This window comes from Bradyrhizobium sp. S3.12.5, assembly GCF_040548225.1.
In the GTDB taxonomy this organism is placed as follows: Bacteria; Pseudomonadota; Alphaproteobacteria; order Rhizobiales; family Xanthobacteraceae; genus Bradyrhizobium; species Bradyrhizobium cytisi.
Genome location: NZ_JBEPRF010000015.1, coordinates 57,672 through 114,021 on the forward strand (window position 1 = coordinate 57,672; position 56,350 = coordinate 114,021).

Sequence of the window (56,350 nt, forward strand, 5' to 3'; positions counted from 1 at the left end):
TCGCCCCTTCCAATCACATCCATCTTGTTCGTCAAGCTCATCCCCCGATGATTGCGTTGCCCGGCGCATTCGTGTGTTAAAAGATTTCGTTCGCGGCTTGTCGAGACCCAGGAATGGGACTGTTCGTTCCGAATCCGGCACAAGCGGCTCTCAGCGAGATGCAGGACGCAACGGGCAGCTCGCATATCCGCGGGGAGTCCCAAAGTCTTGTCCGTTGATCGCCAGTCGAAGCAATACGCGAATACGTTGCAAGCCGCGTCCCCGGCGCGCTCTGCCCATTGCAGAGAGGACTGCAGAGACGTCCGCTTCGAGAATGATTGCGGATTGGGTCTCGCGGGCCGCAGGCTGTTCGCCACGACTCGGTCAGGCTGCCGGCATGCTATCCTGCAGATGACGGGCCAATCCGGCCACAAACAGACGGCCGGCAAGCGTCAGTGACCGCCGCGAAGGGTAAAGAGCATAAACGGTAACGGAAGGCGGCGCCCAATCGGGAAGCGGAAGCACCAGACGTCCTTCCACGAGGTCGGCTTCGCACATCGTTAGCGGCAACCGCGCCAAGCCGGCGCCGCTCAACGCCGCCTGCCTGATCACGTTTAGGTTGTTCGCGCTGAACTTCAGATTGACGTTCAATTCGGTCGTGTTTGCGTTTCGGTTCACGAGCGTCCAGCGTGCCAGATGGCCGTCTGCCGCCCAGCCAATTCCGTTCCGGTCCTGAAGCTCCGCTGGATCGTTGATCATTCCGAGTGGTTTCATGAAGCCAGGCGAGGCAACGAGCCGGTAGCTTGCGGCGGCAAGCTTTTGCCGGACCAGCTCGGAGTCGGCCATGGTGTCCCCGCGCGCCGGGTGAATCATCAGGTCATAGTCGCCGATCGCGGTGTCGAAGGCACCGACCGCACTATCCAGGGTGATGCGAACGTCGGTATGCACGATCGAGAATCCGATCGCGAATTCGGAAACCAGACTTTCGGCCAGCACGGCCGGGCAAGAGATGCGGAGCTTGCCTGACGGGTGATTTGAAAAGCTCTCCGCCAGCGCTTTAATGGCATCTAACTCCTCCTTGATCCGCTCACTTCGTTCATAGATCGAAATTCCGACTTCGGTTGCGGAGAAATTTCTCGGCCCCCGGTAGAGCAGATGCACGCCAAGCTGGCTCTCGAGATCGCCGATGCGACGGCTCAGGCTGGACTTCGGAATGCCGGTCTTACGGCTTGCGGCAGAAAGGCTGCCGGCCCTGACCGTCTCCACGAAAAGCGTAAGGTCGTCAACGATCCCCATTTTCGATCACCTCGGCCGCCATGGCGTCTGGTCAGCGAGCCCTGCCGGCGGCGGCCTTGACCATATTCCCAGCCGGAGGCAGGCGCCAGCAGTCGTATTGTCGAGCAAGGCTTCTGCCCTAGTGTTGCCCTTGCCGTCCGCGCTCCAACAGGCCGATCGCAAGTGTCATTGGTTCGCGGCATTCCGGGACACGCCGTCCATCCCTACGTCTCCACTCATGGCGCAGGCATGATTTAATGTGCCGGGCCTTGCCGAACGGCTCGCTCACGCCGACCACCGTTTTAGGCGTCGGGAAACGAAGGGCTCATTTCACCAAGGGACACCCACCAGCTTCCAAAGGACGAAATGCCCGTTCCGAAGGAATGGTCGAGAGATGCTTGTAATAGTCGTACGGATATCTCGATTCTTCCGGACGCTTCACCTCGAACAGGTGCATTGGATGTATGACGCGCCCGTCCTCGCGAATTCTGATATTGCCGAACAACTTATCCCGTCCATTCACCTTCTTCATTTCCGGTACCACAGCGTTCGAATCGTCGCTTTGCGTGGCGGCAACCGCGCCGAGAAAAGTCAACGTCGACGAATAGACGCCGGCTTGGTTTCCACTCGGCATTTTTCCGTTCATGCCGGCGCGCGCAGCGAACCGCTTCGCGAAGGCTCGCGTGTCATCGTCCGCATCCCAGTAGAACGCCTCGATCAATTGTAGACCTTGCGCGACCTTAAGACCCATTCCGTGAACATCGTTGATGAAGAGGAGGAAGGCGACCATAGACTGGCCGCCCTGCTGAATACCGAATTCAGACGCCTGCTTGATCGCGTTGATCGTATCGCCGCCGGCATTTGCCAGACCGATTACCTTCGCCTTGGAACTCTGGGCTTGCAAAAGGAACGACGCGAAGTCCGACGTGCCGATGGGGTGCTTGCTGGAGCCATACACTTTGCCACCGTGCTTTTCGATATAGTTCGTCGCTTCTGACTCGAGGCCCTGGCCGAGCGCGAAGTTCACGGTGATGAAATACCAGTCCTTGCCTCCACGCTCCATCATTGCCGCCGAGGTCGCATGCGCAGTCGCCCAGACGTCATTGACCCATTGGATGGTGTTGGGAGAGCACTCCTTGCCGGTAAGCTCGGACGTGGCTGTCGACGCAGCGAGAAAAGTCGCCCTTGTGCCGCGGAGCAGCGAGTTCACCGCCAGTCCGACCGCCGAATTTGGCACATCAACCACTGCATCGACCCGGTCGAGATCAAGCCATCTTCGTACGATCGCTGACGCCACATCGGCTTTATTCTGATGGTCTGCAAAGATCACCTCGACCCTGACACCTTTATGAGCCCCCTCGAAGTCCTCCGCTGCCATCCTGGCAGCCTCGACGGATCCCAGACCATTTGTGTCCTGATAAAGTCCCGACATATCGGTGAGCACGCCGATGCGGACGACCTTGTCCGACACTTCGGCGTTCGCCATCTGCGGCGCAGCGAATGCGGTTATGATGAGCAAAGTAAGCACGCGCATTCTCATCTTGTTACCTTCGGTTCAGCAATAGGGGGACTGGTTTTCTTCGGCCTTAGATCTGCTTATTCGGAATGTGGAGAAGTAGCCCGTCGAGGCCTGACGTCATCTGGATCTGGCACGACAACCGGCTCGTCTGGCGGCGTTCGGCCGCGACTTCGGTGAGCAGCGCTTTCTCTTGCTCCAAAACTGATGGCAGTCGATCGAGCCATTCATCATCAACGTATACGTGACACGTCGCACACATGGCGTTTCCGCCGCATTCAGCTAGAATGCCCGGTATTGCGTTCTGGGTAGCAGCTTCCATTGCGCTCTCTCCCTCGTGTGCCTGGACGACTTCCGAGCTCCCGGACGACTGGACGAACTTGATGGAAGGCATGCGTCAATCCATTGCTTTGAGGGTGACGGGAAGGCTGTCTAGGCCGCGCAGCGTGTTATTGTAGCGGCGCCGAACCGCTCCCGAGATTTCGATTGATTTCGCTTTTCTCGCCAAAGCCGACAGCATGACTTCTCCCTCGAGCTGTGCGAGGAATTGGCCGCTGCACATGTGGACCCCCGAACCGAAGCCGACGTGCCCGCTCGTTTGCCGACAAATGTCGTACTCATTCGGACGGTCCCATTTGCGTGGATCACGGTTAGCGGCGCCCAGGAACATCAGCACCTTTTCGCCCGCTGGAACCTCAAAACCGTCTATCTCGACCTTACGCGTGGTCGTTCGGAAGAAGGTTTGCACTGGCGATTCGAAGCGGATTGCCTCCTGAAACGCCTTGCGCGCCAGCGTGGGATCTCCCTTCAAACGGCTCCACTGGTCTGGAAAGCGCGCTAGGCAATACAACGCTGCTCCTAACGCATTGACGGTTGTGTCGAGGCCCGCGCTTAACAGTGACCGCACCAACAACGGGGCTTCCAACTCGCTGATCTCGCCAAGTTCAACGCGAGAATAAATGGACGCGCCCAAGCCTCCCGGCATGAGGTTCTTCCGCTGACACTGCTCTTGAACATAAGCTTGATGAGGCATCGACCGCTCCAGCGACTGCCGGCGAAGCTCATTCGGAGGGCCAAAAGCGTTGAATACGACCCCGGCATACGGGAGAAGATGCTCCCGCCCCTCTTTTTTCAGCCCAACCGCATCAGGAAATACTGAGAGTGGGAACGCCTCGGCAATATCCGAAATGGCATCGACATGGCCCTTTGAGACCACCTCCTCCGCCTTCAGTTCAGCGATCCTTGTGAAGTGCTCCCGCAGCTCTCTTACGAGAGCCGGCGACAATGTTCGATCGAAGACGGCGCGAATTCTGGTATGTTCCGGAGGATCTGCTTCAAGGATAAGGCTAGGCGGCCGCCACGGCGCTTCCTTTACAAAGTCGCTCAATCCGGCACCGCGGCTCGAGCAAAAGCTGGCGTGGTCATGTAGAATGGCTCGAACGTCCCGATGACGGGCAACCGCGTAGACGTTCCATTTTGAAAGCCGGATGACCGGTCCGGTTTCGCGTAGACGCTCGTGCGTGTGATATGGATCGTCGAAGAACTCCATTGAAAACGGATCGATGTCGAGTTCTGGAATTGGACGAGTTGTCGTCATCGCTGCAGCCCTTCCCTTCGCCACGAAACATAGCCCCTCGTGGCCCTCACAGGTTGCGCGCCATTCCTAGAGAGGCCGGGTGCCGCGCTCGCTTTAGGTTCTTACTCCTTCATGCTGAAGTCGCCTCCGCGAGCTGACAATGACCATTTCCGTAAAATCGGGAACCAGTGGCCAATAGCAGCGGCGCGACGGGTCGACGGAAATTCAGGAGAAGTTCACGAAGGGCGAACGGCTTGGTAGCTCCTGCCGGGAAGGACTCAACGCTCGTATGCAAGTTCTAGACGACATCGAGCCCACGCCACTACCAAAAATGGCCGCGCAGCGAGGTCGCTGGCGGCCAGTGTTTGGGAGGAAACGCCAAAGAAAGGAAGAAAGAGGAGGCCCGACGCAACCGTCGCGCCCCTCGCCAATTCAGCTTCGCATTGGTCCCTTTAGTCGCGGGCGGCCTCCTCGATGGCCTGCGCCAACCGCGCCGGATTGCTGAAGAACATTTCATGGCTGCCATCGCACTCGACTAGGCGAAACAGACCCAGGCGCTCGGATAGCCGCGGATGCCACGGAAGGCTGTGAGGCAGCGAGATGTCCTGCCGGCAATTGACATAGGATTTGCTGACCGATAGCTCGGCCAACGGGCGCTTCAGCGTGATCTTGTCGGTGAAGGTGTTGTTTGGATGCGGATTGAGCTTGGCGTAAGCGGACTTTGCCAGATCGAGATCGGCGTCGTTAATAAAGGCCTCGCGCCAGATCTCAAACGGCAGCATGACCGCGTTGTTATTCGCGGCGGCCATCGTATCGAACAGGCTTACATAATGCGGCGGCGCCATGTCGTTGAGACACTGCCCGTCCAGCGGAACAAACGCGTTGACATAGACGAGACGCCTGATCCGGTCGGTAAGGCGGTCGGCGACACCGGAAATCACCATTCCCCCGTAACTGTGGCCGATCAGCCGGATGTTCCGCAGATCGTTTCCTTCAATGTAGCTGACAATTGAGCCGATCGCATCCTCGAGCCCTATCTTAGCGCGATCGTCGCGGCGGTTGTTGCCAGCGACTGTCGGGCAATGCACCAAATATCCCTTTTTCCGCAGATGCGCCGCGACCGCCTCCATCTCGGCCCCAGTGTGCCACGCGCCGTGAACCAGAACATAAGGCTCTATCATTTCTCTCTCCCTCGGTTCGACCATCGGAATTCTAGTCTAGGCACGGCTCGTTAAGCCGGATGGCCGGATTCCGCCGCAGTGATCGCCGATTTGTGCCACAACATTGTCCGGAAAAGCGGACACGGGTTTCCCGGGAAAGCATGCATCCACAGTCACAAATCTTTAGCGATACAGCGCTTCGAAGAAGCTTCAGTTCGCAACAGCATTAGCGCTGACGTCTGAATACGACAGGTGTCACGCCAAGAGACTTTCGGCATTGGCGAATGAAATGGGATGGATCGGACAGACCTACGCGAAGCCCGATCCCACTGATGCTAATGTGATCGAACCGGGGTTCGCTCAGCATCCTGCGCGCCACTGCCATCCGGCAATCACTCAGAAGTCCGCTGAACGTGAGCCCGGCGCCGTTGAGGCAGCGATGCAACGATCGCTTCGAGATACGCAGACGTCTGGCGACGTGCCCTGCCGTCAATCCAGGTTCCGCGTAGTACAGCCGTATGCCACGGACGATCACGTCCATCAGCTTCGCAGCATCCTTCTGCTCGGATAGAGTAGCGGGAATCTCGCTTCCATAAGCCAGCGCCAGCAGCGCGCCAAGTTGGTCGGCGAGAACGGGCGCGGGCAGAGGCGGGTCAATCGCAAGATGAGGCGTCAGCTGGCAGGCATACGCGCTCAGCGCCGCACCCCAGCCCGTTCGCCCGTCGATGCGCTGTCCGATGCATCGATCGGGATCGGTGATCCATGACTCGACCCAGGGGATCGGCAGTTCCAGCGACAGCGTGTCCGCGGTCACCGGAAAATTGAACTCATAGCACCGCCGCGAGTCCAGCAGCACGAGATCGAACGTCTTCATGGGCGACGAATTACCGTTCTGCAGCACCCTCCAGTCGCCGTCGGTCTTGCAGAGTAGATAGTAGTAATTCGCGGTCGCGCGCGCGACGCTAGCTGGTCGGCGATAGACGTGCTGCGCCGAGCCCTGCACACGATTGACACCAATCCCATCCAGTTGCCCGCGCTGGATGGAGCAGTCGAATCCTCTGCGAACGGGCGTCGTGATATCCATCTCTAGAAAGCATTCGCAGACGGCGCCAATCCAGTAGTCGAAGCTCCGCGCAGGCTCGACTAGACTGGTCGACCAGGTGTCGATTCCTCCTGTCGTTTTGACCATAACGTTCCCTGACGCCTTGATCCTAACCGCATCAGCGTGTTGGAGGCACGGCTGTCTACTCAATGCCTGTCGATCGCGACTAAGTCGCCGAACGAGGCGCTATTTTCCAAGGGCGGCCGTTACGTCGATCTCTATGGTCATGAACGGCCACGCGAGCTGACTGACGACTAAGAAGGTCGAGGCGGGGATTGGAGCGCTCCCGAAGGCATCCGCTCTGCATTTTAGTGCATCCCGAAAGAACCTTACGTCAGTCGTGTAAGTAACGATCCGCACGACGTCATTCATTGTGGCGCCTTGGGCCTGCAGGGCCTTCTTGATCTTTGAGTACGCGTATGTGCATTGCGCCATGAAGTCGTCGCGAAACAGAATCTCGCCGTCTCCTTCGCGCTCCGCTCCCGTCCCAGAAAGAAAAATGAACTTGTTCGCGTTTGTGACAGTCACGACCTCCGAGAACTTCCCCTTGGTCCATTCACTGTAGTTGAAGCTCTCCTTCTTATAATCCGCTTGGACCTGAGCGGAAGCCTCCGCGCAACTTAATAGGGCGAGCATCATCAGCGACGCCATGAGACGGACGAGCATCCACTTCTCCTTTCGTTTTACTTCCTAAAGGCGGCCTGGAGTTACATTGCAACAACGGGGCCGACGAAATAAGAGAGGTGGAGTGAAGCCTGCACAACAGCCATTTGTGAAAAATCGCTAACCACTTACCCGCGCCGGTGAGATCGCGCCTACTCGATCTAGGGAATCGCGCGGTTCCTCGAATTTTCCATCATGTTTCCTTTGTGCCGAGTACCACTAGAAGATCCAGCGCGATCATTTTGGCTGATTCAGCATCGCCGTCGCTTAGCTAAATTGCACCGCGACGCCGCCGAGCACACCGAAGTCTGCGTGAAAACTGTCACCTTGCTGGGCGAAAACCACCCGGGTAAATGAGCCAGTAAGGACGATATGACCCGCCTCCATGGTAATGCCCTGGGCCCCAAGCTTGTTTGCCAACCACGAGACGCCGAGGGCCGGGTGGCCAAGCACACCGGCCGCTAGGCCCGTTTCTTCGATCTCGGCGTTGCGATAAAGGATGCAGCCGGTCCAGCGCAGATCGACTTCGCTGGGTCGGAGGGGTCGTCCGCCAAGCACAAGGCCTGCCGCCGCCCCATTGTCGGATATAGTATCGTAAATCTTTCGCGGATCCTTTACGCGAGCATCAACGATCTCGATCGCGGGGCAGACATAATCGCAAGCATCCAGCGCTTCGAATATACCGACACCGGGGCCTTTGAGAGACTTGCCCAACACGAAAGCGAGTTCGACTTCAACTCTTGGGACACAATATTTTTCACGAGGCGTCTTTCCGCCGTCCGCGATTATCATGTGCTGATAGAGATAGCCGTAATCGGGCTCGTCGATCTGGGAGGACCTCTGCATCGCTTTCGAGGTCAAGCCAACCTTATAGCCGATCAGCTTTGCGCCCGCTTCGAGGCGACGCCTGTTGACCTCGGCCGAAATCGCATACGCGTCATCGAAGCCGATCGACGGCCACTCAGTCGAGAGCTGCCCCGCCTGCTCACGAACACCCTCGGCCTCTATGAGAACGTCTGCGGCCTGGTGGCGCTGTTGGTCTGTTAGCATATGTGCACTTTCCTGCAGCTATGAAGATGCGCGCGGCTGACACGCGCGCGAGATTGGTCCAACGGCCTCATAGGCCGTCTGAATCGCGCTCATACTTCCGCGACGCAATCAATTTCGAGAAGAAAATCGGGCCGCGGTAGCCTAGCTTCGACGGTCGTGCGCGCAGGCCAACCAGAGGGATCGGTTCCGAAGAACTCCTGATAAATCTCATTCATTTGATCGAAGTCGGCTCTGCGATCGAGATAGATGTTCACCTTGCCGATCTTGTCGATTGAGCTGCCGGCGTATTCGAGCGTCGCCTTGACGTGCTTGAGAGCAAGCCGCATTTGCGCTGCGAAATCACCCTTCGGAATCTGCACGTTATCGTCGTAACCCGGAAAGCCCGAGACAAAGATCAGGTTTCCAATTCTCACGGCGTTCGAATGCGGAGATTTCGACCGTGGCAGATTGGGATTGTTGAAGATCGTCCGTGTCATCAGGCATCCTTTTCATAGTTGGCGATCGAACCATGTTCGCTTGAATCAATTGCGGCCTCGCCGGGCGGGCCGTCGGCGCAAGCCCGGCGGAAGGCTTCTGGCGTCGCCCCGCGTCGTTGTTTGAAGAAGCGAGCGAAGTGGGAGGCGTGCGAATAACCAAGAAGGAATGAGATCTCCTTCACGGGCTTTGTCGTGTACAACAACAGGCGCGTTGCCTGCTCCAAGACGGCAGCCTGCAAGACGTCGCGAGCTGGAATGCCGGAAATGTGCTGGCAAGCGAGATTGAGCGTATATGGAGTGGCCGAGAGGCGTTGTGCGAAGAGTTCGACAGTGAGAGGGTTGGTTCTCTGGTCGTCGGCGAAGCCAATTGCATTCAGTGTTAAGCCGATCAATTCGCGATAGCGTTTGAATAGATCGAGTTCGAATGTGGATGCTTGCGGCATCTTGTTCTGAGACGGGGACATCAATGTCCCACCGAGTTCGAGGAGCAGGCTTCCGAAGAGATATCGCAATGCGTCGCGACGATAGGGGTTGCGCGAGGTCGCCTTCTCCGAGATCAACTCGAGCAACTTTCGGACCGTGGTAACCTGCTGGCCGCCTTCCAAGGCGACGACCCGTTCTTCCACCAAGCGCAGGAGAACTGTATTCGTCGCTCCCTCGACAGAAGGCAAACCAACGACGAAGTCTGGTGAAACGCTGATGACAAATCCGACCGCCGCAGATGAATAGTCAAATTGGTGCACAACGTTGGCTGGCGTATAAACGCAGTTTGGCGCCTCGACCCGCCGCGAAACACCGTCGTGTTCAAATGTGCAGTGTCCACTGAGAAGAATGGAAAGTTGGTCAAAGTCCAAATGCCGGTGCAGCGCAATGTGCCATTTGTTCGGAGCGTTCCGAACGAACAGCTCTTCGATATGGAAGAAGCCGAAGATGGAGCCCGACCAGTTTTCTCCATAAAGGAAATAGGCAGGAACGTTAAGCACCTGCGCCGGCTGGTCATGATGAGGCACCTCGATAGGGTCCTTCTCGCGCTTCATGCTCGTCCCCTTCTTGGCTAACGGTGCCTATTGAGTGGGCACCGGCATTCCAACCCTCCACGTCGTGGGGATCAGCCGATCCGGATTTATTGACCAAGCCTTCCAGGCTGCCTGAACTTTGGCGAGATCTTCCTCAATATTCTTTACCAGGAACTCGCCACGAAATTCCAGACAGCCCTTCTCGTCATACCACTCCAAGGCGTCGACCTCCCCAGGCTGGCGGTAACGCTCGATGACGAGCCCGATGCACCCCTCTGGCCGTTGCGGCGAATGGCGGACGTGCGACGGCAGGAGATACATCTCCCCTTCCCGCACAACGACCTCGCTGCGTTCGCCCGACGCGGGGTCGATCAGCTTGAGCGTGGCGTCACCGCGCAGTTGAATGAACAGTTCTTCGCCTGGATCGTCATGGTAGTCCGGTCGGTAATTCGGCCCACCAACCATCATAACGAGGGTTGTCTCCCAAGAGCCCTTCCAAAATTGACGATTACCGATCGGGGGCTTGAGCGTTGCCTTGTTCTTTTCAATCCAATCGTCGAGATTGATTGGTGGGTTCTCCAACGCGTGCTTCATAGGTTTCTCCAGGTTGTTGGTTAGCGCGTACGGGCTCCGCTTTGATCGACCACAGCCGGCGGCAGAAAGGGCACGACGCGATATTCGCGGTTGAGGTAAAGCAGCGCGTCGCGGGCTGGGTTGAGGGCTATCGCCACTACCCGTCCGAACAAGATGGTATGTGTGCCATAATCCTGCGTTTCGGAGATCTCGCAGTCGATCGCTCCGAGAGCGTGTCGCAGCGCAGGGGCGCCGGTGGCGACCCGATCCCAGGGGTAAACGGCGAATCGATCAGCCATGCCGATGTCACGACGTCCGGCAAACGTTGCGGAAAGGTCCTCCTGTTCCGCGCTCAGGACGTTCACGCACAGGACACCGTTTTGGCGAAAGACGGCGTTCATCTGACTCTTGCGATTGAGGCAGACCAGGATCGTCGGCGGTTCATCCGTGACCGAACAGACGGCTGTGCAGGTAAAGCCACACTGGCCGGCGGCGCCATCGGTTGTGATCACCGAAACGGCGACGCCGAACCGGGACATCATGTCCCGAAAGGCAATGCGATCGACAGACATCAGCGGCTCCTTGCGAGATAATCGAGCACAGAGACGTCGTCGCCATTGTGATATGCGGGATCGCGCCAGCCGTTCTCATCGTAGTCGGCGAGGCATGAAGTCGCCAAAGCCTCCATTTCTCCCATGGTGCCCGACACCTTGGCGTGGATGAGCGCCTGAAGTCGGATCGCTTCATGGTTGCCGGCATAGTTGCGCTCGTAAAGTTCGTGACGCGCACCGAACTCGGATCCGACGGCATCCCAGAGCGCCTTCATGATTTTGATGCGCTCGACGTGATCGATGCCGTTCGAACCGCGTGCATAGCGCGCGAGGTACTTTTCGATCTCCGGCACCTTCAAATCCCTGGCACTGGAAGGGAGGTAAATCAGGCCGGACGCTACGATCTGCTGAATAATGGATCGGATAGCGGGATAGGCTTCCGTGGCGAAGATCCGGAAGGAAGTGCAGGCGCGAATATTCGGCAGGAAGCCATCGTTGACCCAGCGATCTGGCGCGGCAGCCATCGCGTCAGTCAGCGACCAGAACAGGTTTCGCCAACCCACGATCTCGCCGAGTTGCACCTGAACGCCACGAAACTCATCGGTGCCGCAGGCACGCAGGGCCTTCTGCAGCAGGCCGATAATGAAGTCGAGCTTCACGGCGAGGCGCGTGCAACTCTGAAAGGTGAAGCCGTTGAGGAAGCCCGACTTCGGATAGAAGGTACGCAACATGTTGATGTCGCGGTGAACGAAGACGTTCTCCCAGGGGACGAACACGTTGTCGAAAATGAACATCGCGTCGTTTTCGTCGAATCGACTGGTCAACGGGTAATCGAACGGCGAGCCGGTCGCTGCGGCCGCAAGTTCATAGGAATTTCGGCAGATCAGCTTGATCCCGGGGCTGTTCATGTCGACCATGAACATCACCGCCATACTGTCATCCGTGATTTCTGCAGCCATATTTTGGCCGAGAAAATTGTAGTGGGTCAGCGCCGACGAGGTTGCGACGACTTTCGCACCCGAGACGAATATGCCTGCGTCCGTCTCCTTTTCGATGCGGACGTAGATATCCTTAACGTCGTCTGCGGCCTTGTTCCGGTCGATCGGCGGGTTGACGAGCGTGTGATTGATAAATGGCACCGTTTCCTGCGCATGCTTGTACCAGCCACGCGCATTGTCGGCGAACTTGCCGTAGAAGTCTGCGTTCGCCCCCAGGGTGTTCGTGAAGCTTGCCTTGTAGTCGGGCGTTCGTCCCATCCAGCCATATGTCAGGCGCGCCCAGGCTGCGATTGCATCGCGCTGCGCGATCAGATCTTCGCGCGACCGCGCGTAGCGGAAAAACCGATGTGTAAAGCCGCCGCTTCCCGTGTCGGTCTCGGTCGTCAAGACCTGCTTGAGGGACTTGTCGTGCAGCGCATCATATAGCTTGGCTATTGAGACCGCCGCGTTGCGAAACGCTGGATGAGTTGTAACGTCCTTGACACGCTCGCCATAGATCCACACCTCGCGGCCGTCTCGTAGAGACTGAAGATATTCGGCGCCCGTGAAAGGCCGGTTTCCACCGCGATTCATACGCTGCTCCTGGCTAAGGGGTAATTTGAATGCTTTGCATTCGAATGGTCCCCAACACTTCCGCGCATTGGCTCCGAAGACAACAGCCACTTTGGCAAAAGGAATTGCCGCGTAGCTGACTTCTTGACGAGGAGCGGGAGCAAGGTTGCCCTGATGCCTCACCGGTCAATCGGCCCAACCAGCACGTGCTCGAAGCCCTAACGGGCAAGCCGACCCGCTCACGCGGTGGCTAGAGATCATCCATGGGCATGAACAGCTCGCTCGAATTCGACGAAGGCCGACATAAGACGCGGATCGCCCAGGGGCGCTAACTGCGTCATGAAGAGAGCAGCCAGCTTGGCCTTGGGATCGATCCAGAAGTGGGTGTTCGCCCTTGATGAATGCTTACCGACGATGGGGCGGAGGACCGCTCCGATCGTCAAGGCATATTGGGATCGCGATAGACTTCTTTCCCGCCAACTACGGTCAATAATGCCTTCATCTTGGGAATGGCGTCGAGCGGCACGGTCAAGAAGTCGTCGGTCAGTACCGCGAAGTCGGCGAGTTTGCCTGGCTCGATCGAGCCGCGACGATTCTCCTCTCCGATCAACACGGCAAAGTTAATCGTGACCAATCGCAGCAGTTGTGCTCGCGAGGTAACCTTCTGGTCGGCCCCGTAAACACCGTCGGACATCGTATCGCGGCTCGCAAAATGGTAGAGTTCCCAAAATGGGTTGAACGGAACGACCGGCGAGTCGGTGCCGCCGGCGACCAGCAATCCGGCGTCGAGATAGCTCTTGAGCGGCGTCGCTTCGCTGGCGATATCCCAACCCCAATATCCTTTCAAGACTGGCGCGGCGAGATAAAGGTGATCCTGCGCTGACACCATCAGTTTCAGGTTCTGCATGCGTTTGACGAGATCGGGCCGCGCGATGAAGGCATGTTCGATGGCCCATCGCTTCCCGGTCAACGGTTTGTCATTGTGGGCGATCTCGTAGGCGGTGAGAACCTCGTCCACGGCCGCATCCCCTACGGCATGCGTCGCGGCGCGCCAACCCAGGCGATTGATCTCGCGCACGACAGAATTGTAGGCCTCGGGAGGTGAAAGGGTAAGACCCGAATAGGTTCCGCCCTTCCCGAATGGCTCTTGATATGCGCGCGTGAGGTGAGCCCCCTCGAAACCACCGTCCACCACGAGCTTGATGCCGCCTACGCGGACGAAATCACTGCCTTCGTCCTGCGTCACACCCCATTGGGCGACCGCATCGTCGACCTGCTGCGGGGTTCTGAACCCGAACCCCGGCATATAGACGGTATAGCGCACGGTGAGCGCGTGCTCGGCGTCGGCCTGCCGCATCAGCTTCAGCGCCTCCACCAGGTTGCCCCGGTAGGCACCCGGAATTCGAACCGCCGTGAGGCCGAAAGGATTGATCGCTCTCTGCGTCGCGAGGATGTCCTCCATCGCGAGCGGCTTTGGAGCGGGTAGCGGCACAAGCGCCTTGGCCGCGTCAAACAACTCTCCGGTCAGTTCACCATTTGCGTCACGACTGATCTGTCCCCCGGCCGGCACCGGCGTCTGGCTAGTGATATTGAACTGCGCCAGCGCTCGCCCATTGAGGATGTAGGAATGACCGCCTCGCACTAGCACCACAGGATTGTTCGGCGCCGCCTCGTCCAACTGTCGCGCCGTTGGCAGGCGCTGTTCTCTCAACTGCGCTTCGTGCCAATCTCCGTTCGAAACGAGCAGCGCGCCCGGCGCGGCCCCCGCGGCGGCGTTGGCTACCGCCAACATGAGTTCGGCGAGACTACGGGTATGAGACAGATCAATACCGGTACCGCCGCCTTCATTGTGGAAATGCGCGTCGGCAAGGCCAGGGCTAACGAAATGTCCCTTCAAGTCGAACACACGGGTGCCGGTGGACGCGAGCTTCCTGATCTCCTCGTTGCTGCCAACGGCGAGAAAGCGATCGCCTGATAACGCGAACGCCTCCACCACGGTGTTCTTCACATCAGCGGTGTAGACTTTGCCATTAACATAAATGGTATCGGCTATCGCCGGCTGGGCCTCTGCAGCGGACCATGTTGAGCTTCCAAGCAGACCCACAATGATCCACGTGTACGCCAGCCGCTTCACAAACTTCATCGCAACCTCTCCTTCTCAGTTCATGGCCCACGAAGAGGCGGCCAGCAACGCAGCCTCGAAGAAGCTTGCGCACTGTCCGCCATGGAAGCATCCGAAAACTGTGCCGCGGGGCATGCGGCCAGAGTTGACCTTCGGGAGGTAAATGAAGCTAGAACTTCATCGTGACGCCGCTGTACAGACTTGATTCGGTACAGGTATTGTTGCTCACACCCGGTGAGAGGTTGCAAAGCCGACTGACGTTGTGATCCAGTCCGTATTTGTTTTGCCAATAGCGATAGGCGACCCACACGTCGACGTAATGCGAATACTTTGGCCCCCACATCGCTTTCGATGCATCGAAGGTCAGACGGATCGGCTCGGAATTTAGCTGAACCGCTGTCATCGAGTTGGCAGGGCTAGCTAGTGGCAAAGGGTTGTAAGGAAGTGGACTATTCTCAGACCCCATCGTCCCAGTCCAAGCCGCTCGGCCGCTGATAGAAAAGTAGCGGACGCTCTCGGGCAAGAAATCGAGATTCATGTAGTAGTTGGTTTCGATTGCCCAAGTCGGCTGATATTGTCTGTTGCCGTCGGTAAGGCAGCCGACGCCTGGTGTATTGGGAGCGAACCCTCCCCCACACTGCAGGAAGCCCATGTGGGAGCTGTAGACCCAGGTCGCCAGAGGGGCAATATTTATGTAGCCCTTGTAGGGAAGATCGAACTGGAACTGCAAGCCCGCCGAGACGGCCTGCCCTGCGGACGCCCGATAATAGTTCGCGGCCGCCGCATCAAGGCCGATCTCGAACGAGATGTTGCGCAGCGGCCCGACAGTGAAAGTCTTGGCCCCGAAGATTTCGTTCCAGCCAAATGTCGACCGAAGCTGGCCCACGCCAGAAATAGCACCTGCGCAATTTGCAGGAGTGGTAACACGCGTGCCAGGATTGAAGATACTGCCGGCGTTGGTGCAAGGGCTGGCTGGATCGTTTTGATCCGCCTTGTACATTGATAGGTTCAGGAAATTCGTGCCGTATCGCCAGGCGTCGAAATGCGTGAACGAATAGACCTGCACCGCGGTGTTGCTGTTGAGCGACCCGTTCGGATTTACCGAGTACACACCTGGGTCTGCTGCTTTTGGTATATACGAAAAGGTGACACGGTCATCGATCACCAGGAAAAATGGCAGATCGGGCGGCGCTGGCTGGGCCTTGACCGGCAGATCTCCCGCCAGACCTGCCGCGCTACCAAAGGAAACCAAGGGCAGTACTGTTAGCATTATCTGAATTTGACGCTTCATTTTCCCCCGCCAATGTTCTGCCTAGCCAGCCGAACAGCGCTGTACCCAGGCCATTCTCCAAAATCCAACGGTTGGCAGCATAAGCGTCGAGCGGGTAAGCAAAAGCACCGCAGTTGGCACGATCGCGTTCCAAGAATGGGACGATCATTCTATTTCGCGCGTTTCATGGACGACGTTCGGGTAACGGCGCAGACGAGCGGGACAGCCTTTCAGCCGCAAGCCGAACGACGAGAGAAATCAAGATTGAGTGGCCGGATTGGCGAGTTCAAGCATCGGCTCGGCGCCCACATTTGCGACGTGGATCACCCAACTTCGCGGCGACTGAAATGAACTCGTTGATCTACCAACGTGCAAGATCAGGGCCGAGCTGAACACGATCAAAGCTCTGTCCCAGGAACGCTCCAGACGTACAACTTGTAAGCTCAAGCAATGCAACATCCTTCAACAGCCCGCTTTAAGCGACTTGGGCAAGCGGCGCGCGCGACAGACTTTCCTCGGTCGCGCGACTCAACCGGCTAAAGAGTATCAGGCGACCCAGCCAAAGGCCTGAATGCGCCTATCAAAGTGGAGCACCGCACGGTTGTGTGTGTACGCGGGCCAATACGGCAAATCGGTCCCGTTTGGTTCGCCGCTCTTCGCAAATGCCGCAATCGCACCTCTAAATCGTCGGCTCAGCTCTTCCACCTCTCGCCAATCTGCTCCCTTGAGCATCGGAACGTTCCGCCACACGTCGATATTTCCGAAAAGAAACGGAAGATCGATACAGTGGCAGGCGCCTAGTCCTGGGACTGGCGACTGCCAATCGAAACGATAGGAAAACACATTTCGGCCAGCCTTCGCTTGGGCAGTTGCGACAGCCAGGCTCGCGTCCGTGAAGATCGTGTCTGTGTAGAGATCTCCCACTATCGTCCGAGGAATCGCGGGAACGCGCGCTGATCGGATCTTCATGATCGCATCCGCTGCGCCGCTTCCTATTTGTAACTTGAATATGTCATTCACTTCGTTTTCAGACAGGTCGTTCAAGGTCGGATTGGATAGCGAAAACGCAGCGTATTCTTCGCGTGTTACACCAATCATGATGTCGCACCACTGTGCGCTACCGTTTTGAATGGATGCGACAGGATCTCTCGGGATAAGGCTGCCATCCAGAACGGGCATGAACGGCGGGCTGATGTCCCCCGGTATCGCCGGAGGTCTGTTTTGCAACCCACGTAGTAATCCAAGAATTTGGTCAACGGGCATCGTCCGCAGTCTGTTGGCATCTTGGTCGGCCAATCCAAGAACGTCTAGAAGTGTCTTGGCCAGCGGCCTCACCGTTTCGACTGTGCGCAGCTCTACGCCGACAGGCGCGCTCATGATGATCGCTCGGCTGAAGAGGTCGCGCCCAAGATCAGTCCCGAGAAACGCAGCGATGCTGAAGGCGCCAGCCGACTGCCCAATAACTGTGATGCGCGCGGGATCGCCTCCAAAGCAACTGATCGCCTCCCTGATCCAACGCAGAGCTGCAACTTGATCGTGGAGGCCCAGATTCAATTCGCCGAAATCAGGTCCAGGCCAAAAGCCGAGAAGACCAAGGCGAGAGGTAATGTTCACGACTACAAGACCATTCTCCCCTGCGAGAACGCTTCCATTATAGCAAGGGAGCGACCCGCCGCCGGTCATGAAGGCGCCTCCGTGGAGGAAGACCAAGACCGGCGCATTGTCGCCAGCCCGGTGCGTCGTCCATATATCGAGATGGAGACAGTCTTCACTTTGCTCCACCTCGTAGGTACCCATAACGCTGTCCAGGCGCGAGGGTAACTGTGGGGGAACGGGGCCAGGTACGGTCGCGTCGCGAGTATCTCGCCATCGGAGAGCCGATCCCGCCAACTCGAAACGCCGCGGCCCGATCGGAGCCTCTGCGTATGGCACTCGATGAAACGCGGTAACACCGTCCACCGTGATGCCCCGCAGGCAGCCGAAAGGTGTTTCCAACTCGATATGATCCACGCTGCGCTCAACTCCAACCATTTCTCGTCTCCAACAATTCAACGCCGAAGCTAGCCCCGGATCAGACTCATACAACCATCAGAACGGCTTTCGACTCTCTGCACCTCCTGCGTGTCTCGGGTGCCACGTCTGCGTCGCCCGGCATTGCGAACTTTGCTTCCGGCGCCGAAGGTCGCTTGCGGCCTACTCAACAGCGTTTCGATATTGCTCGTCCAGTTCCGCGACTGGAATGCCCCGTTCCGTAATTGAGACGTATCGATCGGCTAACCTCATCTATATTCCAATTTACTTTGCCCTAAATGAATTGGTCGGAGACTTGGTCTTTCCCCACGAGTGCTCGGCCACGTGTTGGATATCTTTGTGGTATCCGCGCCATTATGCCACTCATCCACTGAACCAACCGGGGCATCGTATTGTCCCCCAGGATCAGGAAAAAACGCATGTATGGGTACTGGAAATTACGGGAAAAGTGGGCGGAGCAACGGCAAAACACCTGTTGGCGCGCGGCAAGCAAGTACGCGCTGTCCGCAATCGCGAGAGGGACACCGCGGCGACCGCGACCATGCCGGACACCGCCCGGCCGGTTCTCGACATGGTGACGCTGTTGAGACACCTCTTTGAATCCGCATAGATGGGCGCCAGAACGTCCGCGACGGCGCCCGCCGCGAAGCCAGCGACGATCTTGGTCTGCTGGGCGTCCTCCGCACAGGCCAACGCGAACGAGATTGCAATCGGGCGGCGATCACAGGTGACGCCCTCCATCGACGACGATGCGCGTGCCGGTGCTGGCCTTGAGATGGGTGATGCAGGCAACGATGGCGGCGGCCACGTCATCCGGTTCGATGACGCGCTTGAGCGGCGTCGCCTTGGCGCCCGCCTCGAGAGCGCTGCGATCGCGACCCGGAACGAAGTCGGTTGCAACGGCGCCGGGCGAAACCGCCAGTAGCCTTATTTCCGGGCCGAGCACGCGTGCCAAAGAGGCGGTCATGTTGTCCAGGGCGGCCTTCGATGCGCAGTAGGCGACGTTACTGCCGGACGCGGTGAAGCCCGAGATGGACGAGACGTTGATGACGACGGCGTCACCCGATGCGCGTAGCAAGGAGCGGAGCGCCCGGACAGCGGAGTACGGACCGCACACGTTCGCGATCAGGATGTCCTCGAACAGCTGGTCCGTCAGCGTGTCGAGATCGCCATGCGGTATCGCACGGGTGAAGCCTGCGGAATTGACCAGGATGTCGAGTTTTCCATAGCGGATTCCGAGTTCATCCGCCAAGGCTGCGAACGAGGTCTCGTCCTTCAGTTCCAGGCGCGCTACCGCGTGGTCGGCCGGCGGGAGTGTTTCCAGTAGCTTTCGCGCCCGCTCTTCGCTGCTGTGGTAGCCGATCACGACGTTGGCGCCGAGCATGGCGATTTCACGCACGGCGGCGGCGCCGATACCGTTGCTGCCGCCCGTGATCACGGCGACCCGGTCGCGCAGCGGTTTGGCGTCGTTCATCGATGGTTCCACCCTGAATTTGTGACAACGCCGCAAGGCGCTTGTCACGCGCTGATCCGGGGGGAGGCTAACACGCTGCCACCGGTCGCCCAGTCACATGAATAGGGGACACTATCCAAGCCGAAGCGCCGATTGCCTGCACCCGAATTTGCCTTTAAGTGGCAGGCGAGCGGACAGAGAGCCGCTGGCCGAGGTTCCGGGATGAAGGCTTACAAGGTGGACCATCCGACTGGCGTCTACGACATGACGCCGGCGCTGATTGGACTGATCGATCTCGCAGGCGCGGAAACGTTTCCCGGCACGTTGTTCAAGATGGCTCACGCGATGACCGGCTGCGGCCACCTTACGGCGTTCGCATTCGACCGCGATGCTGATCCACTTGTGCTGATCGCAGAGAACGCCGGGCAACGACCGGTGGCCAGAGACGTTGCGAACCATTACCGCAGCACCTACTGGCGTCACGACCTGGCCAATCAGGTGATGGCCGGTACGCCAACATCGGGGAGCGCGACCTGGTGCATCCGCACGCGCGCCTCCGAGATTAAGCATTCCGACTATCGCAGCGCCTGCTACACGTCGGTCGGACTGGGCGACCGCATCTGCATCGCCGGCGCGTCGGCGAACCGGACCATCCGCATCAATCTGTACCGTTCCGGTGGGAACGCGTTTTCGGATTCCGACGAGGCCTTGATCGCGCGTGGCGCCGACATGCTCTTGGCGTTGATCGGGCGCCATGCCCGCGATGCCCGAGCGGCCCAGCGCGGCCCGGCCCAAGACGTTCGCGCGCGATTGCTGCGGGTTGCGCCCGTGTTGTCCACGCGGGAAGCCGACGTCTGTGCCGGCATCATGGAGGGGTTGACCTCGGAAGGCATTGCGCTGCGGCTCGACATCGGCATCAACACGGTGCTGACCTATCGCAAGCGCGCCTATGCCCGCCTCGGCATCTCGTCGCAGAACGAATTGCTCCGCCTTGTCATGGATTAAACCTGCGCGCAGGGAAGCCTCAGACCGCAGGTGTCACCCTCCCCGTGCATTCACCAAAGCCGATCGTGGCGAAGCCGTCGCGACTGCACTATCCCGTCATCGAACTTCGTCGCCGTCCGCCAGGAACGATCGGGGCTCGCCGCCGAGATCAAACGGCTTGGTGGCCGCACGCGGTGATCTCGAGCGGGCTGCCGAGACTACCCAGCGTCGTTCCGGAGACGGTGCCGGATCCAAGCAGATCGCCGGTCTCTAGATTGCATCTGTTGCTCGTTTGGTGCGTGACGAACTGGGCAGGCCTCCAATACAGGCCGCGAGTGCAGGCGGGGCTGACCGTCAGAGCCGCGGTCATGCCTGCCGCACGTAGAGCGCAACGCACGTCGATGTCGATCGCGCCGGACTACTTATCGGCCTGGGCGTGCAGATGCGGCAAAGGACGCGGGTCTTGTTCGTCACGCGGGAATGCAGTCACGCGGAACGGAAGCAGCACTTCCGCCGTGACGATCCACGGCGAGACATTCGGTCGTTGAGAACGCAGAAGCCGAAGATGTGCTGCCACGCCTCATCGATGGAGACCGCAATCCGCACAGGTAGTAGAAGTTCCGCATCAGCCATCGCGACCAAGTGCGGCGACAGTCCCACGCGGGCGGCGACGTTCTGCGTATACTGTAGCCGGCAAATCTGCAGCCGAACTTCAGACCTTGTCCGGTCCCAACACCATGAACCATTCAGGCTCGATCCGCCTAAGGCGACCGCCCCAAGCCGCGAGGCCAGTGAAATTGGCGGCGCATATGCTTACATCGAGGATCATATCGCCGATCGCGATGCCACCTCGCGGAGCTTCGGCCGGGTCGGTGCGCCGGAACACGCCGAACGGCAGGTTCTGTATTGGAAGGCGCTGCCGGAATTGGCGGACTCCATCAAACTGCGGCGTGAGCCGTCGTGGGTTGCGATGAATTGACAGAACGGCACCGCCGTCCGGAAGAGCGGCCATGTCACACGCCGATGGGACGGGGATCGCGGACAGGGCGGCTTATGCTCGTGCCATTGGCAGCGCCACGCGCCAGGCAACGAGCAAGGTTCCTCGAACATGAACACACCGCAATACATTTCTGGATTCGGCAACAGCTTCGAAACAGAGGCGCTCCCCGGCGCGCTGCCGGTCGGGCGGAATTCGCCGCAGCGGGCCACCTACGGGCTATATGCCGAACAGTTGAGTGGCTCGGCGTTCACGGCACCGCGCGGCACCAACGAACGATCGTGGCTTTACCGTATCCGCCCCAGCGTCAAGCACACCAGCCGCTTCACGCCGGTCGAGCCGGGCTTCCTCCGCACCGCTCCCAACACGGGACAATCGAAGCTGCCGATCGGGCAATACCGCTGGCAGCCGGTCGCCATCCCCGCCGACGAACTGACCTTCGTCAGCGGACTGCGAACGGTGACGACTGCCGGCGATGCCGAAGCACAAGGCGGCATGGCCGCCCATCTGTCCTTCATCACCCACTCGATGAAGGACGAGTATTTCTGCGACTGCGACGGAGAACTGCTCGTCGTGGCGCAGCATGGCGCGTTGCGCTTCTGTACGGAGTTCGGCATCATTGAAATCGCACCCGGCGAGATCTGCGTGATCCGGCGCGGAATCATCTTCCGCGTGGAGCTTATGGACGGGCCCGCTCGCGCCTATGTATGTGAAAACTACGCAGGGTCGTTCACCCTTCCGGAAAGGGGGCCGATCGGCGCGAACTGCCTGGCCAATTCCCGCGATTTCCTTACGCCGGTCGCAGCCTATGATGACGTTGATTCATCGAGCGTCGTGACCTTCAAATGGTGCGGCGAACTGTTCGCGACCAAGATCGGGCATTCGCCGCTTGACGTCGTCGCCTGGCACGGCAACTACGCACCCTACAAGTACGACCTACGGCACTTCTCGCCGGTCGGCGCAATCGCCTTCGACCACCCGGACCCATCAATCTACACCGTCCTGACCTCGCCGTCGGAAAGTGCGGGCACCGCCAATATCGACTTCGTCATCTTCCCGGAGCGCTGGGCGGTCGCCGAGAACACGTTTCGGCCGCCTTGGTATCACCGCAACATTATGTCCGAATTCATGGGCCTTGTTTACGGCGTATACGACGCGAAGCCCGAGGGCTTCGTGCCCGGCGGCATGAGCCTCCATAACATGATGCTTCCGCATGGACCGGACGCCGTCGCCTTCGAGAGGGCGAGCACCGTCGAACTGAAACCGCACAAGATCGCCAATACACTCGCCTTCATGTTCGAGTCGCGCTTTCCGCAAAAGCTGACGCAATATGCGGCCGACTTGGCGGAAAGAGACGACGACTACGCCGAGTGCTGGACCGACCTTGCAAAGAAATTCGATCCTACATCGGCTCCGGTCAGGTGATGCCGGCGGGGTCCCTCGCTCAAGCCTCGCTACGCGGTCGAAGGGTCACGCTATGTCCTCGCCGCCTGCGCCGTCGTGAGCCAGGAAATGTACGGCATGGTCGTGGATACGCCGCAGAAAGCCTTTTAGCTCAATCCGCGCACGTCCAAACCAGGCGCGGGATTTTCAATGATTAATGGACCGGACGCCCGCAAACTCTGTGAGCGTATTCCTGACCACCAAGAGGCATCCTCAACGCCGATCTCCATCCCGGAGCGCTTGCGGTCGCAAAATCCACTGCGGATCCAGCCGGCCGCTATTCGCGCACCGACGCAGTGCGGCTGGTAATCAACCGCGAGAAGCAGGCGGTGATCCGCGTAGCGGCAGTGGCGGCAAACCCGACTGTCGCTATGGCGCGGCCAAAGCTTTGCGATCCAGAGGCGCCGCGCTCGCCGCTCCGCCGCTTGCGAAGTCCGCAAGCGACTTGCGTCTCCGTTAGCTCGAGCGAATAGGTGACGAACTGACGTCTTCCCGCAGCGGGCCAAACGATTTCTCAAGCTCTGCCAAGACCGCACCAATCCCATCTAGCGTCGACACAGCCGCGACATATCGATCAGGCCGCACAAGCAGCACCCGACCGGTGAGCGGTCTCAAAAACGCTTCCGCCTCCGGCGAGGCCGGTCTAGCGTGGTGCACACCACTAACTTTCACACGCTGCATTTGATTGAAGCAAATAGACAAAAACCGCGGGCTCAACACTCGCGAATCGGCAAGCAAGAGCAAATCGTTGGTGGGTACAGCGATCCCTACCACCAGGAACCAACCGTCCGAAATCGCATCAATTGACTTCGTGCTACCACCATCCAGGAAAAGCGAAACACGCGGACATGTCCGTCCAACAACGAGTTCCTGCCGCCTGGACCGCACCATGAAGCCGGCCTTAATCCATGGTCGAGGCATATAGCGCATCTCGGCAAAGAAACGCTGGATCGCGGGGATAAGGTTCAATGTCTGGAAGAAGGCGTCCCTCGCCGCAGCAATAATGCGGTTGCGAATGTTTGCCATTCTTCCGATCATCACCGAATATCGAATAATCGCCTCAACCTGCGGCCTCCTTTCTGTCTCGTAGGTCTCAAGGATCGTGGGGTTGAGCCTCCCTTGCAGTACCGCCGCAATCTTCCAGCAAATGTTGTTGGCATCGCGAGCGCCCGTGTTCATGGCCTGCGCGCCGAACGGCGGCATGACGTGCGCTGCGTCGCCGAGCAAGAAGACCCGTTTCGATCCCATTCGCTCGGCGATGCGCTCCGAAAATCCATAGACCACCGACCGGATGATTTTGAGGGGTGTTCCTTTGTACGGAGTATGTCTGTCCACGAGATCACGGATGCTGTCCGCCGTGGCAATCTTGTGATGATCTTCGCCTGGGTTGAGCATGAACTCCAGTCTTCGCCCGCCATATGGCGCAGGCACGCTGTTGAACGGCCGCTCAGGATTGCAAAAAAAACGCGAGAAGGGGGACCGGTCGGGGAACTCGGCGAGGTCGACCACTAAATGGGGTTGATCAATGCGATTTCCGGCGAAAGAAATATTGACAGCCGAGCGGATGAAACTTCGCGCGCCATCACAGGCGAGTACAAATCGTCCAGTCACTAGATGCTCTCGCCCGGCACGAACGACCTTCAACCTGACGCCATTCTCATCCTGATCTAGGCCTGCGACAGTAGACCGGTACTGCAGATCGAGGCAGGGATAGCGCCGTGCGCCATGCAGCAGCTTCTTCTCGAAGACTGGCTGCATCAATCCCGCGCGGTTGCCAAATCCATTCGACGTCAAGAAGGGGTTGACCTTCACCACCGGCTTGCCCCGCATAGAATAAAAGAAAATTCCAAAAGGCGGCGAGAGGTGCTCTTCCATGTCGTCGAGCAAATCCAGGCTATCAAGAAGACGGAGATACTCGTCGTCGATCACGAGTGCTTTGGGCAAGTCCGACGTCAGTTCATTCCGCTCCAGCAAGATTGTGGAAATCCCGAGCGAGCCGAGAATGTTAGCGACCGTCAGGCCGATCGGACCCGCACCAACGACCAAGACATCGGCATCTTTGGTTCCTCGCCCGTCGGGTCCCGAAATCGGCTTGATGAGTTCGCGGATCTGATCAAGCGACAGATGATTATCCATTAACGCCCGCCTTTCTAATTTGGCAGTAAGTTTCGACCGGCGACCGCCTCAGAGCCAAACTACTAGTGGACTTGATTCGCGTCTGTCCCATGCACAGGTGACGAACAGAAGTTTGAGATCAGCAAAATACGGTCCGTTCCGAGAATTCTGCATCATCATCATCATGCCGCCGCCACTGCTTTTCCAGCGTAACCAACTAGATGCAGCCGACGAATCAAACCTAGGTAGCCATCCCCTCAGAGAGGGGCGTGTCATGCTTCGGATCGGCGCGGCCGAACACGTGATCGGGGCGCGGCGGCGAGAAAGGTAGAAAGCATCATCACATCCCTGTCCGCTTCCTAGTGATGGGCCGGGCCGGAAGGGCGTTTATGCGAATACAGCTGGTCCTGCCTGTTGCGAAGCCCTGCTACGGCTCTGAGCTTCTAAACGGCGATCTGTCACGCTGCGGCCGACCGAACGCGGATTTGTCGGATCCGACTTCGAGGGCGATGCCAGCCACTCAGCGGCAGACGACGGCTTGACCTGAAGTATGCGCAGAACACCCGGACAGTTCGCTCTTCCACATGTTCGCGGAGCGCTCCCGGGGCGGCCCGATCGGCCGAAGTGACAGCCATCTTGAGCGAAGACCGCCACGCCCGTCCATCGCGCCGACGCGACGCCAATGATGCTTCATGGCTATGCAGTCGAGTTACCATTTGAGTGAGGCTGCGGTATCTCGCCGCTCGCGTAAGGTCGACTCGCGCGCGATGGCGAGGGCGATCAAGGCAAACAATGCCATCGCGGCGGCGACGACGACCAATGCGGGGCGAAGACCGCCGACCGACGCGGCCAGCGGCGCAACGAGCAGTGGGCTCAAGAACTGACCGAAATACAGACCGAAGTATACCTGGCCGGTTGCCTTGCCCATGTGCCAGGGTTTTGCGGCGGCCATCGTCCAGGCCATGACATTGGGAACCAGCATCCCAGCACCAAGTCCATGTACTGCGAGGACGACGAAACTCTCGGCATAGCTGGTGATGCGCGACAGCCACCAAATCCCCACTGCCAGCAGCGCAAAGACCAAGACGTTGATCGATTGCGTATTGAACCGCCTCCGTAAGACGGGCCACAGCAACGTTCCCGCGGTAGCCGAAAGAATTCCGAAAGCGGCCCCCATTCCGATGGCTTGTGTCGACGTTATACCCAGATCTGCGAGCAGAAACGGGTACTGGACCGGCGGTAAGTAGACGGCGATCATGCCAACCAGCATGACTGTAATCTGGGGAAGCAGCGCGGACTTTGGCGGCCGTGTAGCTGCGAACCCCAGCGTATCGGTGCGCGGCGCGTATTGTGGGGGGGGCAGTCGCAGTTGGAAGGGAATCAGGAGCAGCGCGAGACCATAGAGCGCGAACGGCAGCCGCCAGTTCATTTCGCCGAGAGCACCACTGATAAAAAAGAGAACTGTGCCGGCAACGCCGATAAAGCGCATTTGCAGATTAAGATAACGTTCGCGCTCCTGTCCTCTGAAGTGAGTACCGATGATGGACGTGCAGCACGTCATCACGATGGCTTCAGCGGCACCGAAAATGAACCGAGAGACGACGATTTCAGTTATGCCATCGAGCCAGAGCGGAGCGACGCCGGAGGCGGCGTATAGCGCTGTGCCCCACACCAAAAATTTGCGGCTTCCCCAACGGTCGATGACTGTGCCGATGAAGGGTGAAGCGATCGCCGTGACGAATGCAGGCGCCATCAGCGCCAACGCCACCAACAATTCGACGTGTTTGACCGAGGCGTAGGCCGCCTGGAACTTGACCAGGATAGGGACCACCAGGATGGATGCCAAGATGGTCATGCAGCTGCCGAACAGCAGAACTATGCCGACGCCGTTCACGCGTTCAATTGTCTTCATGTCGCCCCTCACCCTCACTGCACTTCTTGACTTGACATCGATCCCGCCGATGCTCGCGCGCTGTGGGAACAAGCCGGACCGCAGATATGTTTCCAGGCAGCCGGACCTGCCGCGCGAGCGAAGGTGTCGACCTGCGGCGAACGCCTCTCTTCTGGAAGGTCGACCTTTGCGACAAGGGACAAATCGCCTGTATCGTAGACTTCGCGGCCGTTGAGCATCGTCTTCAGCACTCGGATTTTGGGAAGCGCATCGTTGTCACAGGTCAGCGGGTTGCGATCGACGACCGCAATGTCGGCCTTATAGCCTGCGCGCAATGCGCCGATCCCGCTCCAATTCATCAGCGTCGCGCCCGAGCTGGTCCAGGCTTTCAGAGCCTGGAGCCGCGACACCGCCATGCCAGGCTGAAGGTTCCGATGGCCTGAACCTGCAAACTCGTGCGTCTCAGCGAAAGCGATATGCTCGAAAGGCCTTGCCGGCCCCCAATCACTGCCGAGCGTTACGTTCGCTCCGGAGTCCATCATCCGACCCAGTGGGATGAGGTCGCTCAAGCAGTCTCTTCCAATTCGCTCAGCGAAGAGGTCGCCCTTCCCCCAAGTGAAACTCATGCTTGTCGACAGATGGAAGCCAAGCTCCGCATAGCGCCGAATCGTCTCCGGCCTGATGAGGATGTTGTGCTGCATGATCCACCCTTTGGATGGAATGTCGTAAGAACTCAAGAAGGGCTGGAGCGATTCCAGAAACTCGCGATGGTCCTGGTATGCTCCTTGAACCATGTTCAGCCGTAGATCGTTCTTCAGGCAGAACTCGATCGCCTCGTGCTCGATGTTCTGAGGCACGAAAGTGTGTCCCCGCGTTGCACGACCGTAGGGATCTCGAATCGTTTGGTCCGCGCGAAGAAACCCTGGCCAGCACGGACCTCCGCGCGAAAGCGTAAGACCGTTGATGCGAAAGAGATCGTCCTCCACAGACCTCGAGCGAAGCGCTAAAGCAAAGTTGGAGCGACAGTCCTCTTCCGACAACCCCAGCCCATAATCGAAGCCGTACTGCGCTGCTTCAAGCGAGCTCATGACGCGCAGCGTGCTTTCACCGGCTTCGCGCATAAGCCGATATGCGTCGATGTGCTCCGGGGCCATGACGTGCCCCTCATAGGCTGCTGTCACACCACGGCTGTTGGCAATAAGCTGTCCCAGCCGCGCACCACGGTTCCAGTCATCGGCAGTCGGAATGGGAAGGTTGACCGCCAGGGATAGCCAGAAGGGATCAGGATTGTAGTAGTTGGTGACGCTGCCGCGAAAAATGCCGCTGGGCTCGCCATCTGGCTCTTTTTCGATCCAGACATCGCTCACGCGGGACGGTAGTGAAGCGGTTATCCCTAAACGGCGCATCGCCACGGTATTCATGGCACAGACATTGGGAATGCGCGGACCCCACGCGGCAATCATGACCGGATGGTTCGGCGCGATCGCGTCGAGCAGCGTACGGTTCGGCAGGCAACCCTCGGCGAGGTTGCGCCAGCTCCTCCTGGTGAAGTAATGAGGCTCGCCGACCGGGGTGGTAATAATCCATTCGCCTGCTGGCACTGTCCGTGCACGTTCTCGGATACGTTGGGCAATGTCGTCATGATTCTTGGCGTCGAGAATATCGACACACATGCCAAGGACGGCTGCAAAGTGAATGAAATGAGGATGTGTGTCGATAATACCGGGCATGGCGGTCGAGCCGCGCAAGTCCAAACGCCCCGCCCCTTTGCCCGCGACTGTGAGCATCGAGCCCAAATCTCCGGTCGCGAGAATGGTGTCACCATCGATCACCATGGCTTCGGCCATGGGCGATGCCGCATCTAGCGTAAGGATTTCACCTCCATGAATTACGGTTCGCATCGGCCTCTCTCAAGGTTCAAGGTTAAGTGACCACTGGTCACTTTCTAAGAGTTGCCGTTTTGACAGTGGCTGTCAAGTATCGCAGAAACGGTTTTCACAGCGGGACCGACGATGAAAATCCGAAAGAAGACGCCGGACGCCCACCACCACGGTAATTTGCGCGAGGCCGTGTTAGCAGCCGCGATGTCGCTCCTGCGGCAACGGCAGACTCCGTCGTTCAATCTCCGCGAGATCGCGAAGATGACGGGCGTGGGGCACTCGGCCGTGTACCGGCATTTCGCCAGCAAGGACGCCCTGCTCGCCGATATCGCGGCCCGCGGTTTTGCCGAACTCGCCCAAATTCAGGGTCGGGAAATGGACCTAGCCGGCGATGACCCTTGGGAACGGCTCATTGCGGCGGGGCTTGTCTATGTGAATTTCGCCCGAACCAACAGGGCGGCTTACATTGTCATGTTCGACCCCACTATGCGGGAGCGTTGGACCGAGCTCGAGAATGTCAGAACGGCATTGGACACATCATTCGGCCAGTTCGCCAAGACAATCGTAGCCTGTCAAACAGCCGGCCTGTTGCCGGCGGCGCCTCTCGAAATCATGACCAGCATACTTTGGTCTGCAGGGCACGGCCTCGCACAACTACTCGGATCTGGTCATCTCGACTGGCTTCAGTCTTCCGCAATAGGCGAAGACCAGTTTGTATCGATAGCTATCCATGTATTTTGCGAGGCCTTGCGCGCTCCGGCTTCAAGACCGTGGCTGGAACTACGACCTGGTCTAGCCGCCGCGACCCGGAGCCCGAGATCCAAGAATTCCTCCTGACCAAGCTCGCCTCACCAAGAGACCCAAAGTGGTCTATAGCAGAGCGCGCCGCGCGACAGCCTGCAGGCGTCCGCAAGGTCGGCGATCGAGGCGCTCATATAGCGAAGGAGGTCGCCCCCCCAAGCGCCTGCTGAACTCTCTTCTCCCATGCTCGCCTGATTACCTGCATCAAATAGCGCGACTGTGTGTGGGAGAGCGGCCACCGCCGTCCACCACGAGAACAGCGCCCGTGACAAAGGAAGCCTCGTCCGACGCCAAGAACAGACAGCAGGCAGCAATCTCGGCAGGCGCGGCCATACGCCCCAGCGCGATCCGCCGTTCGACAGACCGGAATTCGGCATCGGCCGTCGTGTCATTCTGCTCCGCCAGCAATTGCATCTCGTAGGCGCTCATTGGCGTCCGCACCCAGCCCGGCGCTACCGCATTGGCGCGGATGGAATCGGCGCCATGCGCGTAAGCCAGCGAGCGCGTATAGGCGACCACAGCCGCCTTGCTCGCCGCGTAACTCGTGCTGTCTGGACTCGCATTGAAGGCTGCGACGGACGCGATGTTGATGATCGCCCCTCCCTGCTGCTTCAAAAGCGGCAAGGCGGCGCGACACACCCGCATAGTTCCGGTCAGGTTGACCTCGAGCGTCTTCGCCCAGACATCATCTAATACGTCCAGCGGCTGGTCCGGAATAATGAGACCCGCGGCATTGACCACGATGTCGAGCCGTTGGCCGCAGCTTTCGATGGCCCGCACGATATCGGCGCTCTCGGTAACGTCGCCCGGGACCGGCTCTCCACCCGCCTCGGCAGCGGCCGCGTCAAGTTCGGCATCACCGAGGCCGAACAACACGACGCGTGCACCGTTCTGCGCAAACATCAGCGCGGTCGCGCGACCGCGACCGACGCCGGTCGCCGCTCCTGTGATCAATGCGGTTTTTCCCGCGAGCCGCGCCGTCATCCAAGGCCCCATTGCCGCTCCACCGCAAAACCGGTCTCGGGCAGCGTGCTGCCGCCATCGACGACGATGGTCTGCCCGGTCATGTATCCCGCTTCGACGGAAGCCAGATAGAGCATCGCGTAACCGATATCGTCGGCACTCCCCATCCGACCGACCGGGACGAAACGCTCGAGTTTCGCTCGCGTCTCCGGCGCACTCATCGTGCCGCGGCCGGGCTTGGCAATGAACCCTGCCTCGACGCCGTTGACGGTGATGCCATCGCGCGCCAGTTCGAACGCCGCGCCGCGGATGAAGGCGTTGACGCCGGCTTTCGCCGCCGAGTAATGCGCGCCACCACCCATCGCAACACGCGCGGACACCGAGGACGTCACGAGAATGCGCCCAAAGCGATTGGCGCGCATGTGCGAGATCGCGGCCTGCGCCAGCCAGAAACTGGCATTGAGGTTCAGCGCCAGCGCTTCCTCCAGCTTGGCTTCGTTCAGTTCCTCCAGCGACGACCACGGACAGCCGCCAGCATTGTGAACGACGATGTCGAGACGGCCATATCGTCCCGCGACGCGGTCGACCATGGCGTGCAGGCTGGCACGGTCAAGGGCATCGAACGGCACGCAATGCACCGTCAATCCATTGATCGCTAGCTCCGCGGCGAGGGCTTCCGCAACTTCCCGCGTGCGGTTGGCGATCACGACGGTGGCGCCGGCCTCCGCCAGGCGCGTGACAATGGCCGCGCCAATGCCTCTGCCTCCGCCGGTCACGATGGCGATCCTGCCTGAGAGGTCGAAGGGACGCGGCATGGTCAGATCACTCCGGAGTTGCGCAGGAGATCGATGAAACGGACGAAGACCGCGGTGTGCCGTGCAATGTCCGCATCCGACGTCGCTGGACACATCAGCAGCATGGTGTGGAACGGCGTGACCAAAATGCCCTCGTTCATGTAGAACGCGTGCAGCAGCGTCTCGAGGCCGGCTTGCCGGCCGGCGATAACATCGGCGCCGCTGCGCGGCTGCTGCGCCATGAACATGATTTCCGCACGCGCGCCGATCTGGGTGACATGCCAGGGCAAACGATTAGCCTCGATCAAGCCACGGATCTCGTCGGCAAGCCGGGTCGCGGTCGCGATCATGCGGCCATAGTTCTCGTCGGTCAGCACCTTTTCCAGCACCGCGCGCATGGTTGCGATCGTTAGTGCGTTGCCGGCGAGCGTTCCGCCAAAACCGAGATGGGCGGATTGGCGCTCGCGCGGATTGACATGGGGCACTATGGCCCAGAGACGTTCGGAGATCTCCTGGTTCAGCCCGAACACGCCGGCCGGAATGCCGCCCGCGATCGCCTTGCCTGCGACGAAGATGTCGGGCTGCAAGGCATGGATTCCGGTGTAGCCGCGAGGGCCGCAGGACAGGGTGTGGGTCTCGTCGATCACGAGCACCGTGCCGCTCCGCCGCGTCAGCTCGCGCAGTGCAAGATGAAACCCCGGATCGACTGGGATCATGCCGAAATTGGTCATCAGTGGCTCGGCCAGAACGCAGGCGACGTCGCCATGCGCAAGCGCCGCCTCGAGCGCTGTGACATCGTTAAACTCCACCACGCGCGTGACGGCGTCGTGATCGATTCCGTTGGGATGAATCATATTCCGCAAGCCGACGCGGCCATCGCGGATTTCGACATGCGCCTCCTCGACGCCGCCGTGATAGCAACCCGAGAACACCAGCACCTTGGGACGGCTGGTGATCATCCGCGCGATCCGGATCGCCGCACGATTGGCATCTGTCGCCGAGGTTGTCAGCGTCCAATGCCGCTGCCCAAACCGACGCGACAGCTCGGCACCGACCCACAGGCTGTCCTCGGTCGGCATCATCATCGTCGCGCCGCGCTTGAACTGACGCAGTGCCGCGTCGGTCACCGCTTCAGGCGCGTGGCCGCACATGCCGCCGGAGTCGCCGAGACAGAGGTCGATGTAGTCATGGCCGTCGATGTCACGAATATGTGCGCCCCTGGCCTCATCGACATAAACGGGGAAACCGCCGGCCCAACGGCGCATCCAGTGCGAAGGGCCGCCGTAAAGGAAGTGCCGCTTGCCTTCCTGCCAGGCGTCCGCGGAGCGCGGATGCATCTTGCGGAAGCGTTCCTGCTCTGCATCGATCAGGCGATCGATGACTCCGGCACGCTCTTCGGTAGTGATGTTCATAGTGCGATCCAGGCTGTCTTGAGGTCGGTATAGGCATCGAGCGCGTGCAGCGACTTGTCGCGCCCGAAGCCGGATTGTTTGAAGCCGCCCAGCGGCACTGTGATATCTGCCCCGCCATAGGTGTTCACGTGCACGACCCCGGCATGAATGGCGCGAATCATGCGGTGCGCGCGCGAGAGGTTGCCGGTCCACACGGCCGACGCGAGCCCGTAGGGGGACTCGTTTGCAAGTGCCACGGCATTCTCCTCGGATTCGAATTGTGCCACGGCGAGAACCGGGCCGAACACCTCCTCGCGCCAGAGATTCATCCGGGGCGCGACATCGGCCAAGATCGCCGGCGACATGAAGTGACCGCCGCTATCCACCAGGATCTGCTCGCCACCGGTCAGTCGCCGGGCGCCCTGCTCCTGCGCCAGCGCAACGGCATCGAGATTGCGGCGCAATTGCGAGGCGCTGGAGATTGCGCCGATGTCCGAGCTCAGATCGAGGGGATCGCCGACCCTAAGGCGCGCGGTCGCGCTCAGCAGCTCATCCATGAACCGGTCATAGATCGATGATTGCACCAGCAGCCGCGATCCGGCGACACAAACCTGGCCTGAATTCCGGAAGATGCCATTCGCCGACACTTTTGCCGCGTGACTGATATCGGGCGCATCGGCGAAGACGATGTTCGGGGACTTGCCACCCAGCTCAAGATGGACGCGCTTCAGGTTGGAGCGTGCCGAGGACTCCAGCAGCCGTCGCCCGACCGCACCCGAGCCGGTGAACGCCAGCGCATCGACATCCATATGCAACGCCAGCGCCTCCCCGGCCGAGGCGCCACGGCCGGTAACGACGTTAAGTATGCCGTCGGGCAAACCGGCCTCGCTGGCGAGCCGCGCCAGATACAGCAAACTGAGCGAGGCGATCTCCGGCGGCTTTACCACGACCGAATTGCCGGCCGCCAGCGCCGGCGCGATCTTCCAGGCGCCGATCATCAGCGGAAAATTCCAGGGCACGATCACGCCGACGACACCGAGCGGCTCGCGATGCACGAGGCCGAGCACCTCGCGGCCGGTCGGCGCGATCTCGCCGTAGAGCTTGTCGATCGCCTCGGCGTAGTAGCGGAAGGTGCCGGCAGCGGACAGCGGCTCCGCCTTGTAGGCCATGCCGATCTCGGTGCCGTTGTCGCGGACGCCGAGCACCGCGATCTCGAGCGCATGTTGCTCGATCAACTCCGCAAGGCGCAGCAGCACTTTCTTCCGATGCGTCGGCGCCGACCGCGACCAGCCGCCATGGCTGAACGCCTGCCGCGCAAGCTTCACGGCCAGATCGATATCGCGGGTGTCACCGTCGGCAATGGTGGTCAGGCGCCGGCCATCGATCGGCGACAGCACGTCGAGCCGCGCGTCACCGAGCGCATCCGTCGGCCGGCCACCGAGGAAGAGCTGCTGGGGCGGAATGACCGCCGACCTCAATTGATTGATCTGGACTTGCTGCATGTCGGGTGAATTGGCCACTGGCATGAGCAGCGTCAGGTGCGCCGCTCGCATGGTCTAATCCTCTCCGAAATGACGGCCGAGCGGCAATCAACCGATGGGTGGATGTCGTCCCGCAGCCGCCGCCCATAGCGTGCGGCTAAGCCTTGATGACCGGCCTTCTGATGCAGGCCCGTCGTTCCATTCTTCCCTCAGCCATCGGTGAGTGCTGCCAGATCATGCCCGAAACCATGAAACCGCGAATCCTCCTGATCGGCACCGGCGACACCAAGGCCGACGAGCTACTCTTCATGCGCGACCGCATCACGCGGGCCGGCGGAGAGACCGTGATGATGGACATCAGCGTGCTCGGCGATCCGCCCTACCGCCCGCAGCACGACAAGCATGCCGTCGCCGCGGCCACGCAGACGACCATCGCCGCGATCCTCGCCAGCGGTGACGAGAACTCCGCGATGTCAGCGATGGCACGCGGTGCCGCCACCCTTGCCCGGGAGCTCACTGAGGCCGACGCGATCGATGCGGTCATCGCCATCGGCGGCACTATGGGGACCGATCTCGCGCTCGACGTAGCACTGGCGTTGCCGCTCGGCATGCCGAAGCTCGTGGTCTCGACGGTCGCATTCTCGCACTTGATCCCGCCGGAGCGGATCGCAGCCGACCTGATGATGATCCTGTGGTCCGGCGGCCTCTATGGCCTCAACAGCACCTGCACATCGGTGCTGGCGCAGGCCTGCGGCGCCATCGTCGGCGCAGCGCGCAGCGCGATCCGGCCGAAGAAGGACCGGCCGGTCGTCGCCATCACCTCGCTCGGCAAGAGCTGTCTCAATTACATGGTGGAGTTGAAGCCGCAACTTGAACGGCGCGGCTATGAGGTCGTGATCTTCCATACCACGGGCATGGGTGGCCGCGCCATGGAATCGATCGCCGCGCAAGGCGGCTTTGCCGCGGTGCTGGATTTGAGCCTGCAGGAACTCGCCAACCAGCTCACCGGCTCGGTGGTGAATTCCGGCGCTGATAGGTTGGAGAATGCGGGCAAGGCCGGCATCCCGCAGATCGTCGCGCCCGGCGCCATCGACATGGTGGACTTTCCGGCCTGGCTGCCGACGCCGAAGGAATTGGCCGATCGTCCGTTCCACGCCCACAACCGCCTGCTCGCCTCGGCGACGTCGGGTCCGGACGACCGCCGCCGGATCGCACGCGCGATTGCCGAAAAGCTCGCGCAAGCCAAGGCGCCAGTGGCGTTCGTGCTGCCGGCCGGCGGTATCCAGCAATGGGACCGCGAGGGTGAGTCCCTGCACGATCCCGAAGGGCTGACGGCGTTCGTCTCCGAGATGCGCTCCGCCATCGCTCCCCCTGTAGAACTCCACGAGTTGAAGGAGCATATCAACCACCCCGCCTTCGCCGAGCGCGTGCTGCAGATCTTCGATCGATGGGTGGCGGCCGGCATCGTGCCGGCCGGCCAGGCCACGGCCGCCGCGTGAAACCGCCGCTCGCCCGCGCGCTGGTGCTGGATTTCGGCGGGGTCATCTCAAAGACCCTGTTCGAGACCCATGATTTGACCGAGCAGGCACTGGGCCTACCGCCCTGCACGCTGAAATGGCTCGGGCCCTTTGCGCCTGACACTGATCCTCTCTGGGCCTCCATGCAGCGCGGAGATATTTCCGAGCGCGACTACTGGCTGACGCGCAGCCGCGAGGTCGGGCACATGCTCGGCGAGGACTGGCAGGCCATGGAGACGTTCGTGCAGCGCGCTCGCGGCGCCGATCCCGCAACGGTCATTCGTCCCGAGGCGGACCGTGCCATCCGCATGGTCGATGACGCCGGCTTCAAGCTCGCCATCCTCTCGAACGAGCTCGATCTGTTCTATGGCGCGACCTTCCGCCACCAACTGCCGATCCTGCAGCGTTTCGTGGCAATCGTCGATGCGACCCATACCGGTATCCTGAAGCCCGATCCGCGAGCCTACAAGGACGTGCTCGACAGGCTTGGGCTCGCCGCGGAGGATTGCGTCTTCGTCGACGACCAACGCCGCAACATCGCAGGCGCCGCCGCCTGCAGCATGCGAACCGTGTTGTTCGACGTCAGGAATCCCCGCGCATCATACGGCGAAGCCTTGCGGCATTTTGGACTGTCCTTCGACTGAGCCGAGAGAGACCATGCGCGACAAGAATTTCCTGATCGAGAACAATGCCAAGCCGATCTGGCATCCAATGGCGCATCCCGCCGAGATGCGCGCGCAGCCGCCCCGCATCATCATGAAGGGCGACGGCGTGCATGTCACCGATATCGACGGTCGCAGGGTGATCGACGCCGTCGGTGGCCTCTGGAACGTCAATCTCGGCTACAGCTGCGATCCGATCAAGCAGGCGATCGCGGATCAGCTCGATGCCCTGCCCTATTATTCCGGCTTTCGCGGCACCTCGACCGGTCCGTCGATCGAGCTCGCCTACGAGCTGACCGAGTGGTTCAAACCGGAAGGCATGGTCCGCGCCTTCCTGACGTCAGGAGGATCGGATTCGGTAGAGACCGCGTTACGGCTGGCGCGGCAGTACTGGAAGATCAAGGGGCAAAGCGACCGCACCAAATTCCTGGCGCTGAAGAAGGGCTATCACGGCACCCATTTCGGCGGCGCCTCGGTCAATGGCAATGCCAATTTCCGCCGCAACTATGAGCCGCTGTTACCCGGCGTGTTCCACGTCCCCGCGCCCTGGACTTACCGCAATCCCTTCAATGAAACCGATCCGGCAAAGCTCGCGCAGCTTTGCGCCGCGGACATGGAGGATGAAATCGCCTTCCAGGGTGCCGACACAATCGCTGCTTTCATCATGGAGCCGGTGCTCGGCGCCGGCGGCGTCATCGTGCCGCCCGATAGCTTCATGACGCTCGTGCGCGAGATCTGCGACCGTCACGGCATCCTGATGATCGCGGACGAGGTCGTCACCGGATTTGGCCGGACCGGCGCCTGGTCGGGCTCGCGGCTGTGGGGCGTGAAGCCAGATATGATGACGATCGCCAAGGCCATCACCTCGGGCTATTTCCCGCTCGGCGCGACCTTGATCGGCGACAAGGTGGCTGAAGCGTTCGAGGCCGACACCACCAGCTTCGGCTCGATCGGGCACGGCTACACTTATTCGGGCCATCCGGTCGGCTGTGCGGCGGGCATTGCGGCGCTGGCCGAAACGAAGCGCCTCAGACTCGACGAGAATGCCGCCGCGCGAGGCAAGGAGTTGGCCACCGCCCTCGAAGGGCTGAAATCGAAGCATGTGCTGGTCGGGGACATCCGCTGCAAGGGATTGATGGCCGCGATCGAGCTGGTCGCCGACCGCGACAGCAAGAAGCTGATCGACAAGAAGCTGATCGCCAGGATCGCCGACGCCACCTACGAGTCCGGGGTGATGATCCGCGTCTCCGGGAACAATATCATCCTGTCGCCGCCCCTGATCCTCTCGGCGGTCGACGTGGTGACAATCGTCCAAGGCATCGACGCCGGCCTATCAGTGGCCACCTGAGGCGACGCAGGCGATGGCCCGCTCGAACAGCTGGCCGTTCGTCCCGTCCTTGTCGAGGCAATCGGCAAGCGAAGCCGGCGCCATGGTCTTGTCGGTGCAGAAGATCCGCGCTGCGCAGCAGGTCGACGGCAGCAACAATCTCGCGTGCGGTCATGCCGTACATCGGATGGGACGCCGATGCCGGTTGAGAAGCCCTGGTCTCCGCATGCAACGCCGGCATGATGACGATCGCTGCGGCAAGCACCGCTCCGGAGCCACGACGTCCGCGATCCCCGATCCAACCGTCCGTCGCAAGCATACTCACAAAGGCGGCGGGACGAAGCCCCCGAGCGCCCGTTCGAGCAACTGCGCGAACTTCAGCGGCGTGCGGTCTTCGAGGTAAGGACCGACGATCTGGACGCCGGCCGGCAGCCCCTCTACCAGTCGCCGGGTCGGGATCGCGGTGGCCGGCAGGTTCGCCACCGTAACCAGGCCGGGCCACATCAGATTGTCCATGTAGGGCGACGGCCGGCCGTTCACGACGATCCGACGCTCAAACTGCGCAGCCAGGTCCATCCGCGCGACATCATGCGGAAACGCGACCGTCGGTGTGATTGGGCACAACAGCACGTCATAGTGCGTGAAAAACTCGCGCCAGGCGCGGAACAGTTTTTCGCGCGCCTCAGCGGCATCGGCGAATTGCGCAAGGCTCTGGCCCATCGCCTCCGCCACCATGCGCGGATAGCTGCCCTCCGGCGCCGCCTTACCACCTGCGATGATCTCATCGCGCGCCGGCGGCGGGACACCCACGCCGATGATACCGAATAACGTCTGCATGTAGACGCGAAAGCTCTCCGTCGGATCAATCGCCGGCCGCGCGGTGGTGTCGACTTTCACCCCAAGTCGCGTCAGATCCTCGACCAGCCCGTCGATCGCGGCGGCATAGGCTCCATCCAGCGCAAAAGCCTTCGCATCATTCCAGACAGCAACCCGGAAGTCGCGTAGATCCGTGTGCCGCGCCGGCGGTAACGCGAGGCGGTACGCCGTCCGCTTCAGCTCCGGCGCGTCGGTGATTAAATCGAGCATCAGTTCGAGATCGAACGCAGAGCGTGCTAACGGACCAACGACAGCGAGCTCGGGCTCCGACAAATGGCCGGGCGGCGGCGGGATATGTCCGTCGAGCGGCACGATGCCGTAGCTCGGCCTGTGGCCATAGACGCCGCAAAAATGCGAGGGCACGCGGATCGAGCCGCCGATGTCGCTGCCAAGCTCCAGCGGCGTGAAGCCGGCCGCCAGCGCCGCCGCCGAACCGCCGGAGGAGCCACCAACCGTCCGGTCGCCATTCCAGGGATTGCGCGTTAGCCCGAACAGAGAGTTGCAGGACTGATGGTCGGCCGCCGCCGGGGGCAGATTGGTCTTGCCGAAGATGATCGCGCCGGCCGCGCGCAGCTTTGCGACCGCGGCCGCGTCGATCGCCGGGCGATAGTCGCGCAACGGTTCGAGCCCGCAGGTCGCGGTCATGCCGGTGACGGCGAACGTGTCCTTGATCGTCATCGACACGCCGTGCAGCGGGCCGAGGGATGCGCCACGGGCCCGCGCCGCGTCCGCCTCCTTGGCCGATCTGCGCGCACCCTCCTCGTCCAGCGCCACCACGGCATTGATCTGTGGATTGAGCTGCCGCACCCGCGCAAGATTTTCGTCCAACAACTCGCAGGCGCTGATCCGGCCTGTCGCGAGCATCTTGGCGAGATCAGTAGCCGTGGCGTAAGTGATCTTTTTCATCGCTGTGTCCCTTCCGATACGTCGTTTAGCGCGAGGCCCGCCGCAGGGCATGGCGGCATGCGGTGCACGTCGAGCAGGCGCACACCGATGCAATCGCGCACCGACTGCTCGATCAGCGAAAAGTTCGGCATGTCGCCGTTACGAACAATCCACCATGCGGTGGATGCTCTCGGCCGAGCACGTTTTGAACAGCAAACGGCAAAGCCGCCAAGGAACCAGGATCAACGCGATTCCCTTATGGCTACCCATTGCACGCCGCAGAACGGGACGTGTTGCCGCCTACTTAACTGGGTGAGCATCTTACTTTGTGAAGGTCGGCCGCTTGGTCGGCGGCGGGGGAGCATCGGGTCCCCACAGCCGGAAGCTCAGATTGGCGAACACCGAATAGCCCTTGGTGATCGCGGCGGTGTCGAGGCCGGGCGGGCCGGCGGTGCCGCCGGACACCGTCGAGGAGAATTCGTGCGTGGCCCAGACCGTCAACGCAGCCGGCCCGAAATTGTAGCCGATCAAACCGCCGCCGGCCCAGTTATTGTACCGGTTGACGTTGATCGCGTTGCCATAGAACGCGCTCGACTTGTCGTCGGTCACCTGGCCGGCATAATAGGCCACCGGCCCGAACGTCCAGTTTCCAATCGTCTTGGTGGCCGTGAATTCGGCGTGGAAGATGTCGCCGGAACGATAGCCGGTGATCGAGTTCGCGGTGTTGATCTCCTGGAACAGATTGGCCGTCAGATTCCAGCCGTCTTTCAAATACGACACCACCAGTTCGGGCTGGAAGGTCCACCAGGGATTGCCGACGCTGTTCAGTCCGGCTGGCCCGCTGATCGAACCGTTCGGCACGTAAATGCCGAGGCCGGTCTTGACGAAAAAGCCGCTGTCGCCGAGCTTCCAGCTCAACTCCGCCGGCACGATGTAGGTGTTGTGCACGCCGGCTTGCTGGACGTTGATCGGCGAACCGACGTCCACCATGATCCAGGGCTGCACGATGACTGCATCATAAGTCGCACCGAATAAGGTCCAGCCCGGCACCCACAACAGACCCGACGCTTCGGTTGCGGTATGCACCGGCGTCGCCGCGCCACCGACATTCGGCGCGCCGGGACCGACAAGTTTCGACTGATAGGTGAAAACCTGGTTGAAGCTGTAAAGACCGGGCGGCGGTGCGCCGGCCGTTCCGCCACCGAGCGTGATCCCGGGCTTTTGCGCAAAGCCGGCGGAACCGAACTCGAATGCATTGGCGCTGTTTGCGCCCGCGCTGACCGCGACAAGTGCCGCCGCAGCAATTCGTCCGTTGATCGTCATGTAGCCCCCAGCCCCGTTATCGCTGCGTCGGTCACGTCCCGATCGACGACCGGTCGTGCGCGGCGCAGCAGTTGCGGGCGAAATCTTGGAACGGGCCGCTGACCGGCGTTATCCGGATTCGGCAAACGCGGAGGCGTTGATGCGAGATTCCTAAACTGATGCAGATCGAACACGCCGCACCGTGTGCGACGGCAGCTCGCCAAACAGCTGCCGATAGTTTTCGGTAAAGCGGCTCCAGTGCCAAAAGCCCCACCGCGCCGCAACATCGCCGATTGACACCGGTTGCCTCGCCGCGGCGAGCGCACGCAGTTCGCGACGCACGGCGTTCAGCCTGAGCATGCGTAGATACTGTAACGGCGTCAGCCCGAGCGCATCCTGAAAGCAGCCTTGCAGCGTCCGGCGGCTGACACCGACATGGCGGCACAGCTCGGCGATGCTCGGAGGATCATCGGCATGAGCGAACACGCACTCTTTGATTCGATCCACAATCCGCTTTTGCGCGGTCACGCCGTTGACATCGCGCCAGGCATTTTCCGACAGGATGTCAGCGAGAGCATCAACGACGGCGTCTTCGACGGACGCTCGCGCGCGGGCAAATCCGATCGCAGATTGAAGTCGATTCCCCTGGTCGCAGATCTCACGAAAACCATGCTGGAGTGCCGATAGCGCGCCGGGCGATCCAGTGAAGCAATGATTCTGCTGGCGATGACCGGCAACTAAGTCGGCGGCCCGCCTCTCGCCAAGCGTTTCGAGCAACGACGTCAGGCGTTTGCGGGCAATAGCTATCGACACCACATCGAGCTGCGTCGGCGTCAGCAAGGGCAGCAGGTCCGCTCCGTCGCTGAGCAATACATTCGGAAAGGCCAAGGGCCGACCGTTGAAATGCGCCTCGTTGGAGGCCGCCAGCGGCAGGCTGAAGACGAGTGAATCCGGCCAAGCCGAGCCCTGCTTGATCAGCGCCTGCGAGATGGTTTCCCTGATGATCTCGAGACTGCCGAGCCGGATCATCACGAGCCGCCCGGCAAAACGCCCGGACGACACCTGGTCTATCCGCAGGTCCCAGCCGTGGAAGCGGCCGGCATGGTCCGCCGCATCGACGGACCCCACCACCGACACACCAATGACGCTGCCAAGCTCCGTCTTGCAAACGGGTACGTCCGCCATGAAGCGCTCCCTGAGACCGAGCTTGGCGAACGTGCCGAACGGTAACAATCAACCCTTGGGTGGACAGCTTGCGTACCACCGGAAAGAAGTCATGTCGGCGGCCGCATCGGCCTCAATAGCCAAAACGACGCCAATCTCTAAACCCGCCGCGCACGAGGCAGCAATCAACCGGATGGTGGATGGGGTCGTGGAGGCAGGACTCAGTGAGGCAAGGCTCAGCGAGGTTAGACTCAGTGTGGTCGCGACATCAGGGCGACGACGGCCGAGCGGGTCTCGACACCGAGCTTCTCGAAGATATGGATCAGGTGCGTCTTCACGGTGGCGAGGCCGATATTCAGGCACTCGCCAATCTCGCGATTGGTCCGGCCGCAGCAGAGCAGGTCGATGACCTCGAGCTCACGTGAGGTCAGGCCATAGCGCGCGGGCTCGTCTGGCGAAGGCGTCAGGCAACGCGTCAAATTGAACTCGAGATAATCGTGGATCTTCTCGGCGATGTTCATCGCGCCGTCGGGGATCCTGCAACCGGATCCCCAAAGCACGCTCATCCCCGCCACGATCCGATCGTTACGGCGGAAGAAGAATTCGAGTATGTCGGCGATACCACACTGTCCGGCGAAGGTGCGGAAGGTCAGCGCTTCCTTTGTGGCACATCGACCGATGACGACACTGAGCCGCGCAATTGGCTGATTGGTTGCGGAACGCGGATGCAGTGGATCGAGCCGGTTCATCCCGGCCAGATACTGGTCGTGAAAGCCCGACGGGACGCCGCTTGAGAGCACGAAGCGATTGAGATTGAGGTTACTGTCGACCTCGTAAAACACGGTCGCAGCCCCCTCGAGAATCCCTCTTGCGAACTGGACGGCCTGCGTGGTTGCCGGATCCGACCGGCCCAACAGCGCAATCATGACCTACCTCCCCGAATGTTTCTCCGATGGCGGACGTCTGCGCGTCGCATGGCCAACAACGCTGTGACAGGCGCGCCGCATAGTCAAGCAAATTACGGGCCAAGCAATCATCGGACGCAAGCCTGATGCAGTATCAGCCAAACAAACAGTCGCAAGCCTCCACCATCCGGTTGATTGCCGGCCGTCAGGCACACGCTGAAGCTCGATGCTGCTTTCCTGCAATCGCGAGACGAGGAGTTCTGTTAGTTCTCAAACGAAATTGCTGCCTGCAGCACTTCGAAATCAGTCAGTTCGCGAATTACGAAAACGAGAAAATGGACCAGTCACGGACGTCCCGGGGGCACGCGGTCGACCTGCAGCAGCTTCGATTTGCGGTAGCAGCCGCAGACTATGGGAGTATTCGGCAAGCCGCCGAGCTGCTGTCCGTTCGACACTCAATCCTGAGCCGATCCATTCGTCAGCTTGAGCATCTGATCGGCGTTGCCATATTCGAGCGCTCGGGCGGGGGCGTAAAGCCGACGCCGGCTGGACGAAGCGTTCTGAGGATGGCTGGGTTAATTTTGGAGCAGGTCGATGTGCTGGTAGCAACAGCAAAGTCGAATAGCCGAGGCGAAGTTGGCCGCCTTTCGATCGGCTTTTGCACCTCCATTTCAGCAGGCAATCTGCGAGCAACACTTAGCGAATTCAAGAACCGGCATCCTCGGGTCGAACTCGCGACGGTCGAGCGGTCGCGAACGCATCTCGAGACGGCGCTGCGAAATGGCACAGCGGACGTTCTCATCGTGGCTGGGGGCGCGCGACTGCCGGACAATAGCGTTCACCCACTTTGGAGTGAGCGTATCCTGGTTTCTTTGCCGGACAATCACGCATTGGCAACAGAAACTGTAGTCCATTGGACCGATCTCCGAAATGAGACCGTCGTGCTGAGCCAGCACGATCCCGGACGCGAGCTAGAGGATCTCTTGATATCAAAGCTTGTTTCTCCTGCGGATCGACCGAAGATCGAACGCCACGACGTCAGCCGCGGTATCATCAAGAGTCTCGTCAGCATGAAGCTCGGGATCAGCCTGGTCCTGGAATCAGATGTTGGCGCGAGCCTAGCTGGTTTGGTCTATCGCGAGTTACGAGATGGGACGGGGCCGACCCGGGTTGACTTTTCGGCACATTGGCGAGCCGATAACGACAATCCAGCCTTGGATATTTTTCTCAAACTCCTCGCTGAACGTTACCCTTTGCTGTCCTCCGGCGAGTGAACCGCGCGTCGAAATTTTGCAAAGCCGCGATCCGTAGCCATGAACCGCGCCAGCATCGGTGCGATAAGCTTACCCGGTTCGCTGATGGGTTGACCGGATTCGCTTGCAACGGCTTTCGCATAGGCGAGCAGATCCCGATGTACAGAAGCCGGCAACTCAACGCTGACCCTAACGGGCTTGTCGTCAGGTAGCGCTCCAATCTTAAGCTTGGCCATAGGTGCCTTTACTCTCTGTATCGCTCGAGAACGAGATCGCGATTGACAAGGACGCGGATCGGAAAGCCCGGGCGGATGGTCAACGTTGGTTGAATATTGAGGCTGCGCCGAACCACCTGCTGTCCAGTTTGGTTTAGCGAGTCCGAGGCACCATGCCGCAGCGCCTGGATGATGGCGCTGTCGTTGCTATTGGTGTCGGACCCCGCACCTAGCTCTGTCCCTACAGCCAAGAACGTCGACAGCGCAGCCGCCTTGAACAACTCACCCCAGTGATTGTCGACCTGGTCTTCGAGGCCTGCATAGCCGGCGCTGTCGGCACCGGGCTGCCGCTCCAGAACGATCGAGCGGCCGTTCGGCATGATAAGCCGGGTCCAGACCAGCAGCACTCGCGACTGGCCGAACGCTACCTGGCTGTCATAGCTGCCGATCAGCTTCGCTCCTTGGGGCACGAGCAAAGAGCGGCCGGTCGGAGTGTCGTATAAATTTTCTGTCACCTGCGCCGTGACTTGCCCGGGAAGGTCTGACCTGATCCCCGTGATCAGCGCTCCTGGAATCACCGTCCCGGCCTGCACAATGTATGGTGAAGCGGGCTTGGCGACGCGGTCAGGGCTGACCGTGCGGCGATCCACAGAACCGTTCACAAAGGCAAGTTTTCGGTCCTGCGCGTTTTGCGCAGATCCATCCTCGCTGGTGCTCGTTGCATTCGGCGGCACGAAGCGCTCGCCTCCAGCAGGCGCAGCCGCGGGACGGACTTCTCTCCCATTGGTCGAAGCGAACAGATGGCTGATACGGGCCGCCTCGCTCTCTTGATCCCGGCGTTGCTGTTCCGGATCTCCGCCAGTCGTCGGCGACTGGCCTTGAGCGGCCAGGATCGGCCGACCGAGGTCGCCTGGGAGCGGTGGACCAAGCTGCGGCACGGTTTGGCGTGAAGCGCCAGTGTAGTCCTTCGGCAGCGCTTCAATACCGTCGGCAAGATTGTGATGATCCGTGCTATAGAGTTCGTCGGTCGTCTGGTTGCGGGGTCGGTTGCTTTGCAATGACCACAATACGGCTCCGCCGATGACCAGCAGGGCAACCGCGCTCCCTCCCGCCAGTACCTTGCGAGACAATCGGGTGACCCGCGGGGGTTCTGCTCGGAGGCGGAAGGTCCTGGATTGCTCCTCCGGTGTTTGCGGCAGATTGACCGCGTCAGGATTGTTTTCGTTCTGAGTGTTCATGACGACGGCCTCCCGTCAGTCCTGACGATTCTGACTTTTTGCTGGTGCTCACCGCCCAACCGCAATTCTGCGGCTGCAAACAACCGGTCCACGATCAGTACATTGCCGTAGGCGCGATAATTGACGAGTTCGGTCTTGCCGTCAGGGCCGATGACGAAGAGCGGCGGCATCTCGCCCTGCACGATCCCTTGCGGGAATTCGATATAGACTTTTCGGCCGTCGTCATACGCTGCGAGCGGCCGCCAGGGTGGACTGTCGCCCTCGATCGCGTAACGAAAGACACGCTGCGCTGGATCTGGAATAGCCGGGGTGAGAGCGACTGAGCGCGACCGTTCGCGAACGGTTTCCGGATAGTACCAGGCAACAGACGGCATGTACGGCCGCTCGCGGGAGCGTAGCTCGATCAGGTAGGTGCGCCGGTCGGTGTTGACGACAAGATTGGTTTCGATCGACGCGCGGGTCGGCTTGACCAGGATGTGGACGCGACGCGTATCCCCGCTCCCGCTCTCGGTATCTCCGACGACCCAGCGCACGGTATCACCGGCCGCGATCGGTCCGGATCCCGTCAATTGCTCTCCCTCTTCCAGCGCAATGTCCGTGATCTGTCCGGGAGCAGCGTAGACCTGATACAGCGCCCCGGGGCTGAAGGCGTAGATCTGCGCCGCATTGAAGTACCCCCTTTTGCGCGGCTCGACGCGCGCCGCGCTGTTTGCGGTCTCAACCCGGCTTACGGGCTCGGCGTCTTCCTTGGTGCCCGACTTGCCGCCGAGAACGGGCTTCCAAAGCGGTGGAACGTGAAGCGGGTGAGGTCGATCATCGAGCGCCACTGGAGCTGCTGCCAACGGCGGGACCTCGGCGTCATAGCTGATTTCCGGCGGAATGTAGGTGGCGCATCCAGCGAGGGCTGATGTGCCAAGTAGCAGAGCTGGTAGAAGGGCTCGCCTCAAAGCCGCGAGCTTGCATCTCCTCGAACTGAACCTGCGGTATTGGATCGAACCTTTTGAACACGTGTCGCGCGTCGTCTTGATCACTGCCCCAGCTCCTTTGACCAGTTGATGGCGCGGACGTAGACGCCAAGGGGATTCTTGCGCAGGCGTTCGGCATCGCGCGGCGTCTCGATTGCCACTGTGAGAATCGCGGTCCAGCGCTCGGTCGCACTCAGCGAGCCATTGTCGTAAACGCGCTGGGTCCACGCGACCCGGAAACTTTCTGAAGACGCGCGAATGACGCTCGAGACATCGACGGAGATCTGCGCCTTGCCCAGCTTGGCAAAAGGGTCATTGTTGCGTGCAAAATCGTTGAGCGCGGCCGCGCCACGATCGGTCGTAAAGTCATACGCCCTAAGCCAGTTCTGGCGCAGAACGATGCCGTCGGCCGGCAAGCCTCTGACGTCCTCGATAAAGCGCGCCAGGTGATAGGCGATCTGGGCGTCGGTGGGCTGATAGTCGATGTTGGCTGGCGCGACACGTTGGGCCTGGCCGAGACGATCGACCTCGACCACCCATGGCGTAATCGATCCCTGCGCTGACTGCCAAACAAGTCCACCGGCCAGGCCGCCCGAGAGCATGAGGCAACCAAAGGCCAACAAGCGCCAGTTCTTGGCCTGCACGCGCGCCGATCCAATGCGTTCGTCCCAGACTTGCGCTGCTTTTTGGTACGGCGTGACCGGTTCGGGCATACGCCCGTAGTGAACGGAAGGTCGTCTGAACATGAATGGTCGCCCCTGAGATCGAGTGATGAATTTCGAGTGTTACCGTGTGCCGCTTGACGCCGCTGCTTGCGGAGGGCGGCAAATTGCCGGATGCTGCCTGTCAGCGCTCTCCATCCGAGAGATCGACAGACGAGCCGCTGCCGCCATGATCGCCGGATCGCACCGCGTGGCCGGCCGCCGACGCGCCGTGCCGAATGGTCTGGGCCCGCTTCATGCGCCGCGCCCAATCGGGCTGCCCCTCTGTGGAGGTACTCGCAGCCCGCTCACCCGCTTGCCCGCTGCTAGCGAATGCGGCCGCGGCTCGACGTAACGGGCTCATGAGAGCCGAGCCACCCGCCTCCGCGACACCAGCAAGGCCTCCGCTTCGATACGCCGCGGATGCGCCACTCACGACGGCAGCTCCACCGCGCCCCGCGCCTGCGAGCGCACCACCAGCGACACCAGCGCCACCGGCGGCAAGGCCGGCACCTGCCGCAACGACGCCGCCGGCGGCAAGGCCCGTCCCGATCGCGGCGCCGGCGCCGAGCTGAGGTCCACCCGATACCAGGCCGTTTGCGATTCCGGGACCGAAGATACCGAGACCCAGCAAAGACAGGGCCGCGAGCACCAGCGTCATCGCATCTTCAATCGTTGGCTGCGCGCCGCCAAAGCCCGTCGTGAACTGCGAAAACAGGGTTGAGCCTATGCCGACGATGACGGCCAGGACCAAAACCTTGATCCCGGACGATATGACGTTGCCGAGGACCCGCTCCGCGGCGAATGCCGTCTTGCCAAACAAGCCAAAGGGAATGAGCACGAAGCCGGCCAGCGTCGTGAGCTTGAACTCGATCAGGGTGACAAACAGCTGGATCGCCAAAATGAAGAAGGCGAGCAGCACCACGACCCACGCGAACAGGAGAACGACGATCTGGACGAAATTCTCGAAGAAGCTGATGTAGCCCATCAGGTTTGAGATCGAATCGAGCATCGGCCTTCCGGCGTCGAGTCCGACCTGGGCGATCTTTCCTGGCCGCAAGAAGTCTGACGCGGAGAGGCTTGAACCGGACGCTCTCAGGCCGAGGCCGGCAAAGCTCTCGAAGACGATCCGTGCGAGATTGTTCCAATTACCGATCAGATACGCAAAAATGCCAACGAATAGCGTTTTCTTGACGAGGCGCGCGATGATGTCCTCGTCCGTCCCCCAGCTCCAGAATAGCGCGGCAAGCGTGATGTCGATGGCGGCCAGCGTTGTCGCGAGATACCCGACCTCGCCACCCAAAAGCCCGAAGCCGTTGTCGATGTAGCGGGTGAATGTCTCCAGGAACTGGTCGATGATGCCGGTGCCGGTCATGGCTTAGCTTCCTCGGGCACCCCGACGGACGGATATCCCTGCGGCAGCCGCCCCTGATCCTTTGGCGCGGCTGTCACGCCCGTTTCTGCAGCAGCAGCACCGTCCCGCCTGCCAAAGAAGCGACGGCGGTTTTCAGCCCAGATCTTCTGGCAATGCTGATAGTCCGCTGCATCTTCCGAAGAGACGGTGCGGCAGCGCGCAAGCTCGGAACGATCGACGTCTTTGGTCTGCTCTGCCGTTGGCGACGCAGAGATATCTTCCCCGCCACGAAGCTGGATCGCGCAGCCCGCGACGACCAGTACCCCGACCGACATAAGCAGCGATAGCGCTTTGAATGGGCCTGTATCAGTCATCAGTGGAACATCCGCACGTCCTGGGATTGATAGCCCTGCCCCGGTGTCAGAAACCGCCGGAGCTGTTCGCGCCCTTGGTCCTGGGCTGCGGCGCGCTGCGCCGCTTCAAGGCTCTGCGCCCTGCCCTGTGCCGCGACAGTGGCGGTGAGATCGGCAAGCTGCTGCGCCTGAAGTGCGAGGATCTGATTGCCGGCCTGGGTCGCCTGCAGGGCGCCGCTGGCGCCCTGGCTCGACGTCACGAGCGCCGATGTCTGGACGCGATTGGTATCGAGGTTGCCGACGACACCGGCCTGGACCCGCAGCGCGTCCTGCAACGCGGCGACCGAATTCTGCCACCGCGATTGAGCGTTGTTGATCAGCAGCTGGCTGGACTGGCTGCCGCTGGCCTGCGCGTAGCTGGTCGAGAACGCGCGGTCGATCTGCTGGACGTCGTAGGCGATCCTCTGGGCCTGGGCCAGCAACTGCTGGGTTCGCTGGATCGATGATTGCAATTGCTGGAGCGAGGAATACGGCAGGCTTGCCAGATTCCTGGCCTGGTTGATCAGCATTTGCGCCTCGTTCTGCAACGAGGTGATCTGATTGCTGATCTGCTGTAACTCGCGCGCGGCGGTCAGCACGTTCTGGACGTAATTGTTGGGATCGAAGACGATCCACTGCGCTTGTGCGGGTACCGTGACGCAAAGCGTCAGCGCGATCGCGCCGAGGGCGGCGAATAGACCAAGGCGCCTCATTGCGATTTCTCCAGATTGACGAGACTGGGAATTAGGTCCGTGGCCCAGGCGACGCCGCGGTGCTGGAGCCAGGCAGGCAGGAAGCCATCCGCTCCATGCTCGGCAAGAAGCCGCTCGATAGCTGCCTGGTCGGTCTTGGAGGAGGCGGCTGAAAAGGCGAGCACAACTTCGCCAAGTCCAAGTTCGAACATCCGATTGCCGCGACGCGACTGGCAGTAGTAATCCCGCTTGGGCGTTGCCCGGCTCAGAAGCTCGATCTGGCGATCATTCAGCCCGAAGCGGCGATAGATGGCCGTGATCTGCGGTTCGATCGCCCGCTCGTTCGGCAGCAACAAGCGTGTTGGACAGCTTTCGATGATCGCTGGTGCGATTGCCGAGCCGTCGATGTCCGAAAGCGACTGGGTTGCGAAGATGACGGACGCATTCTTCTTGCGAAGCGTCTTCAGCCACTCGCGAAGCTGGCCGGCAAAATGATCATCGTCGAGGGCGAGCCAGCCTTCATCGACAATGAGGAGTGTCGGCCGGCCGTCGAGCCGATCTCCAATGCGATGAAACAGGTACGCCAGCACGGCTGGCGCCGCGCTTGTCCCGATCAACCCTTCGGTCTCGAACGCCTGGACGGAGGATTCGCCAAGGCGCTCGAATTCAGCATCAAGCAGGCGTCCGGACGGACCTCCAAGGCAGTAGGGTTGCAGAGCGCGTTTCAGGGCATTCGATTGCAGAAGGACTGCCAGGCCGGTCAGGGTGCGCTCCTCCCTCGGCGCGGAAGCGAGAGACGTCAGTGCCGACCACAGATGGTCCTTGACCTCTGGGGTGATCTCGACCTTTTCGCGTGCCAGGATCGCACCAATCCATTCGGTAGCCCATCCGCGCTCGGAAGCGTCGTCGATCCAGGCCAGCGGCTGTAACGCGACGGGTTGATCGCCTCCGTCAGACAAGGCACCGCCGAGATCGTGCCAGTCGCCACCCATGGCAAGTGCGGCCGCCCGGATCGAACCGCCGAAATCGAACGCAAACACCTGGGAGTTCGGGTAACGGCGGAATTGCATTGCCATGAGGGCAAGCAGCACCGACTTGCCCGCACCTGTCGGCCCCACCACCAAGGTATGGCCGACGTCACCGACGTGAAGCGAAAACCGGAACGGGGTTGATCCCTCGGTCTTGCCGAACAGCAGTGGCGGACCGCCAAAATGCAGATCCCGCGCCTCACCCGCCCATACGGCCGACATCGGAATCATATGGGCGAGGTTGAGGGTCGAAACCGGCGGCTGCCGCACATTGGCGTAGACGTGCCCGGGCAGACTGCCGAGCCAGGCTTCCACGGCGTTCACCGTCTCGATCATGCAGGTGAAATCGCGACCCTGAACGACCTTCTCGACCAGGCGGAGCTTTTCATCGGCAGCATTGGGATCTGCATCCCACACGGTGATGGTCGCCGTGACGAAAGCTTGCCCGATCTGGTCCGAACCCAGTTCCTGCAGGGCGGCGTCGGCGTCCAGCGCCTTGTTGTGAGCATCGGTGTCGAGCAACGTCGATGCCTCGTTGGTCATGACCTCCTTGAGAATGGCGCCTATCGATTTTCGCTTGGCGAACCACTGGCGGCGGATCTTGGTCAAAAGCTTGGTGGCATCGGTCTTGTCGAGCATGAGCGCCCGGGTCGACCAGCGGTACGAGAATGGCAGGCGATTGAGGTCATCCAGAATTCCAGGCGTCGTTGCTCCCGGGAAGCCGACGATCGTGAGAACTCGCAAATTGGCCGAGCCCAACATCGGCTCGAGACCGCCGGTCAGCGGCTGGTCGTTCAACAGCGCATCGATGTACATGGGAATTTCGGGCACGCGAACGCGATGGCGTTTGGTCGAGATCGTCGAGTGCAGGTACGTCAGCGTGGCCTGATCATCGAGCCAGGCGCATTCGGGCATGAAGCCTTCAAGAAGCCCGAGCACGCGGCTGGTTTGATCAGCAAAGCCGCGAAGCACCTCGCGGGCATCGGCTCCAACTGTCCGATCGCGCCCCTCATAGAGCAGTCGCTCTGCCTTGGCTGCGCCCTCCTCCGGTGGCAGATAGAGGAAGGTCAGGAAAAAGCTGGACTCATAGTGCGCGCCAGCCTCCTCAAACTGGGCCCTGCGCTCGGCGTCGACCAGCGCGGATGCGACATCCGGAAAGGTGCTCGGAGGATAGCTGCCGGCAAAATGGCGCTGCGCCTCGACGAACACGGCCCAGCCAGATCCCAGGCGGCGAAGTGCGTTGTTCAGACGACCGGCGACCGCGACAAGTTCAGCTGGCACCGCGCTATCGAGGTCGGGCCCCCGGAACTTCGCTGTCCGCTGGAAAGAGCCATCCTTGTTGAGGATGATCCCCTCGTCGACCAGGGCTGCCCAGGGCAGGAAGTCGGCGAGACGGGCATTGGAGCGGCGATATTCGGCGAGATTCATCATCACGAGCGCTCAGAGGTTGAGATGACCGGGAATGCGCAGATGCCGGCGCACCACATCGACGAAGGCGGGATCGCGCCTGGCGGCCCAGACGGCGGCCATGTGGCCGATGAACCAGAGGACCAGACCCGCGATCCACAGCCGCAGTCCAAGTCCAAGGGCCGCGGCAAGCGTGCCGTTGACGATCGCGACCGACCGCGGCGCACCGCCCATCAGGATCGGCTCGGTCAGAGCCCGGTGAACGGGCACGACAAAGCCTGCGACCGCCTCATTCATCAGATCACCACGCCGCCGCCGAAGGAGAAGAACGACAGGAAGAAGCTCGAGGCGGCGAACGCGATCGACAGACCGAACACGATCTGGATCAGCCTGCGGAAGCCACCCGACGAGTCCCCAAATGCCAATGTCAGCCCGGTCACAACGATGATGATGACCGCGATGATCTTGGCGACGGGCCCCTCGACCGACTGCAGGATCTGATTGAGCGGCTGCTCCCACGGCATGTTCGAGCCGGCCGCCCATGCGGGCGCTGTCGTCAGCACAACCTGGCTGGCCATCGCCAGCAAAGCAGCTTCTCGAAGAATACGGAATCGTGGACGCATGTCAGTCTCCTGCTGGTGAAAGGCTGTAGTCGCCGGCGGTCCCGAGCCCCGTCACGAGAGCGAGTTCTGCAAGGCGACGGTCAGCTCCGCGACCTGCGAGCACGGCGACGAGGTTGATGGTCTCGGCGATCAGGGCACGGGGAACCGTGACGACCGCTTCCTGGATGAGTTGCTCGAGCCGCCGCAGCGCGCCGAGCGCACTACCCGAATGAATGGTGCCGATGCCACCGGGGTGACCGGTGCCCCAGGCCTTGAGCAGGTCCAACGCTTCCGCACCGCGGACCTCGCCGATTGGAATCCGGTCAGGACGCAGGCGAAGTGAGGACCGAACGAGGTCAGACAACGTGGCTACGCCGTCCTTGGTCCGTAACGCTACAAGATTGGGCGCGTTGCATTGAAGTTCGCGCGTATCTTCGATCAGGACGACGCGATCAGCGGTCTTCGCTACCTCGGCCAGAAGAGCATTGGCCAGTGTCGTCTTGCCGGTCGAAGTGCCACCGGCCACCAAGATGTTCTTGCGATCGGCGACCGCACTCCTCAGGGCCTTCGCTTGCCTGTTGGTCATGGTCCCGGCGGTAACGTAGTCGTCGAGCGTGAACACAGCGACCGCGGGCTTGCGGATGGCGAAAGCAGGGGCAACAACGACCGGAGGCAACAGGCCCTCGAAACGCTCGCCGGTTCCCGGAAGTTCGGCCGACACGCGTGGTGAGCTGGCATGCACCTCCGCGCCCACATGGTGAGCCACCAGACGAACGATGCGCTCGCCATCAGCTGCGGACAGGGTTTCGCCAGTGTCGGCCAAGCCACTCGACAGTCGGTCAATCCAAAGCCGCCCATCGGGATTGAGCATGACCTCGACGATTGCGTCGTCTTCCAGGTAGCCTGCGATCGCCGCGCCAAGTGCGCTCCGCAGCATTCGCGCGCCGCGCGAATTCGCTTCCGATTGAATGGAATGGATTGCCACTGCCGTCCCCACCGAATGAGAGCGTCTGGAGCGTTCTCAGGTGGGTTGATTAGAAAAAGCACCAATGGATTTGGCGCAACAAGCGCTTACGGTAAGCGTAGATTGGCGTACAAAAAGAAAGACCGAAAGCTCTTCTTCGCACCGCGAAGCGAACCGGAGCGCTGCTGAATGCTGATGCTATTCGTCGGCAAGCTTGCTGCGGACGTGGCTCACCACTCCGAATCGGTATCCGCTGGCATGACCACGAGAAATTGTTCGTACGGCATGAACGTTTCGGCCTTGTCGGACAAGCAAGCAGGCAAGAAGAGCGGAATTGAACGCATCCGCCGTCCGAAGGATCCAAGCCATGGTAGAGCGAACCAGACGAAGGCGGTGATCTGCACCGCGACATTGACAGCGAATGCGACCTGATAGGCCAGGATGGTCCTGTGGCCATCCACGAGTGCCCATTGCTGCAAGATGAAGCCGGTCCCGAACTGAGAAACAAATGCCCAACCGAAGTGCAGCACATTTAACGCACCGTTGGCACGACCGGTGAGTTCTGGCGGAAAGTAATCAGCTATGACCGCAAAGCTGACCACAGTCGCAGTTCCAACAATTGCGACCACCGACCACGGCAAGATGGACGGCAAGGGCACGCGAAGGATAAAGGATAGCTCGGCGGCGATGAACAGGCCTGCGATCACGGCCACGATGATCTCTACCCCACCCCCTCTTCGCCTGATGCAATGGACCAATGTCCCGAATATCCAGGCGCCGCCGCAAAGGACGAGCGACATCGTGAATAGCTGCCCGACAAGTCTCGTTCGATCAAATCCCTCGACGTCGGTCAGCCACGGCGCCGCCCACAATCCTTGCAGAGACCAGGCCGATCCCACGCAGGTGGCTGACAACGGGGCAATTCGCCAGAAACGCCGATCGCCAAAAACGAAGCTCAGTCTGCCAGGCATTGATCCTGCTGGCGGGATGATGGCTCGTTCAGGAACCACGATGTAGATGAGCACGGCCGTGACGCCGGTTGCCGCCGCCAGGATCTCAAAGAGCGGTCGCCAGCCCATCCAGGCGATCAAATGTTCGGCGGGAGCTGTCGCGGTCACCGCTCCGAGCGAACCCAGCATTATCATGTAGCCGTTCAGCAAGGCCACGCGTTCGCTCGGAAACCAGAGAACGATGGACTTCAATCCAGCCGTCAATGCCGCCGCCACCCCAAGCCCGATCATTGCTCGCGATATCAGGAGCGATGGCAGCCCCGTGGACATCGCGAATAGGAGGGAGCCTGCGGCGGCAACCAAAAGCAGGCAACTCTGAACCCGGCGAGGGCCAAAGCGATCCAGCAAAATACCGACGGGGATCTGGGCCGCCGCGAACACCAGGAAGTAGACGGACGTGAGGAGCCCAAGATCGGCAGTGCCGAGCCCGATCTCCGCGACGAGATGACTGGAGATCAGAGCGTTGATCGTTCGGAAGAGATACGAAAGATAGTATCCAGCGGCAAATGGGAGAAAAGCGCGCCCGATGAGACGCCACGCCCCCGGATTTTGCATGCTGGCCCTTTTCGCTCCTCAACTCATGCGAGCCGATAGCGCGTCCAGCTTCTTGTCGGGTTGGCAAAATTGCTGCGATCGTGGGCTGGCGTGGAAAAAGAAAGATCGGCAAAATCCCTGACCTACGCGGTTCTATCAGGTTTGGCTGTCGGTCTCCTGACGAACGATATCCTCTGGAATGTCCCGCAGAAAGCTCTGCCCCTTCTGCAGCCGTCGTCCCAGCGCTTCGACAAATCCTTCGAAACGCTCCCGACCCTTCAGTTGGGCCGCCGCCTGGGCTTCGTTGGGCAAAGGCGGCGTGATCGTAAGCCAGAAGCGGATGAACAGGGCCAGGGTCTCGGCCGTCAGGCCGACGTCACGCTCCAGCCGCTGCATCTGACGCGATAGCCGGTCCAGGCGACGGGCAAATGCGGCTTCCCGCCTGTCCTCTCCGTCGGGCGATAAAAATGAAACAACAGCCGCTTCCACGATCGCAGACCGGGAAAGCTTCTTGCGATCGGCGAGGTCCGAGACCTGTTTCAGAAGCTCTGGCGGAAAATACACGTTCATCCGGTCGCGCATATTGCCTCAGAGCTCCATGCCGTCATTCGGGTCCAGCGCGACTTGGCGGGCGACGCCGCGCATCTGTTGGCGTATGAGCCGGGACTGGCGGACCGCGTCCTCGTCATCGTCAAGAACGGCAGCAAATTCCTCTGCCGGCGTCGGCTCGGTCGTCTCCTTGGCAATCGCGACGTGATCGGGGAGTTCGGGCTCGCGACGGAGGCCACTGTTAGCTGTGTCTTCGTCGGCGTCCGCAAGTTGGTCAGTTGGGCTTCCCATCGGCTTGAGCACTCCGGGCGATGACCATCCGTCCGTTCGCGATGACCGGCTGGCGGCCGCAGGATCGGGCGGCGGCAGCACTCGCTCGGTGAATCGCCGATCCTCGTAGTAGCGCACCTTCTTCGCCCGGATCGGCGCCGTCCCTGCCACCATGACGATCTCGTCCATCGGCGGAAGCTGCATGACCTCGCCTGGGGTCAGCAGCGGCCTCGCCGTCTCCTGCCGTGAGACCATGAGGTGGCCCAGCCAGGGATTCAATCTGTGCCCGGCATAGTTCTTCATGGCCCTCATCTCGGTCGCCGTACCGAGCGCATCGGACACACGCTTTGCCGTCCGCTCGTCATTGGTCGCAAAGCTGATCCGGACGTGGCAGTTATCGAGGATCGCATTGTTAGGCCCATAGGCTTTTTCGAT

General features: G+C 60.7%; 54 protein-coding genes (2 of these 54 only partly in view). 8 read left to right on the top strand and 46 right to left on the bottom strand.

Translation table 11 applies throughout. From position 1 onward, the window contains the following. The 17 genes from ABIC09_RS22765 to ABIC09_RS22845 all read right to left on the bottom strand — a co-directional run. Positions 1-35, bottom strand: the start of a protein-coding gene (locus ABIC09_RS22765; RefSeq protein ID WP_354110620.1) for an MFS transporter. It extends 1,279 nt beyond the left edge of the window; the window shows 35 of its 1,314 coding nt (coding positions 1-35); the start codon lies at positions 33-35; the stop codon falls past the left edge of the window. A 328-nt stretch (positions 36-363) separates the two neighbouring features. Further along, a complete protein-coding gene (locus ABIC09_RS22770; protein WP_354110621.1) occupies positions 364-1,275 on the bottom strand; it encodes a LysR substrate-binding domain-containing protein in 912 nt (303 codons plus the stop codon). Between the two features lie 304 nt (positions 1,276-1,579). Then, entirely contained in the window at positions 1,580-2,788 is a 1,209-nt protein-coding gene (locus ABIC09_RS22775; RefSeq protein ID WP_354034901.1) for an ABC transporter substrate-binding protein, read from the bottom strand. 52 nt (positions 2,789-2,840) lie between these two features. Further along, positions 2,841-3,164, bottom strand: coding sequence for a 2Fe-2S iron-sulfur cluster-binding protein (locus tag ABIC09_RS22780; protein WP_354034899.1), 324 nt, complete (start codon positions 3,162-3,164; stop codon positions 2,841-2,843). Positions 3,165-3,167: 3 nt separating this feature from the next. After that, a complete protein-coding gene (locus ABIC09_RS22785; RefSeq protein ID WP_354034897.1) occupies positions 3,168-4,367 on the bottom strand; it encodes a cytochrome P450 in 1,200 nt (399 codons plus the stop codon). Between the two features lie 431 nt (positions 4,368-4,798). Continuing rightward, positions 4,799-5,524, bottom strand: a complete 726-nt coding sequence (locus tag ABIC09_RS22790) for an alpha/beta fold hydrolase (protein ID WP_354110706.1) — start codon at positions 5,522-5,524, stop codon at positions 4,799-4,801. A gap of 208 nt (positions 5,525-5,732) precedes the next feature. Continuing rightward, the gene (locus tag ABIC09_RS22795; RefSeq protein WP_354110622.1) at positions 5,733-6,695 is read right to left on the bottom strand and encodes a helix-turn-helix domain-containing protein; all 963 of its coding nucleotides are present in this window, start codon (positions 6,693-6,695) and stop codon (positions 5,733-5,735) included. A gap of 99 nt (positions 6,696-6,794) precedes the next feature. Next, positions 6,795-7,274 carry a RidA family protein gene (locus ABIC09_RS22800; protein ID WP_354034893.1) on the bottom strand — a complete coding sequence of 160 codons (480 nt, stop codon included), beginning with the start codon at positions 7,272-7,274 and terminating at the stop codon, positions 6,795-6,797. 264 nt (positions 7,275-7,538) lie between these two features. Further along, positions 7,539-8,321 (bottom strand): fumarylacetoacetate hydrolase family protein, encoded by a 783-nt coding sequence (locus ABIC09_RS22805; protein WP_354034891.1) that lies wholly within the window; start codon positions 8,319-8,321, stop codon positions 7,539-7,541. An 89-nt stretch (positions 8,322-8,410) separates the two neighbouring features. Further along, positions 8,411-8,797 (bottom strand): RidA family protein, encoded by a 387-nt coding sequence (locus tag ABIC09_RS22810; RefSeq protein ID WP_279662966.1) that lies wholly within the window; start codon positions 8,795-8,797, stop codon positions 8,411-8,413. Continuing rightward, entirely contained in the window at positions 8,797-9,834 is a 1,038-nt protein-coding gene (locus ABIC09_RS22815; RefSeq protein ID WP_354110623.1) for a helix-turn-helix domain-containing protein, read from the bottom strand. The genes ABIC09_RS22810 and ABIC09_RS22815 overlap by 1 nt, the downstream gene beginning before the upstream one ends. A gap of 27 nt (positions 9,835-9,861) precedes the next feature. Then, positions 9,862-10,407, bottom strand: a complete 546-nt coding sequence (gene nbaC, locus ABIC09_RS22820) for a 3-hydroxyanthranilate 3,4-dioxygenase (RefSeq protein WP_354034887.1) — start codon at positions 10,405-10,407, stop codon at positions 9,862-9,864. Between the two features lie 20 nt (positions 10,408-10,427). Beyond that, positions 10,428-10,958 (bottom strand): flavin reductase, encoded by a 531-nt coding sequence (locus ABIC09_RS22825; RefSeq protein ID WP_354110624.1) that lies wholly within the window; start codon positions 10,956-10,958, stop codon positions 10,428-10,430. After that, a complete protein-coding gene (locus ABIC09_RS22830; RefSeq protein ID WP_354034883.1) occupies positions 10,958-12,508 on the bottom strand; it encodes a 4-hydroxyphenylacetate 3-hydroxylase N-terminal domain-containing protein in 1,551 nt (516 codons plus the stop codon). Before ABIC09_RS22830 ends, ABIC09_RS22825 begins: the two co-directional genes overlap by 1 nt. Positions 12,509-12,926: 418 nt before the next feature. After that, complete coding sequence (locus ABIC09_RS22835) at positions 12,927-14,630, bottom strand: amidohydrolase (RefSeq protein ID WP_354110625.1); 1,704 nt, start codon at positions 14,628-14,630, stop codon at positions 12,927-12,929. A 148-nt stretch (positions 14,631-14,778) separates the two neighbouring features. Further along, positions 14,779-15,900 carry a hypothetical protein gene (locus ABIC09_RS22840; RefSeq protein WP_502916424.1) on the bottom strand — a complete coding sequence of 374 codons (1,122 nt, stop codon included), beginning with the start codon at positions 15,898-15,900 and terminating at the stop codon, positions 14,779-14,781. Positions 15,901-16,425: 525 nt separating this feature from the next. Further along, positions 16,426-17,910, bottom strand: coding sequence for a carboxylesterase/lipase family protein (locus tag ABIC09_RS22845; protein ID WP_354034879.1), 1,485 nt, complete (start codon positions 17,908-17,910; stop codon positions 16,426-16,428). A gap of 337 nt (positions 17,911-18,247) precedes the next feature. Between ABIC09_RS22845 and ABIC09_RS22850 the strand changes: the two genes are divergently transcribed. After that, complete coding sequence (locus ABIC09_RS22850; protein ID WP_354110626.1) at positions 18,248-18,520, top strand: Rossmann-fold NAD(P)-binding domain-containing protein; 273 nt, start codon at positions 18,248-18,250, stop codon at positions 18,518-18,520. 111 nt (positions 18,521-18,631) lie between these two features. Here ABIC09_RS22850 and ABIC09_RS22855 read toward each other — a convergent pair whose 3' ends face one another. Beyond that, positions 18,632-19,384, bottom strand: coding sequence for an SDR family NAD(P)-dependent oxidoreductase (locus tag ABIC09_RS22855; RefSeq protein ID WP_354034875.1), 753 nt, complete (start codon positions 19,382-19,384; stop codon positions 18,632-18,634). Positions 19,385-19,585: 201 nt separating this feature from the next. Here ABIC09_RS22855 and ABIC09_RS22860 point away from each other — a divergent pair, with 201 nt between their 5' ends. Continuing rightward, on the top strand, positions 19,586-20,368 hold the full coding sequence (locus tag ABIC09_RS22860; RefSeq protein ID WP_354034873.1) for a helix-turn-helix transcriptional regulator: 783 nt from the start codon (positions 19,586-19,588) through the stop codon (positions 20,366-20,368). 148 nt (positions 20,369-20,516) lie between these two features. Here the strand turns inward: ABIC09_RS22860 and ABIC09_RS22865 are convergent, their stop codons facing one another. Together ABIC09_RS22865 and ABIC09_RS22870 are read right to left on the bottom strand one after the other, a co-directional pair. Beyond that, a complete protein-coding gene (locus ABIC09_RS22865) occupies positions 20,517-20,717 on the bottom strand; it encodes a fumarylacetoacetate hydrolase family protein (protein WP_354110627.1) in 201 nt (66 codons plus the stop codon). Positions 20,718-21,059: 342 nt separating this feature from the next. Further along, positions 21,060-21,359, bottom strand: coding sequence for a hypothetical protein (locus ABIC09_RS22870; protein WP_354034869.1), 300 nt, complete (start codon positions 21,357-21,359; stop codon positions 21,060-21,062). A gap of 96 nt (positions 21,360-21,455) precedes the next feature. Here ABIC09_RS22870 and hmgA point away from each other — a divergent pair, with 96 nt between their 5' ends. Further along, positions 21,456-22,769, top strand: a complete 1,314-nt coding sequence (gene hmgA / locus ABIC09_RS22875) for a homogentisate 1,2-dioxygenase (RefSeq protein WP_354110628.1) — start codon at positions 21,456-21,458, stop codon at positions 22,767-22,769. 474 nt (positions 22,770-23,243) lie between these two features. Here hmgA and ABIC09_RS22880 read toward each other — a convergent pair whose 3' ends face one another. From ABIC09_RS22880 to ABIC09_RS22890, 3 genes are all read right to left on the bottom strand, one after another. Beyond that, the gene (locus ABIC09_RS22880) at positions 23,244-24,923 is read right to left on the bottom strand and encodes an FAD-dependent monooxygenase (RefSeq protein ID WP_354034865.1); all 1,680 of its coding nucleotides are present in this window, start codon (positions 24,921-24,923) and stop codon (positions 23,244-23,246) included. A gap of 688 nt (positions 24,924-25,611) precedes the next feature. Continuing rightward, on the bottom strand, positions 25,612-26,814 hold the full coding sequence (locus ABIC09_RS22885; protein ID WP_354037481.1) for an MFS transporter: 1,203 nt from the start codon (positions 26,812-26,814) through the stop codon (positions 25,612-25,614). Between the two features lie 14 nt (positions 26,815-26,828). Beyond that, positions 26,829-28,640, bottom strand: coding sequence for an amidohydrolase (locus ABIC09_RS22890; RefSeq protein WP_354110629.1), 1,812 nt, complete (start codon positions 28,638-28,640; stop codon positions 26,829-26,831). Positions 28,641-28,805: 165 nt separating this feature from the next. On the opposite strand from ABIC09_RS22890, the gene ABIC09_RS22895 reads away from it, so the two are divergent. After that, positions 28,806-29,510, top strand: a complete 705-nt coding sequence (locus ABIC09_RS22895; RefSeq protein WP_354110630.1) for a TetR/AcrR family transcriptional regulator — start codon at positions 28,806-28,808, stop codon at positions 29,508-29,510. 168 nt (positions 29,511-29,678) lie between these two features. Here ABIC09_RS22895 and ABIC09_RS22900 read toward each other — a convergent pair whose 3' ends face one another. The 4 genes from ABIC09_RS22900 to ABIC09_RS22915 are packed head-to-tail and all read right to left on the bottom strand — an operon-like array spanning position 29,679 to position 34,124. Then, complete coding sequence (locus tag ABIC09_RS22900) at positions 29,679-30,458, bottom strand: SDR family NAD(P)-dependent oxidoreductase (protein WP_354110631.1); 780 nt, start codon at positions 30,456-30,458, stop codon at positions 29,679-29,681. After that, entirely contained in the window at positions 30,455-31,252 is a 798-nt protein-coding gene (locus ABIC09_RS22905; RefSeq protein ID WP_354110632.1) for an SDR family oxidoreductase, read from the bottom strand. Before ABIC09_RS22905 ends, ABIC09_RS22900 begins: the two co-directional genes overlap by 4 nt. 2 nt (positions 31,253-31,254) lie before the next feature. Then, positions 31,255-32,643 (bottom strand): transaminase, encoded by a 1,389-nt coding sequence (locus ABIC09_RS22910; protein WP_354110633.1) that lies wholly within the window; start codon positions 32,641-32,643, stop codon positions 31,255-31,257. Beyond that, positions 32,640-34,124: an aldehyde dehydrogenase gene (locus tag ABIC09_RS22915; RefSeq protein ID WP_354110707.1), complete on the bottom strand. Its 1,485-nt coding sequence runs from the start codon at positions 34,122-34,124 to the stop codon at positions 32,640-32,642. Before ABIC09_RS22915 ends, ABIC09_RS22910 begins: the two co-directional genes overlap by 4 nt. Before the next feature lie 215 nt (positions 34,125-34,339). Between ABIC09_RS22915 and ABIC09_RS22920 the strand changes: the two genes are divergently transcribed. Genes ABIC09_RS22920 through ABIC09_RS22930 form a run of 3 tightly spaced genes read left to right on the top strand, consistent with a single transcriptional unit; the run spans position 34,340 to position 37,630 of the window. Further along, positions 34,340-35,602, top strand: a complete 1,263-nt coding sequence (locus ABIC09_RS22920; protein WP_354110634.1) for a Tm-1-like ATP-binding domain-containing protein — start codon at positions 34,340-34,342, stop codon at positions 35,600-35,602. Next, positions 35,551-36,264, top strand: a complete 714-nt coding sequence (locus ABIC09_RS22925; protein ID WP_354110635.1) for an HAD-IA family hydrolase — start codon at positions 35,551-35,553, stop codon at positions 36,262-36,264. Before ABIC09_RS22920 ends, ABIC09_RS22925 begins: the two co-directional genes overlap by 52 nt. A gap of 13 nt (positions 36,265-36,277) precedes the next feature. Next, positions 36,278-37,630 carry an aspartate aminotransferase family protein gene (locus tag ABIC09_RS22930; protein WP_354110636.1) on the top strand — a complete coding sequence of 451 codons (1,353 nt, stop codon included), beginning with the start codon at positions 36,278-36,280 and terminating at the stop codon, positions 37,628-37,630. On the opposite strand, the gene ABIC09_RS22935 is transcribed toward ABIC09_RS22930, so the two are convergent. The 5 genes from ABIC09_RS22935 to ABIC09_RS22955 form a co-directional block, all read right to left on the bottom strand. Beyond that, positions 37,616-37,765 carry a hypothetical protein gene (locus tag ABIC09_RS22935; RefSeq protein WP_354110637.1) on the bottom strand — a complete coding sequence of 50 codons (150 nt, stop codon included), beginning with the start codon at positions 37,763-37,765 and terminating at the stop codon, positions 37,616-37,618. The genes ABIC09_RS22930 and ABIC09_RS22935 overlap by 15 nt on opposite strands. A 165-nt stretch (positions 37,766-37,930) precedes the next feature. After that, on the bottom strand, positions 37,931-39,391 hold the full coding sequence (locus ABIC09_RS22940) for an amidase (protein ID WP_354110638.1): 1,461 nt from the start codon (positions 39,389-39,391) through the stop codon (positions 37,931-37,933). Positions 39,392-39,691: 300 nt separating this feature from the next. Then, on the bottom strand, positions 39,692-40,693 hold the full coding sequence (locus tag ABIC09_RS22945) for a SphA family protein (RefSeq protein WP_354110639.1): 1,002 nt from the start codon (positions 40,691-40,693) through the stop codon (positions 39,692-39,694). Positions 40,694-40,843: 150 nt separating this feature from the next. Next, entirely contained in the window at positions 40,844-41,857 is a 1,014-nt protein-coding gene (locus ABIC09_RS22950) for a helix-turn-helix domain-containing protein (protein ID WP_354110640.1), read from the bottom strand. 230 nt (positions 41,858-42,087) lie between these two features. Then, positions 42,088-42,762, bottom strand: a complete 675-nt coding sequence (locus tag ABIC09_RS22955; RefSeq protein WP_354110641.1) for a helix-turn-helix transcriptional regulator — start codon at positions 42,760-42,762, stop codon at positions 42,088-42,090. 125 nt (positions 42,763-42,887) lie between these two features. Here ABIC09_RS22955 and ABIC09_RS22960 point away from each other — a divergent pair, with 125 nt between their 5' ends. Beyond that, positions 42,888-44,015 carry a LysR family transcriptional regulator gene (locus ABIC09_RS22960; protein ID WP_502917694.1) on the top strand — a complete coding sequence of 376 codons (1,128 nt, stop codon included), beginning with the start codon at positions 42,888-42,890 and terminating at the stop codon, positions 44,013-44,015. Here the strand turns inward: ABIC09_RS22960 and ABIC09_RS22965 are convergent. The 14 genes from ABIC09_RS22965 to ABIC09_RS23030 form a co-directional block, all read right to left on the bottom strand. Beyond that, on the bottom strand, positions 43,988-44,230 hold the full coding sequence (locus ABIC09_RS22965; protein WP_148736842.1) for a DUF2274 domain-containing protein: 243 nt from the start codon (positions 44,228-44,230) through the stop codon (positions 43,988-43,990). The genes ABIC09_RS22960 and ABIC09_RS22965 overlap by 28 nt on opposite strands. Before the next feature lie 8 nt (positions 44,231-44,238). Beyond that, positions 44,239-45,447, bottom strand: a complete 1,209-nt coding sequence (locus ABIC09_RS22970) for a TraB/TrbI/VirB10 family type IV secretion system protein (protein WP_354110642.1) — start codon at positions 45,445-45,447, stop codon at positions 44,239-44,241. Then, positions 45,444-46,478 (bottom strand): P-type conjugative transfer protein TrbG, encoded by a 1,035-nt coding sequence (gene trbG, locus ABIC09_RS22975; RefSeq protein WP_502917695.1) that lies wholly within the window; start codon positions 46,476-46,478, stop codon positions 45,444-45,446. Before trbG ends, ABIC09_RS22970 begins: the two co-directional genes overlap by 4 nt. Beyond that, a complete protein-coding gene (gene trbF, locus ABIC09_RS22980) occupies positions 46,475-47,158 on the bottom strand; it encodes a conjugal transfer protein TrbF (protein WP_354110643.1) in 684 nt (227 codons plus the stop codon). Before trbF ends, trbG begins: the two co-directional genes overlap by 4 nt. A gap of 100 nt (positions 47,159-47,258) precedes the next feature. Next, on the bottom strand, positions 47,259-48,488 hold the full coding sequence (trbL, locus tag ABIC09_RS22985) for a P-type conjugative transfer protein TrbL (RefSeq protein WP_354110644.1): 1,230 nt from the start codon (positions 48,486-48,488) through the stop codon (positions 47,259-47,261). Beyond that, positions 48,485-48,841, bottom strand: coding sequence for a putative entry exclusion protein TrbK-alt (trbK-alt, locus tag ABIC09_RS22990; protein WP_354110645.1), 357 nt, complete (start codon positions 48,839-48,841; stop codon positions 48,485-48,487). The genes trbL and trbK-alt overlap by 4 nt, the downstream gene beginning before the upstream one ends. Beyond that, positions 48,841-49,572 (bottom strand): P-type conjugative transfer protein TrbJ, encoded by a 732-nt coding sequence (gene trbJ, locus ABIC09_RS22995; protein ID WP_354110646.1) that lies wholly within the window; start codon positions 49,570-49,572, stop codon positions 48,841-48,843. Before trbJ ends, trbK-alt begins: the two co-directional genes overlap by 1 nt. After that, positions 49,569-52,010, bottom strand: coding sequence for a conjugal transfer protein TrbE (gene trbE, locus ABIC09_RS23000; protein ID WP_354110647.1), 2,442 nt, complete (start codon positions 52,008-52,010; stop codon positions 49,569-49,571). Before trbE ends, trbJ begins: the two co-directional genes overlap by 4 nt. A gap of 9 nt (positions 52,011-52,019) precedes the next feature. Beyond that, positions 52,020-52,283, bottom strand: a complete 264-nt coding sequence (locus ABIC09_RS23005) for a VirB3 family type IV secretion system protein (RefSeq protein WP_354110648.1) — start codon at positions 52,281-52,283, stop codon at positions 52,020-52,022. Next, positions 52,283-52,564 carry a TrbC/VirB2 family type IV secretion system protein gene (locus ABIC09_RS23010; RefSeq protein WP_354110709.1) on the bottom strand — a complete coding sequence of 94 codons (282 nt, stop codon included), beginning with the start codon at positions 52,562-52,564 and terminating at the stop codon, positions 52,283-52,285. The genes ABIC09_RS23005 and ABIC09_RS23010 overlap by 1 nt, the downstream gene beginning before the upstream one ends. Positions 52,565-52,610: 46 nt before the next feature. Beyond that, positions 52,611-53,525, bottom strand: coding sequence for a P-type conjugative transfer ATPase TrbB (gene trbB / locus ABIC09_RS23015; protein WP_354110710.1), 915 nt, complete (start codon positions 53,523-53,525; stop codon positions 52,611-52,613). Between the two features lie 257 nt (positions 53,526-53,782). Further along, positions 53,783-55,117, bottom strand: a complete 1,335-nt coding sequence (locus ABIC09_RS23020) for an MFS transporter (protein ID WP_354110649.1) — start codon at positions 55,115-55,117, stop codon at positions 53,783-53,785. Between the two features lie 135 nt (positions 55,118-55,252). Beyond that, positions 55,253-55,678 carry a CopG family transcriptional regulator gene (locus tag ABIC09_RS23025; RefSeq protein WP_354110650.1) on the bottom strand — a complete coding sequence of 142 codons (426 nt, stop codon included), beginning with the start codon at positions 55,676-55,678 and terminating at the stop codon, positions 55,253-55,255. 6 nt (positions 55,679-55,684) lie between these two features. Further along, positions 55,685-56,350 carry the final stretch of a conjugal transfer protein TraG gene (locus tag ABIC09_RS23030; RefSeq protein ID WP_354110651.1) on the bottom strand. The gene runs 1,323 nt beyond the window's last position, so only the last 666 of its 1,989 coding nucleotides appear in the window; its start codon lies off the right edge, out of view; it ends in the stop codon at positions 55,685-55,687.

What these genes read in the sequence shown, in the direction of transcription:
- ABIC09_RS22770 (WP_354110621.1), bottom strand. Translation starts at nt 1,275, where the DNA reads ATGGGGATCGTTGACGACCTTACGCTTTTCGTGGAGACGGTCAGGGCC.
- ABIC09_RS22775 (WP_354034901.1), bottom strand. Translation starts at nt 2,788, where the DNA reads ATGCGCGTGCTTACTTTGCTCATCATAACCGCATTCGCTGCGCCGCAG.
- ABIC09_RS22780 (WP_354034899.1), bottom strand. Translation starts at nt 3,164, where the DNA reads ATGCCTTCCATCAAGTTCGTCCAGTCGTCCGGGAGCTCGGAAGTCGTC.
- ABIC09_RS22785 (WP_354034897.1), bottom strand. Translation starts at nt 4,367, where the DNA reads ATGACGACAACTCGTCCAATTCCAGAACTCGACATCGATCCGTTTTCA.
- ABIC09_RS22795 (WP_354110622.1), bottom strand. Translation starts at nt 6,695, where the DNA reads ATGGTCAAAACGACAGGAGGAATCGACACCTGGTCGACCAGTCTAGTC.
- ABIC09_RS22800 (WP_354034893.1), bottom strand. Translation starts at nt 7,274, where the DNA reads ATGCTCGTCCGTCTCATGGCGTCGCTGATGATGCTCGCCCTATTAAGT.
- ABIC09_RS22805 (WP_354034891.1), bottom strand. Translation starts at nt 8,321, where the DNA reads ATGCTAACAGACCAACAGCGCCACCAGGCCGCAGACGTTCTCATAGAG.
- ABIC09_RS22810 (WP_279662966.1), bottom strand. Translation starts at nt 8,797, where the DNA reads ATGACACGGACGATCTTCAACAATCCCAATCTGCCACGGTCGAAATCT.
- ABIC09_RS22815 (WP_354110623.1), bottom strand. Translation starts at nt 9,834, where the DNA reads ATGAAGCGCGAGAAGGACCCTATCGAGGTGCCTCATCATGACCAGCCG.
- nbaC (WP_354034887.1), bottom strand. Translation starts at nt 10,407, where the DNA reads ATGAAGCACGCGTTGGAGAACCCACCAATCAATCTCGACGATTGGATT.
- ABIC09_RS22825 (WP_354110624.1), bottom strand. Translation starts at nt 10,958, where the DNA reads ATGTCTGTCGATCGCATTGCCTTTCGGGACATGATGTCCCGGTTCGGC.
- ABIC09_RS22830 (WP_354034883.1), bottom strand. Translation starts at nt 12,508, where the DNA reads ATGAATCGCGGTGGAAACCGGCCTTTCACGGGCGCCGAATATCTTCAG.
- ABIC09_RS22835 (WP_354110625.1), bottom strand. Translation starts at nt 14,630, where the DNA reads ATGAAGTTTGTGAAGCGGCTGGCGTACACGTGGATCATTGTGGGTCTG.
- ABIC09_RS22840 (WP_502916424.1), bottom strand. Translation starts at nt 15,900, where the DNA reads ATGAAGCGTCAAATTCAGATAATGCTAACAGTACTGCCCTTGGTTTCC.
- ABIC09_RS22845 (WP_354034879.1), bottom strand. Translation starts at nt 17,910, where the DNA reads ATGGTTGGAGTTGAGCGCAGCGTGGATCATATCGAGTTGGAAACACCT.
- ABIC09_RS22855 (WP_354034875.1), bottom strand. Translation starts at nt 19,384, where the DNA reads ATGAACGACGCCAAACCGCTGCGCGACCGGGTCGCCGTGATCACGGGC.
- ABIC09_RS22860 (WP_354034873.1), top strand. Translation starts at nt 19,586, where the DNA reads ATGAAGGCTTACAAGGTGGACCATCCGACTGGCGTCTACGACATGACG.
- ABIC09_RS22865 (WP_354110627.1), bottom strand. Translation starts at nt 20,717, where the DNA reads ATGACCGCGGCTCTGACGGTCAGCCCCGCCTGCACTCGCGGCCTGTAT.
- ABIC09_RS22870 (WP_354034869.1), bottom strand. Translation starts at nt 21,359, where the DNA reads ATGGCCGCTCTTCCGGACGGCGGTGCCGTTCTGTCAATTCATCGCAAC.
- hmgA (WP_354110628.1), top strand. Translation starts at nt 21,456, where the DNA reads ATGAACACACCGCAATACATTTCTGGATTCGGCAACAGCTTCGAAACA.
- ABIC09_RS22880 (WP_354034865.1), bottom strand. Translation starts at nt 24,923, where the DNA reads ATGGATAATCATCTGTCGCTTGATCAGATCCGCGAACTCATCAAGCCG.
- ABIC09_RS22885 (WP_354037481.1), bottom strand. Translation starts at nt 26,814, where the DNA reads ATGAAGACAATTGAACGCGTGAACGGCGTCGGCATAGTTCTGCTGTTC.
- ABIC09_RS22890 (WP_354110629.1), bottom strand. Translation starts at nt 28,640, where the DNA reads ATGGCCGAAGCCATGGTGATCGATGGTGACACCATTCTCGCGACCGGA.
- ABIC09_RS22895 (WP_354110630.1), top strand. Translation starts at nt 28,806, where the DNA reads ATGAAAATCCGAAAGAAGACGCCGGACGCCCACCACCACGGTAATTTG.
- ABIC09_RS22900 (WP_354110631.1), bottom strand. Translation starts at nt 30,458, where the DNA reads ATGACGGCGCGGCTCGCGGGAAAAACCGCATTGATCACAGGAGCGGCG.
- ABIC09_RS22905 (WP_354110632.1), bottom strand. Translation starts at nt 31,252, where the DNA reads ATGCCGCGTCCCTTCGACCTCTCAGGCAGGATCGCCATCGTGACCGGC.
- ABIC09_RS22910 (WP_354110633.1), bottom strand. Translation starts at nt 32,643, where the DNA reads ATGAACATCACTACCGAAGAGCGTGCCGGAGTCATCGATCGCCTGATC.
- ABIC09_RS22915 (WP_354110707.1), bottom strand. Translation starts at nt 34,124, where the DNA reads ATGCAGCAAGTCCAGATCAATCAATTGAGGTCGGCGGTCATTCCGCCC.
- ABIC09_RS22920 (WP_354110634.1), top strand. Translation starts at nt 34,340, where the DNA reads ATGCCCGAAACCATGAAACCGCGAATCCTCCTGATCGGCACCGGCGAC.
- ABIC09_RS22925 (WP_354110635.1), top strand. Translation starts at nt 35,551, where the DNA reads ATGGGTGGCGGCCGGCATCGTGCCGGCCGGCCAGGCCACGGCCGCCGC.
- ABIC09_RS22930 (WP_354110636.1), top strand. Translation starts at nt 36,278, where the DNA reads ATGCGCGACAAGAATTTCCTGATCGAGAACAATGCCAAGCCGATCTGG.
- ABIC09_RS22940 (WP_354110638.1), bottom strand. Translation starts at nt 39,391, where the DNA reads ATGAAAAAGATCACTTACGCCACGGCTACTGATCTCGCCAAGATGCTC.
- ABIC09_RS22945 (WP_354110639.1), bottom strand. Translation starts at nt 40,693, where the DNA reads ATGACGATCAACGGACGAATTGCTGCGGCGGCACTTGTCGCGGTCAGC.
- ABIC09_RS22950 (WP_354110640.1), bottom strand. Translation starts at nt 41,857, where the DNA reads ATGGCGGACGTACCCGTTTGCAAGACGGAGCTTGGCAGCGTCATTGGT.
- ABIC09_RS22955 (WP_354110641.1), bottom strand. Translation starts at nt 42,762, where the DNA reads ATGATTGCGCTGTTGGGCCGGTCGGATCCGGCAACCACGCAGGCCGTC.
- ABIC09_RS22960 (WP_502917694.1), top strand. Translation starts at nt 42,888, where the DNA reads ATGCAGTATCAGCCAAACAAACAGTCGCAAGCCTCCACCATCCGGTTG.
- ABIC09_RS22965 (WP_148736842.1), bottom strand. Translation starts at nt 44,230, where the DNA reads ATGGCCAAGCTTAAGATTGGAGCGCTACCTGACGACAAGCCCGTTAGG.
- ABIC09_RS22970 (WP_354110642.1), bottom strand. Translation starts at nt 45,447, where the DNA reads ATGAACACTCAGAACGAAAACAATCCTGACGCGGTCAATCTGCCGCAA.
- trbF (WP_354110643.1), bottom strand. Translation starts at nt 47,158, where the DNA reads ATGTTCAGACGACCTTCCGTTCACTACGGGCGTATGCCCGAACCGGTC.
- trbL (WP_354110644.1), bottom strand. Translation starts at nt 48,488, where the DNA reads ATGACCGGCACCGGCATCATCGACCAGTTCCTGGAGACATTCACCCGC.
- trbK-alt (WP_354110645.1), bottom strand. Translation starts at nt 48,841, where the DNA reads ATGACTGATACAGGCCCATTCAAAGCGCTATCGCTGCTTATGTCGGTC.
- trbJ (WP_354110646.1), bottom strand. Translation starts at nt 49,572, where the DNA reads ATGAGGCGCCTTGGTCTATTCGCCGCCCTCGGCGCGATCGCGCTGACG.
- trbE (WP_354110647.1), bottom strand. Translation starts at nt 52,010, where the DNA reads ATGATGAATCTCGCCGAATATCGCCGCTCCAATGCCCGTCTCGCCGAC.
- ABIC09_RS23005 (WP_354110648.1), bottom strand. Translation starts at nt 52,283, where the DNA reads ATGAATGAGGCGGTCGCAGGCTTTGTCGTGCCCGTTCACCGGGCTCTG.
- ABIC09_RS23010 (WP_354110709.1), bottom strand. Translation starts at nt 52,564, where the DNA reads ATGGCCAGCCAGGTTGTGCTGACGACAGCGCCCGCATGGGCGGCCGGC.
- trbB (WP_354110710.1), bottom strand. Translation starts at nt 53,525, where the DNA reads ATGCTGCGGAGCGCACTTGGCGCGGCGATCGCAGGCTACCTGGAAGAC.
- ABIC09_RS23020 (WP_354110649.1), bottom strand. Translation starts at nt 55,117, where the DNA reads ATGCAAAATCCGGGGGCGTGGCGTCTCATCGGGCGCGCTTTTCTCCCA.
- ABIC09_RS23025 (WP_354110650.1), bottom strand. Translation starts at nt 55,678, where the DNA reads ATGCGCGACCGGATGAACGTGTATTTTCCGCCAGAGCTTCTGAAACAG.